Origin of the sequence: Nesterenkonia sp. E16_10, from assembly GCF_017347085.1 — a bacterium.
Classification (GTDB): domain Bacteria; phylum Actinomycetota; class Actinomycetes; order Actinomycetales; family Micrococcaceae; genus Nesterenkonia.
Map to the genome: position 1 here is coordinate 226987 of NZ_JADPSA010000001.1, position 55378 is coordinate 282364.

The 55378-nt window shown below is 69.4% G+C and carries 52 protein-coding genes and 1 tRNA gene (2 of these 53 running past the window's edge); 24 read left to right on the top strand and 29 right to left on the bottom strand.

The genetic code is table 11. The features are described from left to right. On the bottom strand, positions 1 to 314 hold the 5' end (the start) of the coding sequence (locus I2487_RS01075; protein WP_345941290.1) for a demethylmenaquinone methyltransferase. The gene continues 415 nt to the left of window position 1, outside the view; 314 of the gene's 729 nt are visible here — the first part of the coding sequence; it begins with the start codon at positions 312 to 314; the stop codon falls past the left edge of the window. A 60-nt stretch (positions 315 to 374) separates the two neighbouring features. Between I2487_RS01075 and I2487_RS01080 the strand changes: the two genes are divergently transcribed. Then, positions 375 to 1751, top strand: a complete 1377-nt coding sequence (locus tag I2487_RS01080) for an isochorismate synthase (protein ID WP_207169939.1) — start codon at positions 375 to 377, stop codon at positions 1749 to 1751. 27 nt (positions 1752 to 1778) lie between these two features. On the opposite strand, the gene I2487_RS01085 is transcribed toward I2487_RS01080, so the two are convergent. From I2487_RS01085 to I2487_RS01095, 3 genes are all read right to left on the bottom strand, one after another. Then, on the bottom strand, positions 1779 to 2219 hold the full coding sequence (locus tag I2487_RS01085) for an SRPBCC family protein (RefSeq protein WP_207169940.1): 441 nt from the start codon (positions 2217 to 2219) through the stop codon (positions 1779 to 1781). 157 nt (positions 2220 to 2376) lie between these two features. Beyond that, on the bottom strand, positions 2377 to 4443 hold the full coding sequence (gene menD / locus I2487_RS01090; protein ID WP_207169941.1) for a 2-succinyl-5-enolpyruvyl-6-hydroxy-3-cyclohexene-1-carboxylate synthase: 2067 nt from the start codon (positions 4441 to 4443) through the stop codon (positions 2377 to 2379). Beyond that, entirely contained in the window at positions 4440 to 5525 is a 1086-nt protein-coding gene (locus I2487_RS01095) for an o-succinylbenzoate synthase (protein ID WP_255545817.1), read from the bottom strand. The genes menD and I2487_RS01095 overlap by 4 nt, the downstream gene beginning before the upstream one ends. A gap of 43 nt (positions 5526 to 5568) precedes the next feature. Between I2487_RS01095 and I2487_RS01100 the strand changes: the two genes are divergently transcribed. Continuing rightward, a complete protein-coding gene (locus I2487_RS01100) occupies positions 5569 to 6537 on the top strand; it encodes a phosphatase PAP2 family protein (protein WP_207169943.1) in 969 nt (322 codons plus the stop codon). A gap of 36 nt (positions 6538 to 6573) precedes the next feature. Here I2487_RS01100 and I2487_RS01105 read toward each other — a convergent pair whose 3' ends face one another. After that, positions 6574 to 7329: an MBL fold metallo-hydrolase gene (locus tag I2487_RS01105; RefSeq protein ID WP_207169944.1), complete on the bottom strand. Its 756-nt coding sequence runs from the start codon at positions 7327 to 7329 to the stop codon at positions 6574 to 6576. A gap of 102 nt (positions 7330 to 7431) precedes the next feature. On the opposite strand from I2487_RS01105, the gene I2487_RS01110 reads away from it, so the two are divergent. Further along, positions 7432 to 8955, top strand: a complete 1524-nt coding sequence (locus tag I2487_RS01110) for an alanine/glycine:cation symporter family protein (protein ID WP_207169945.1) — start codon at positions 7432 to 7434, stop codon at positions 8953 to 8955. 21 nt (positions 8956 to 8976) lie between these two features. Next, positions 8977 to 9894: a phosphatase PAP2 family protein gene (locus I2487_RS01115; protein ID WP_207169946.1), complete on the top strand. Its 918-nt coding sequence runs from the start codon at positions 8977 to 8979 to the stop codon at positions 9892 to 9894. A gap of 168 nt (positions 9895 to 10062) precedes the next feature. Here the strand turns inward: I2487_RS01115 and I2487_RS01120 are convergent, their stop codons facing one another. Together I2487_RS01120 and I2487_RS01125 are read right to left on the bottom strand one after the other, a co-directional pair. After that, on the bottom strand, positions 10063 to 11166 hold the full coding sequence (locus tag I2487_RS01120; RefSeq protein WP_207169947.1) for a fatty acid desaturase family protein: 1104 nt from the start codon (positions 11164 to 11166) through the stop codon (positions 10063 to 10065). 86 nt (positions 11167 to 11252) lie between these two features. Further along, the gene (locus I2487_RS01125) at positions 11253 to 13178 is read right to left on the bottom strand and encodes a sensor domain-containing protein (RefSeq protein WP_207169948.1); all 1926 of its coding nucleotides are present in this window, start codon (positions 13176 to 13178) and stop codon (positions 11253 to 11255) included. Between the two features lie 84 nt (positions 13179 to 13262). Here I2487_RS01125 and I2487_RS01130 point away from each other — a divergent pair, with 84 nt between their 5' ends. The 3 genes from I2487_RS01130 (at position 13263) to I2487_RS01140 (ending at position 17196) form a co-directional block, all read left to right on the top strand. Beyond that, positions 13263 to 13970, top strand: a complete 708-nt coding sequence (locus tag I2487_RS01130) for a response regulator (RefSeq protein WP_207169949.1) — start codon at positions 13263 to 13265, stop codon at positions 13968 to 13970. A gap of 113 nt (positions 13971 to 14083) precedes the next feature. Beyond that, the gene (locus tag I2487_RS01135; protein WP_207169950.1) at positions 14084 to 16348 is read left to right on the top strand and encodes a S9 family peptidase; all 2265 of its coding nucleotides are present in this window, start codon (positions 14084 to 14086) and stop codon (positions 16346 to 16348) included. After that, positions 16345 to 17196, top strand: a complete 852-nt coding sequence (locus tag I2487_RS01140) for a class I SAM-dependent methyltransferase (RefSeq protein ID WP_207169951.1) — start codon at positions 16345 to 16347, stop codon at positions 17194 to 17196. The genes I2487_RS01135 and I2487_RS01140 overlap by 4 nt, the downstream gene beginning before the upstream one ends. Before the next feature lie 19 nt (positions 17197 to 17215). On the opposite strand, the gene I2487_RS01145 is transcribed toward I2487_RS01140, so the two are convergent. After that, complete coding sequence (locus I2487_RS01145; protein WP_207169952.1) at positions 17216 to 18250, bottom strand: DUF2332 domain-containing protein; 1035 nt, start codon at positions 18248 to 18250, stop codon at positions 17216 to 17218. Positions 18251 to 18329: 79 nt separating this feature from the next. Continuing rightward, entirely contained in the window at positions 18330 to 18989 is a 660-nt protein-coding gene (locus I2487_RS01150; RefSeq protein WP_207169953.1) for a TenA family protein, read from the bottom strand. A 141-nt stretch (positions 18990 to 19130) separates the two neighbouring features. Between I2487_RS01150 and I2487_RS01155 the strand changes: the two genes are divergently transcribed. Together I2487_RS01155 and I2487_RS01160 are read left to right on the top strand one after the other, a co-directional pair. Further along, the gene (locus tag I2487_RS01155; RefSeq protein WP_207169954.1) at positions 19131 to 20111 is read left to right on the top strand and encodes a 1,4-dihydroxy-2-naphthoyl-CoA synthase; all 981 of its coding nucleotides are present in this window, start codon (positions 19131 to 19133) and stop codon (positions 20109 to 20111) included. 252 nt (positions 20112 to 20363) lie between these two features. Beyond that, on the top strand, positions 20364 to 21371 hold the full coding sequence (locus I2487_RS01160) for an acyl-CoA thioesterase (RefSeq protein ID WP_207169965.1): 1008 nt from the start codon (positions 20364 to 20366) through the stop codon (positions 21369 to 21371). Positions 21372 to 21465: 94 nt separating this feature from the next. On the opposite strand, the gene I2487_RS01165 is transcribed toward I2487_RS01160, so the two are convergent. From I2487_RS01165 to I2487_RS01175, 3 genes are all read right to left on the bottom strand, one after another. Next, positions 21466 to 21660 (bottom strand): 4Fe-4S domain-containing protein, encoded by a 195-nt coding sequence (locus I2487_RS01165; RefSeq protein WP_207169955.1) that lies wholly within the window; start codon positions 21658 to 21660, stop codon positions 21466 to 21468. 220 nt (positions 21661 to 21880) lie between these two features. Beyond that, positions 21881 to 24832: an FAD-binding and (Fe-S)-binding domain-containing protein gene (locus I2487_RS01170; RefSeq protein ID WP_345941291.1), complete on the bottom strand. Its 2952-nt coding sequence runs from the start codon at positions 24830 to 24832 to the stop codon at positions 21881 to 21883. A 133-nt stretch (positions 24833 to 24965) separates the two neighbouring features. Next, positions 24966 to 25322: a hypothetical protein gene (locus I2487_RS01175; RefSeq protein WP_207169956.1), complete on the bottom strand. Its 357-nt coding sequence runs from the start codon at positions 25320 to 25322 to the stop codon at positions 24966 to 24968. Positions 25323 to 25360: 38 nt separating this feature from the next. Between I2487_RS01175 and I2487_RS01180 the strand changes: the two genes are divergently transcribed. The 4 genes from I2487_RS01180 (at position 25361) to I2487_RS01195 (ending at position 28339) form a co-directional block, all read left to right on the top strand. After that, on the top strand, positions 25361 to 25636 hold the full coding sequence (locus tag I2487_RS01180) for a hypothetical protein (protein WP_207169957.1): 276 nt from the start codon (positions 25361 to 25363) through the stop codon (positions 25634 to 25636). Between the two features lie 73 nt (positions 25637 to 25709). Then, complete coding sequence (locus I2487_RS01185) at positions 25710 to 26036, top strand: hypothetical protein (RefSeq protein WP_207169958.1); 327 nt, start codon at positions 25710 to 25712, stop codon at positions 26034 to 26036. Further along, positions 25993 to 27309 carry an AMP-binding protein gene (locus I2487_RS01190; RefSeq protein WP_207169959.1) on the top strand — a complete coding sequence of 439 codons (1317 nt, stop codon included), beginning with the start codon at positions 25993 to 25995 and terminating at the stop codon, positions 27307 to 27309. The genes I2487_RS01185 and I2487_RS01190 overlap by 44 nt, the downstream gene beginning before the upstream one ends. Before the next feature lie 154 nt (positions 27310 to 27463). Then, entirely contained in the window at positions 27464 to 28339 is an 876-nt protein-coding gene (locus I2487_RS01195; protein WP_207169960.1) for a 1,4-dihydroxy-2-naphthoate polyprenyltransferase, read from the top strand. 112 nt (positions 28340 to 28451) lie between these two features. Here I2487_RS01195 and I2487_RS01200 read toward each other — a convergent pair whose 3' ends face one another. Then, complete coding sequence (locus I2487_RS01200) at positions 28452 to 29024, bottom strand: PLD nuclease N-terminal domain-containing protein (RefSeq protein WP_255545819.1); 573 nt, start codon at positions 29022 to 29024, stop codon at positions 28452 to 28454. Between the two features lie 61 nt (positions 29025 to 29085). Here I2487_RS01200 and I2487_RS01205 point away from each other — a divergent pair, with 61 nt between their 5' ends. Then, positions 29086 to 29430, top strand: a complete 345-nt coding sequence (locus I2487_RS01205) for a DUF4229 domain-containing protein (protein ID WP_207169961.1) — start codon at positions 29086 to 29088, stop codon at positions 29428 to 29430. 22 nt (positions 29431 to 29452) lie between these two features. On the opposite strand, the gene ccsB is transcribed toward I2487_RS01205, so the two are convergent. From ccsB to I2487_RS01230, 5 genes are all read right to left on the bottom strand, one after another. Continuing rightward, on the bottom strand, positions 29453 to 30505 hold the full coding sequence (gene ccsB, locus I2487_RS01210; RefSeq protein WP_207172991.1) for a c-type cytochrome biogenesis protein CcsB: 1053 nt from the start codon (positions 30503 to 30505) through the stop codon (positions 29453 to 29455). Beyond that, entirely contained in the window at positions 30505 to 32190 is a 1686-nt protein-coding gene (gene resB / locus I2487_RS01215; protein WP_518523683.1) for a cytochrome c biogenesis protein ResB, read from the bottom strand. The genes ccsB and resB overlap by 1 nt, the downstream gene beginning before the upstream one ends. Beyond that, the gene (locus I2487_RS01220; protein ID WP_345941292.1) at positions 32190 to 32984 is read right to left on the bottom strand and encodes a cytochrome c biogenesis CcdA family protein; all 795 of its coding nucleotides are present in this window, start codon (positions 32982 to 32984) and stop codon (positions 32190 to 32192) included. Before I2487_RS01220 ends, resB begins: the two co-directional genes overlap by 1 nt. After that, positions 32981 to 33610 carry a TlpA family protein disulfide reductase gene (locus tag I2487_RS01225; protein ID WP_207169971.1) on the bottom strand — a complete coding sequence of 210 codons (630 nt, stop codon included), beginning with the start codon at positions 33608 to 33610 and terminating at the stop codon, positions 32981 to 32983. The genes I2487_RS01220 and I2487_RS01225 overlap by 4 nt, the downstream gene beginning before the upstream one ends. Before the next feature lie 206 nt (positions 33611 to 33816). Then, complete coding sequence (locus I2487_RS01230; protein WP_255545820.1) at positions 33817 to 34518, bottom strand: histidine phosphatase family protein; 702 nt, start codon at positions 34516 to 34518, stop codon at positions 33817 to 33819. A 172-nt stretch (positions 34519 to 34690) separates the two neighbouring features. On the opposite strand from I2487_RS01230, the gene I2487_RS15635 reads away from it, so the two are divergent. Then, positions 34691 to 35683: a hypothetical protein gene (locus tag I2487_RS15635; RefSeq protein WP_207169972.1), complete on the top strand. Its 993-nt coding sequence runs from the start codon at positions 34691 to 34693 to the stop codon at positions 35681 to 35683. On the opposite strand, the gene purN is transcribed toward I2487_RS15635, so the two are convergent. Then, positions 35670 to 36248: a phosphoribosylglycinamide formyltransferase gene (purN, locus tag I2487_RS01240; RefSeq protein ID WP_207169973.1), complete on the bottom strand. Its 579-nt coding sequence runs from the start codon at positions 36246 to 36248 to the stop codon at positions 35670 to 35672. The genes I2487_RS15635 and purN overlap by 14 nt on opposite strands. Before the next feature lie 74 nt (positions 36249 to 36322). On the opposite strand from purN, the gene I2487_RS01245 reads away from it, so the two are divergent. Beyond that, the gene (locus tag I2487_RS01245; protein ID WP_207169974.1) at positions 36323 to 36748 is read left to right on the top strand and encodes a hypothetical protein; all 426 of its coding nucleotides are present in this window, start codon (positions 36323 to 36325) and stop codon (positions 36746 to 36748) included. Between the two features lie 23 nt (positions 36749 to 36771). Here I2487_RS01245 and I2487_RS01250 read toward each other — a convergent pair whose 3' ends face one another. Together I2487_RS01250 and I2487_RS01255 are read right to left on the bottom strand one after the other, a co-directional pair. Further along, the gene (locus tag I2487_RS01250; protein ID WP_207169975.1) at positions 36772 to 38127 is read right to left on the bottom strand and encodes a cell division protein PerM; all 1356 of its coding nucleotides are present in this window, start codon (positions 38125 to 38127) and stop codon (positions 36772 to 36774) included. A 49-nt stretch (positions 38128 to 38176) separates the two neighbouring features. After that, the gene (locus I2487_RS01255) at positions 38177 to 38929 is read right to left on the bottom strand and encodes a TSUP family transporter (RefSeq protein WP_207169976.1); all 753 of its coding nucleotides are present in this window, start codon (positions 38927 to 38929) and stop codon (positions 38177 to 38179) included. A 102-nt stretch (positions 38930 to 39031) separates the two neighbouring features. Here I2487_RS01255 and I2487_RS01260 point away from each other — a divergent pair, with 102 nt between their 5' ends. Then, positions 39032 to 40285, top strand: a complete 1254-nt coding sequence (locus tag I2487_RS01260) for a glycosyltransferase (RefSeq protein ID WP_207169977.1) — start codon at positions 39032 to 39034, stop codon at positions 40283 to 40285. A 3-nt stretch (positions 40286 to 40288) separates the two neighbouring features. Here I2487_RS01260 and I2487_RS01265 read toward each other — a convergent pair whose 3' ends face one another. Beyond that, positions 40289 to 41434 (bottom strand): App1 family protein phosphatidate phosphatase, encoded by a 1146-nt coding sequence (locus I2487_RS01265; RefSeq protein ID WP_207169978.1) that lies wholly within the window; start codon positions 41432 to 41434, stop codon positions 40289 to 40291. A 66-nt stretch (positions 41435 to 41500) separates the two neighbouring features. On the opposite strand from I2487_RS01265, the gene I2487_RS01270 reads away from it, so the two are divergent. The 3 genes from I2487_RS01270 to I2487_RS01280 all read left to right on the top strand — a co-directional run bounded on the left by I2487_RS01270 (position 41501) and on the right by I2487_RS01280 (position 44269). Beyond that, positions 41501 to 42493 carry an inositol monophosphatase family protein gene (locus I2487_RS01270; protein ID WP_207169979.1) on the top strand — a complete coding sequence of 331 codons (993 nt, stop codon included), beginning with the start codon at positions 41501 to 41503 and terminating at the stop codon, positions 42491 to 42493. A gap of 59 nt (positions 42494 to 42552) precedes the next feature. After that, positions 42553 to 43689, top strand: coding sequence for a VIT1/CCC1 transporter family protein (locus tag I2487_RS01275; protein WP_207169980.1), 1137 nt, complete (start codon positions 42553 to 42555; stop codon positions 43687 to 43689). A 127-nt stretch (positions 43690 to 43816) separates the two neighbouring features. Further along, the gene (locus I2487_RS01280) at positions 43817 to 44269 is read left to right on the top strand and encodes a pyridoxamine 5'-phosphate oxidase family protein (protein ID WP_207169981.1); all 453 of its coding nucleotides are present in this window, start codon (positions 43817 to 43819) and stop codon (positions 44267 to 44269) included. Between the two features lie 110 nt (positions 44270 to 44379). Here the strand turns inward: I2487_RS01280 and sucD are convergent, their stop codons facing one another. From sucD to I2487_RS01295, 3 genes are all read right to left on the bottom strand, one after another. Then, positions 44380 to 45294, bottom strand: a complete 915-nt coding sequence (gene sucD / locus I2487_RS01285) for a succinate--CoA ligase subunit alpha (RefSeq protein ID WP_036473150.1) — start codon at positions 45292 to 45294, stop codon at positions 44380 to 44382. A gap of 15 nt (positions 45295 to 45309) precedes the next feature. Then, positions 45310 to 46488: an ADP-forming succinate--CoA ligase subunit beta gene (sucC, locus tag I2487_RS01290; RefSeq protein ID WP_207169982.1), complete on the bottom strand. Its 1179-nt coding sequence runs from the start codon at positions 46486 to 46488 to the stop codon at positions 45310 to 45312. 73 nt (positions 46489 to 46561) lie between these two features. Next, positions 46562 to 49300, bottom strand: a complete 2739-nt coding sequence (locus tag I2487_RS01295) for an ATP-dependent helicase (protein ID WP_207169983.1) — start codon at positions 49298 to 49300, stop codon at positions 46562 to 46564. Positions 49301 to 49399: 99 nt separating this feature from the next. On the opposite strand from I2487_RS01295, the gene I2487_RS01300 reads away from it, so the two are divergent. Then, entirely contained in the window at positions 49400 to 50128 is a 729-nt protein-coding gene (locus I2487_RS01300; RefSeq protein ID WP_207169984.1) for a hypothetical protein, read from the top strand. Here I2487_RS01300 and I2487_RS01305 read toward each other — a convergent pair. After that, positions 50084 to 51280 (bottom strand): SGNH/GDSL hydrolase family protein, encoded by a 1197-nt coding sequence (locus I2487_RS01305; protein ID WP_207169985.1) that lies wholly within the window; start codon positions 51278 to 51280, stop codon positions 50084 to 50086. The two genes, I2487_RS01300 and I2487_RS01305, sit on opposite strands and share 45 nt — an antisense overlap. Beyond that, positions 51277 to 51879: a TetR/AcrR family transcriptional regulator gene (locus tag I2487_RS01310; protein ID WP_207169986.1), complete on the bottom strand. Its 603-nt coding sequence runs from the start codon at positions 51877 to 51879 to the stop codon at positions 51277 to 51279. Before I2487_RS01310 ends, I2487_RS01305 begins: the two co-directional genes overlap by 4 nt. 197 nt (positions 51880 to 52076) lie before the next feature. Here I2487_RS01310 and I2487_RS01315 point away from each other — a divergent pair. Both I2487_RS01315 and I2487_RS01320 read left to right on the top strand, forming a co-directional pair. After that, a tRNA-Arg gene (locus tag I2487_RS01315) sits at positions 52077 to 52152 on the top strand. 249 nt (positions 52153 to 52401) lie between these two features. Continuing rightward, positions 52402 to 52551 (top strand): hypothetical protein, encoded by a 150-nt coding sequence (locus tag I2487_RS01320; RefSeq protein WP_207169987.1) that lies wholly within the window; start codon positions 52402 to 52404, stop codon positions 52549 to 52551. A gap of 152 nt (positions 52552 to 52703) precedes the next feature. On the opposite strand, the gene I2487_RS01325 is transcribed toward I2487_RS01320, so the two are convergent. Continuing rightward, a complete protein-coding gene (locus I2487_RS01325) occupies positions 52704 to 53264 on the bottom strand; it encodes a hypothetical protein (protein ID WP_207169988.1) in 561 nt (186 codons plus the stop codon). 141 nt (positions 53265 to 53405) lie between these two features. On the opposite strand from I2487_RS01325, the gene I2487_RS01330 reads away from it, so the two are divergent. After that, entirely contained in the window at positions 53406 to 54527 is a 1122-nt protein-coding gene (locus I2487_RS01330) for an alkene reductase (protein WP_207169989.1), read from the top strand. 26 nt (positions 54528 to 54553) lie between these two features. Here the strand turns inward: I2487_RS01330 and I2487_RS01335 are convergent, their stop codons facing one another. Further along, on the bottom strand, positions 54554 to 55378 hold the 3' portion of the coding sequence (locus tag I2487_RS01335) for an endo-1,4-beta-xylanase (protein WP_207169990.1). Its footprint extends 456 nt past the window's final position; only the last 825 of its 1281 coding nucleotides appear in the window; its start codon lies beyond the right edge, outside the window; the stop codon is at positions 54554 to 54556.

Genomic DNA, 55378 nt, shown 5'->3' on the forward strand with positions numbered 1-55378 from the left:
ATGAACGTCATATCCGGGCGGCGCTTCTTGCCCACCTGGAGCATGCCGGAGGAGAAGTCGCAGGCCACTGCCTGGGCACCGGCGTCGTGGAAGGGCTCGGTGGAGCTTCCCGTGCCCGCGGCGAGGTCTAAGACCCGCTCACCTGGGGCGACGTCGAGCGCGGCAACGAGCTGTCTGCGCCAGCGCCTGGTCTGGCCCAGCGAGAGCACGTCGTTGGTGAGGTCATAACGGTCGGCGACCTCGTCGAACATCGAGGCGACGTCCTCGGGCTTCTTCGCGAGGCTGGCGCGGCTTCCGGTGCTGGGGCGATTCACCTTGGCATTCTCCCACATGCGCGGATCGCCCCCGCCGCCATGTCCTAGACTTGTCCAGCCATGACAGCGCTGCCCGGATCCCTCGACGCCACCACGCTGGTGGTGGACCTTCCGGAGTCGACCACGCTGGCGGATCTGCTGCCGGACCTGGATCCCAGCGGCGTCTGGCTGCTGCGCGGCGAGGGACTGATCGGTCTGGGCACCGCCGCGCATGTCCGCACCCGGGGCGCCGAGCGCTTCGCGGAGCTGGCCGAGTGGCATGAGCAGCATCTGGCCCCGCTGGCCCGGTCCTCCCGGCTGCCGCAGGAGCTGCGCAGGATCCCCGGAGCCGGCCCGGTGGCGCTGACCTCGATCACCTACTCCTCGACCTCGGCCGCAGACTCGCACCTGATCCTGCCCGAGCTGACCCTGGGCGCCTTCGAGGGCACCGCGTGGATCACCGCGGTCTTCCGAGCCTCGGCACTGGATGAGCCCTTCGAGGCTGAGGACGACGACGCCGCGATGCTGCGTCGGGTCCAGGGTCTCCTGGCGAAACATTCGCTGCAGCTTCAGGGCCGCCGGCTGAGTCTGGCCCCTTCGCGGCGCGGGACGGCCGCGGGCCGGCCCAGCGACAGCGCAGCCACCTCGCTGATCCAGGGCACCCATTCGGAGCAGCACTATCTGCGCGCGGTGCGTGCCGGGGTCCACGCGATCGGGCACCGCCGGCTGGAGAAGCTGGTGCTGGCTCGCGACGTCGTCGTCGCCGCCGATGCCCCGCTGGCCCCCGGTCCGGTGCTGGCAGCGCTGGCCGCGGACTATGCCGACTGTTGGACCTATCTCGCCGGAGACGTGTTGGGGGCGACCCCGGAGATGCTGGTAAAGATCCGCGGCCGCGAGCTCTCCGCCCGGGTGCTGGCCGGCACCGTGGACGGTCGAGCCGGGTTGGAGCAGGCGCGGCAGATGCTGCTGGAGGACCCCAAGCAGCGCGACGAGCATCGGCTGGCGGCGCAGTCGCTGCTGGATCAGCTCGCGCCGGTGGCGCAGCACCTGCGGGCTCAGGATCCCCCGGCGGTCCTGCAGCTGCCCAACGTCTTCCACCTCTCCACCGACGTGACCGGCCAGCTCACCGCGCAGACCCCGGCGCTGCTGGTGGCTGAGCGGGCCCACCCCACCGCCGCGATCTGCGGCACCCCCACGGCCACTGCCGCCGAGCTGATCTCCACCCTCGAGGAGCTGGACCGCGGGGCGTTCTCGGGGCCGGTGGGCTGGATCGACGCGAACGGCGACGCCGACTTCGGCATCGCATTGCGCGGCGGGATCTTGGAGGAGCAGGGCACCGCGATCCGGCTCTTCGCGGGCTGCGGGATCGTGGCCGGGTCCGTGCCCGAGGAGGAGCTCGCCGAGACCTGGGCGAAGATGCGCCCGATGCTCGGCGCCCTCGGCGTTCGCCAGCCCTGACCCCGGGGCACCCGGTGGCAAGCGCCCTCAGCGCGCTTCGAGGATGGTCTTCAGATTGCCCAGGTTGCCGTTCGTCTCGCGTTGGTACATCAGGGCCACCAGAGGGTCGGCCAGCCTGCCGAAGAAGCCGCCCGTCGCCGAGGTGGACCCGTCGTAGTGGACCTCCGTCGAGTCGCCCACCGGTGTCAGCGAGTAGGTGATCTCAAAGGAGAACGGTGCCTCCACGGTGCGGAAGACGACCTTCTCCGGGCGCTTGACCTCGGTGACCTCCGTCTCCCACCTCAGCTTCTTTCCCGCCACCTTGACGGTGCCCCGTGAATGATCACCCACCGCAGGATCATCACCCCAATCCGCGGCGAACTCCTGGATCCCCGACTGCCAGATCTCCTGGGTCTGGGGGTTCACCATGTACGCGAACACCTCCTCCGGCGGGCGGTCGATGGTCACCTTCGCATGGAACTCCGGCATGACGTCCTCCTCGACGCAATCCTCTCCACCTCACCACAGCCACCGCATGGGCTGCCCGGTCTGTGCTCTGATTCCAGCCTGACCCGCTGGGCTTCCGCAGGCAAGGGTGAAGGCACCGCATTGAAGTGCCCGACACCGAGGTGGTGCACCTGGCGGCTCAGAGCTCGGCGGCGGCGGCGCGGAGCCTGGCGTGGAAGTCGCGCAGCACGCTGCGATCGGTGCGCACCTCGATGATCCGGATGCCGACCCGGTCCTCGAGTCCGGAGAGCCCCTCCCCGAGCGAGTCGAGGTCCTCGGCGAAGTGATAGTCGTGGCCATAGGCGTCGGCGAGCGCCTCGATGTCCACGGTCTGCGGCGTGCCGAAGAACCGCTCCACCGCCTCGGCCTGGCCCTCCCGACGCCCGACCGCGCCGTGCTCGAGCTGGTCGAAGATCGCCCCGCCGGAGTCGTTGACCACCACGATGTCCAGGTCAGGTTCGCGCTCGGTGGCCGGGATCAGCAGCGCGTTGATGTCGTGGAGGAAGGTCAGGTCCCCGACCAGCGCGGTCACCCGGGTGCTGCGGGCCAGCGCGATCCCGGAGGCGGCCGAGAGGTTGCCATCGATGCCGGCCAGGCCGCGCATCGCGTAGACCCGACGGGCGTCGTCGCGGGTGCCCAGCACCGTGCGGTTGAGCACTGCGGCGAGGTCCACGTCGCGGATCACCGAGGAGGATCCCAGCAGCAGCGGGGTCTTGACCGTCTCCGCCACGTACTGCGCCACCCGTACCGAGGAGAGCTCGCCCTGGGTCAGGGCCTCCTGCTCGGTGAGCGCGGCATCGATGAGCCGCTGCGCGGCGAGCCCGCGCTCGGTCCAGGAGTCCTGCCAGCCCGGAGGCGCCATCGCAGCAAACTGCGCCAGGGCGAGCAGATCGTGGAGCTTCCGGCGGGCGAGCCGGTGGTCGAACCAGGCCTCTCCGCCGGGGGCGTACTGGACCGCCTCGACGTCGTCCCGGTTGATCAGCTGCTGCACCGGCCGGGTCAGCGTGGGCCGGCCGGCGACGACGACGCGCTCGACGCTGCCGGCCAGAAGGCTGGCAGGGGAACCCTCCGGTGCCTGAAGGATCAGCCGGTATCCCTGGATGGTGCCCAGATCGCTCCAGCGCGCATCGCTGCTGGGCTCGGCGAGCAGCGGGTGTCCTAGCCGTCGCGCCAGCTCGCGGGCCTCGGCGGGAGCATCGGCGCCCATGACGAAGACGGTGCGTGCGGTGCCCAGCCCGGCCTCGAACCTTGCCGCGGCCTCTGCGGGAGACTCACCCGGAGACTCAGCGGTCGTCTCCGCCGAGGACTGCGCCACCTGCTCCGCCGAGGATTCCGCCACTGAGCCCGATTCGGAGCTCGCCTCGGAACCGGTCGGGGGCTCGGCAGGGGAACCGGTCAGGGACTCAGGGGGTTGCCCGGTGGAGGGTCCCTGCGCGGCGGAGGGTCCCTGCCCGGTGGAGGGTCCCTGCGCGGCGGGACTGCCCAGGATCTCGCTGCCGATGATCTCGGCGCGCAGCTGCTCGGCGGAGTCGGTGACTCGGCGACGCGGGGCGAAGGGGGTGCGGGCCCAGCGCTGGGCGCCGGCTCGCTGCCCCTGCTGCGGGGCGGCGGGGACCAGGGGGTCGCGGAAGCCGATGTTCAGGTGCACCGGTCCGGGGGTGGGCCCGGTCGCGACGCGCAGCAGCAGCCCCACCTGGGTCTCGGCGGCGAGCATGTCATCGCGCGACTCCGGCTCCAGCCGCGCCTCTCCCTGTTCCAGGTGGATCTCATCGCGCACCCGACCGGCGAACATCCCCTGCTGCCAGGTGGTCTGGTTCGCGCCGGTGCCGTGCATTTCCTCGGGCCGGTCCGCGGTGATCGCCACCAACGGGATCCCGGAGAGGTCGGCCTCCATCATCGCTGGAAGCAGGTTCCCCGCTGCGGTGCCGGAGGTGGTCACGACCCCGGCGGGGGACTTCGTGGCCATCGCGATCCCGAGCGCGGTGAACGCCGCGGAGCGCTCATCGATGCGCACATGCACGGTGATCGCGCCGAGCTCCTCGGCCTCACGCAGGGCATAGGCCATCGGCGCCGAGCGCGAGCCCGGGGCGAGCACGATATGCCGCATGGTCATGGTCAGCCCGCGGATCACGCGCCGCGCCAGCCGCAGGGACTCCACGTCATAGGCGTCGTCGAACTCACGGAACGGGCGCCTGGGTGTGGTCATGTCCCCAATCCTAGAAGCTCCGCGGCGAGCACCCGGTGGGCGGCGCGCAGTCGGGCGATCCACCACTGCTCACGCTCGGCGCTGACCCGGTGCCGCGCCAGCATCTCCGGCGAGGGCTCCACCGCACCGGGGACCGCCAGCACCCCGGCAGCCGGGATCAGCGGTGCCTCCAGGACGTCGTGTTCGAATAATGCGGCGGTGCCGAGCCCGCAGGCGTAGGGCAGCTCCGGCAGCCGTGCGGCCAGCGCGAGTCCGGCGGCCAGGCCCACCGAGGTGTCCAGCGCCGAGGAGACCACCGCATCGAGGCCTGCCTGCGCCACGATCTGCAGCGCGCGCTCCACCCCGCCGAGCGGGGGGACCTTGACCACGATCAGGTCTGCGGCGCCGAGCCTGGCCACCCGGAGCGGATCCTCGGCCTTGCGCACCGCCTCATCTGCCGCGATCCGCAGCGGCGATCCCGAAGAGCTGACGCCGGCGGCGGCGAGCGCCTCCCGCAGCTGCGCCAGCGACTCGACCCCGGCCACCGGCTGCTCGGCGTATTCGAAGTTCCCGCCGGAGACCTCGGCCAGGCGCTCCAGCGCGGGCACCGCTTCGGTGAGGCTCCAGCCGCCGTTGGCGTCGGCGCGCAGCCCGGCCTGGGGCACGAGTCGCCGGACTTCGCGGAACCGGGCGACGTCGTCCTCGAGGGTCTGCCCGGGCTCGGCGACCTTGATCTTGACCGCCGGGATGGAGTCCACCGCGCCGAATCGGGTCAGCACCGATTCCACCTGCTCCGGGGACACCGCCGGCATGGTGGCGTTGATCGGGATGTGCCGGCGCAGCGGCTCACCCCAGCCCTGCCAGCCCGCCTCGATGCCGGCGCGCAGCCACTGCGCGGACTCAGCCGCCTGGTACTCCGGGAACGGCGAGAACTCTCCCCATCCGGCAGGCCCGCGGAACAGCATCGCCTCGCGCCGGGTCTGTCCGCGGAAGCGGGTCCGCAGCGGCAGCGAGACCACGTGCGCCTGGACCAGGATCTCCTCCAGCTCGGGGAGCGGCCGGCTGAGGTTGCGGCCTGCGCGGCCCGCAGTGTGATCGTCCATGACGTTCAGTCTAGGCAGGGGTGGACCTGCGATACTGATGCACATGTCAGCTGCCCGCGCACTTCGTCCCCCGGCCCGGCGCACAGGCCTGTGGATCGTCGGAATCCTGCTCTGCTGCGCGGTCTTCATCGCGGTCTATGAGTACTTCGTCCGCTCCGACTCCGGACAGTGGGTGGAGTACGCGATGCTCGACGCCGCGGCGGAGCGGGTGAGCTCGCTCTCCGAGCGGGGCTTCGACCTCTGGTGGCTGAGCCCGGTGATCATCGCGCTGCCAGCGGTGATCTTCCTGGTGGTCGTGCTGGCCCGGCAGCGCTTCCTGGCCGCGCTGATCGCGGCAGGCACCGTGGTGGGAGCAAACCTCTCCACCCAGGTGCTCAAGACGCTCTGGCTCGAGCGTCCCGACCTCGACAACGGCGTCCCCTACTGGACCGGGAACTCGCTGCCTTCGGGACACACCACCCTGGCGGCCTCGATGGCGGTGGCGGTCTTCCTGGTCAGCTCCCCGCGGCAGCGTCCCTTCGTCGCGGTGCTCGCCGCGTTCTACGCCGGGCTCGTGGGGGCCTATACCTTCACCGAGGCCTGGCACCGCCCGGCGGACGTGATCGCGGCCTACCTTGTGGTCGCGGTGTGGGCCCTGATCGGCGGCTGGCTGGTGATGCGCACCGGCCCCGAGTGGAACACCGCGGTGGTGGACTACGAGCCCGAGACCGCGCCGTTGGCCGGCCTCGCCTGGTTCCTCGGGGTGACCCTGACCGTGCTGGCGGTGCTGTGCTTCCTCTTCTCCGGCGGCTGGAGCGGGATCGCGCTGGCCGGAGAGGAGCCCAGCCTCTGGCACTGGTTCGCCGGGCTGTTCTTCTCCCTCGGACCGGGCTTCCTGATGGCAGCCGCCGGGATCAACCTCTTCGGCGCCGAGACCGGCCGGCGCCAGCGCGGCGCGCCGGTTCCCTCCCCCAAGGGTGAGACGGTGCGCTACCCGATCCCGCCGGAGTTCAGCGAGCTCTACCGGGTCTGAGCCGCCCAGAGCTGCAGCGGCTCGAGCGCGCGCAGCTCAGCGGCCGCGCAGCCGGGTGATCAGCTCGCGGGACTCTCCGGGGCCATAGGGCACGATCGGGATCGCCTTGGTGGCGTCGTTGACCGACTCCCGGATGGCCTGGGAGGAGACGTTGCAGCCCTGCTGCATCCGTCGGCGCATCGAGGCGATGAACTCGGCGTCGACCTCGTGGCCGTGGCCGGGGACGAACCGGCTGTAGCTGCCGGCCATGGACCACAGCCGGCCGAGCGCGCGGACCCATTCCTTGGGGTAGGAGTCGTGGAACTCCGGGTCATCGCCCTCGCGGACCAGGTCACCGCAGAACATGACCCCGGTGGAGCCCTCGGCGCGGACACCGATCACCAGGTCGCCCTGGGTGTGGCCGCGACCGAGGTGCTCCAGGACCACCTCGACGCCGCCGCCCAGGGGCAGCGTCACCGGTTCCTCGGAGACCAGTTCCGTGGCGGTCTCCACACCGGCGTCGGCGTGGGCGAGTATCCGCCGCACGCCCTGGCCGCGCAGGAAATCGTTGGCCCCGACGTGGTCGGGGTGGCCGTGGGTGTTGACCACGATCAGTTCGGCGGAGCTGAGCTCACGCACCGCGGCCAGCAGGGCCGCGTGGTCGCCGTCGGTGGGCCCCGGGTCGATGAGGACGGCGGCGTCCTCCCCCAGGACCAGCCCGACGTTGAGCGGCGTGGGGCCGCCCCGTTCGGCGAGGAAGACGTGGTCCTCCAGGCCGCGGAAGTGCGCGGATTCGGGAGCGTGGTCCATCATGATCACCTTCTGTGAAACCGTAGTTGCCACCATTCTGCCTCACCATCCGCACACAGCCTGGGAGGATCCTTGGGGCGTCGTGGGCGGTAGAGTCTGGCCATTATGACTAGCGAAGATCTCCTCTCATCGATCAGCCTGATCGAGGATTCCGCATGGACGTGGCTCGGCATTCCCGTGATCGTCCTCGTGGGCCTCTACCTCGGCTTCCGCACCCGGCTGGTCCAGCTGCGGCATATCCCGGACATGTTCCGGGCCATCAAGGACAAGGCCACCAGCGATGCGAACGGTCGGACCCGCTCGCTCTCGGCGTTCCAGACCTTCACCATCACCGCCTCCGCCCGGGTGGGCACGGGCAACATCGCCGGAGTCGCCGGCGCGATCGCCATGGGTGGGCCCGGCGCGGTGTTCTGGATGTGGCTCATGGCGATCTTCACCTCCGCGGCCTCCTTCGTGGAGTCCACCCTGGCTCAGCTCTACAAGGTCCGCCGCTTCGACACCTTCAAGGGTGGGCCCGCGTATTACATCGAGCGTGGGCTGGGCACCCGGTCCGGGGGCATCGTCTTCGCGCTGATCTTCATCTTCTGCTTCGCGCTCTCCTTCACCTCGCTGCAGTCCAACACGATCGTCGACGCCGCCACCGGAGCGGCGACCGAGCTGGGCCTTCAGGACACCACCAGCATGGTCTGGATCCTCGCCGTGGTGCTCGCCGGACTCACCGGCGTCGTGGTGCTGGCCGGTCTGCGCCGGGTGGCGCAGGTGACCCAGCGGGTTGTCCCGGTCATGGCCATGGCCTATATCCTGCTGGGCCTGGTCGTGGTCGCATTGAACATCGAAGCGATACCGGCGGTGGTCGGGATGATCTTCGGCGAAGCCTTCAACTTCACCTCCGCCGCGGGCGGCGCCTTCGGCGCGATGATCATGGCCGGGGTCCAGCGCGGCATGTTCTCCAACGAGGCCGGCATGGGCTCGGTGCCCAATGTCGCGGCCACCGCGGACGTCTCCCACCCGGTCAAGCAGGGCCTGGTGCAGACTCTGGGCGTCTACCTGGACACCCTGATCATCTGCTCGGTCACGGCCTTCATCATTCTGGTGACCTTCCCGGATCAGGCGGTCCGGGCCGAGACCAACGTCGGCGGTGAGCTGACCCAGGCGGCGCTGACCACGAATTTCGGGGCCTTCGGTGCCCTCGCTCTGGCGGTGATCATCCTGCTGCTGGCCTTCACCTCGATCCTGGGCAACTACTCCTATGGCGAGATGAACGTGCTCTTCATCTCGAACTCCGAGACCAGCCGCAAGATCTACGCGGTGGCGCTCACCGGCGTCGTCTTCCTCGGCGCGATCATCCCGGTGGACCTGGCCTGGGCGATCGCGGGTGTGACGATGGTCATCATCGCGTTGTACAACCTGGTGGTGATCACCCTGCTGGGCGGTACCGCTGTGCGGCTGCTCAAGCACTACGAGGCACAGAAGCGGCAGGGGCTGGATCCGCTGTTCCTGGCCACTGACATGCCGGATCTGCGCAATATCGAGTGCTGGACCGAGGCGGATATGGCCGATCACCGACCGGCCTCCGCGCTCGGAACCCCGCAGGAGGCGGAGCCGGAGCACACGCACACCCACCGCTGAGCCGTGCGGCAGAATGGCCGCATGCCCCAGCACCAGAGAAACCCGGCCTTCCACCTTGAGCGGTGGGTGGCCGGGTTTCTGCTGTGTGTGGCGCTCTTCGGGGTGCTCTACCTGGGCGCGGTCCGCACCGGGCCGGGTCAGCTGCTGGACCAGATGATGCAGCGCACCGCCGCAGGCACCTGGAATCCGCTGCCTGAGCTGAACGCGCACAGAACCTGGGCCACCGTGTGGATCCTGCTGCCCCCGGCGCTGGCCTGCCTGGCGCTGGGACATCAGCGCGGACCCCACCAGCGCTGGCTGGTCCTGCTCTGCGGGGCCGCTGTGGCGCTGGGGTCCAACATCACCACGCAGCTGATCAAGCTGGTCTGGTCCTCACGCCCTGCGCTGGTGGGTCTGAGCGGGGATTGGCCGATGAACTCGCTGCCCAGCGGTCACACGACCATGGCCGCCGGTGCCGCAGCGGCGGCGTTCCTGATCTGCCGGCCCCGGGACCGCGCCTTCTGGGGCGTCCTGGCCGCAATCTGGGCGGCCGGATGGGGCGGCTACATCTTCATCGAGGGCTGGCACCTGCCCAGCGACATGTTGGCGGCCTATCTGGTGGTGGCGGCGTGGACCCTGCTCGGCGGCGCCGTGGTGCACCACGTCGAAGCCGGCGACCCGCAGCTCGCGCCGCTGCCCGCCGAACCTGGAATCCCGGGAGGCCGGCAGGCGGGACTGTGCCTGACGCTCGGGGTGATCGGCACGGCGCTCGGGCTTGCCGCGCTGCTGGGACCGGTGGCGCGCCACGGCCTGGCAGGGGCCACGGCCTCACCCAGCCCGTGGTTGTTCATGGCGGGGGCCGCGTTGTCCTGCGCCCCGGCGTTCCTGCTCAGCGCGGTCCTGATCCCGCTGTTCTCCAGCGAGACCCGGCACCTGACCCGCACCTCTCGCACACGCTGAGCCGCGCGCCCCGAGCTGCCTGCCGCGCGCCCTGCCCTGACGCTGAGCCGTGCGCCCTGAGCTGCATGCCCCGCACGCAGAGCCGCCCGGTCCACAAGAAGTGGACCGGGCGGGAGACCGCGGGGCGCAGCGCCCCGTGAGCAGGGGTTCTGCGTGACCCGGAGCGGGTCAGCGGGGGCGGTACTGGTTCATGATCGGGCAGTCCATCGGGTCGGCGTAGCCCAGGCCCACCCGGTTCAGGTAGGTGATGACCATGCCGTAGGACTGGACCAGGCCGGTGGCGGTGTAGCTGATGCCCTTCTCGGCGCAGAACTCCTCGACGATCGGCTTGACCTTGTGCAGGTTGGGGCTGGGCATCCGCGGGAAGAGGTGATGCTCGACCTGCAGGTTCAGTCCACCCATGGCCACGTCCATGGCCCGTCCGCCCTTGATGTTGCGCGAGGTCAGCACCTGGCGGCGCAGGAAGTCCATGTCGGAGTCCTTGGGGATGATCGGCATGCCCTTGTGGTTGGGGGCGAAGCTGCCACCCATGTAGACGCCGAAGACCACGAGCTGCACCGCGAGGAAGCCCAGCGCCAGGCCCGGGCTCATGGCCAGGAAGATCAGCACCGGGAAGCCGATCAGGCGCACGGCCAGCATGGCCAGCTCGGTCTTGCGGCGCTTGAGCTTCTTGGCGGTGAAGACGGTCTTGAGCGCGTTGTAGTGCAGCGCGATCGCGAAGAGGGTCAGCAGCGGGAAGAACATCCAGCCCTGCCGGCGGGCCAGCCAGCCCATGAAGCCGGTGCGCTGTGCGGCGTCCTCGGCGACGAAGACCAGGGCGCCGGGGGCGATGTCGCCGTCCTTGCCGATGGTGTTGGGGTTGGCGTGGTGCTTGCCGTGCTTCTTGGTCCACCACGCGTAGGAGAGACCGACGATGAGGTTGCCGGTGACCCGGCCGAACCATTCGTTGCGCTTGCCGGTGCGGAACACCTGCTGGTGGGCGCCGTCGTGGGAGAGGAAGGCGACCTGGGTGAACAGGATCCCGAAGAGCGCGGCGAGGCCCAGCTGCCAGAGGCTGTCACCGAGGGTGAACATCGCCACGAAGGCGCCGGCGAAGGCCAGGCTCAGCACGATCACCCGGAGCACGTAGCTGGAGGCGCCGCGGTCCATCAGTCCCTCGTCCTTGACCCGCTGGGCGAGCTCGAAGAATTCGTTGACCTGTTTGTTACCGGCTGGGCGCACTCGCTCGGCGCGGCCCGGGGCGGCCTCCGACCGTGTCTCAGTGATTGTCATGGTTCCACGTTATCGAGCTGAGATCTGCGCCGCGTCACCCGGCGGAGCCAACCTGACCCCCTACCCGGGTAGGGGGTGGGCCGGGTTCACAAGGGGAAGGAGGCACGGATGAAGTACCCGCCGTCCGGGGTCTCTCCGGTCTCCACTGTCCCGCCGACGGCGCTGACCCGCTCCCGGATGCCCTCCAGTCCCAGCCCGGCGCCCGGGGCGGGCACCGAGACCGGGTGCGGCGGGGCGGTGTTGCGCACCTGTATCAGCAGGTGTTCGGTGTCTGCGGAGCTCGAATCCCCAGGCCGTTCCCCGAGCAGCTCGGCGCTGACCTCGATCGTGGAGGAGGGCGCATGGCGCAGCGCGTTGCTCAGTCCCTCCTGGACCATCCGGTAGGCGGCGAGGCCCACAGCCGAGGACGCCTCGACGACGTCGAGCCCGGTGACCCGGATCGGGGTGCCCGAGGCGCGGGTGGCTTCGACCAGGGAGTAGATCTCGGCGAGGCCCGGGGTCGGTCCGGTGGGGGGCTCCTCCTCGCTGCGCAGGGTGCCCAGCAGCATCCGCATCTCCCCCAGGGCCTGCCGGGAGGATCGGGCGATCTCTTCGAACTCCTGCTGCGCCTCGGGCGTGATCGAGCTGAGCCGGTAGCGGGCGGTGGCGGCCTGCACGCTGATCACCGACATGGAGTGGGCGACCACGTCGTGGAGCTCGCGGGCGATCCGGTTGCGCTCCTCCAGCTCCCGACGACGTCGGCTCTGCTGCGCGCTGGTGCGTTCGGAGACCTCGAGCCGGTCGGCGTCGCGGATCCACTGCCGGGTCAGGCTTCCGAGCACGGCGACGCCGACCCCGACCGAGGCGAACACGATGCCGGTGCTCACCGCGCCGTCGGGCAGCTGCGGAGCCGCCATGACGATGGCCGCGAAGGTCAGCAGCGCACTGGCGGCCCAGCCGCTGGCCGCGCAGTACCAGGGCTCACGCAGCGCCGCGACCAGGATGACCCCGCACTGGATCAGCATGGCGGTCACCGGCCAGGGCCAGATCCCGACCCCGGCCTCCGCGGTGGCCCCCATCAGCCCGGCCGAGACAAGCACCGAGGCGCCGATGCCGACCCAGGGGAGCTTCAGCGTGAGCACCAGGCTCAGACAGTGCGCGAGGGTCAGCACCAGGCCCAGGGCCGGGTGGATCCCGTAGACCGTGGTGGTCAGCGGCCAGGACACCGCGAAGAGCACCACCGCGGCGAAGCTGATCCCGATCCAGGACCAGGCGGCGGAGCTGAAGGAGGCCGCGGAGTCCTCGCCCTGGGCCCCCTGCCTTCCGCCGGCGACCCGGGAGAGCGTGCGCTCCAGCGGATGCGCCTGGGGGTGCTCCAGCGGGATCAGCCGACCCCGGCCGCCGGCGCCGAGCAGGCTCGTGGCCAGCAGCGCGTCCAGCGCGGCCAGACCCCGCATCACGGCAGGCAGGGTGACCAGGAAGACCACGCCGAGGAGGAAGAACACCCCGGAGTCCAGCACGTACTGCCAGAAGCCGCTGGCCGGCACCAGCGCCGGCGCGGCGAGCTCCAGGAGACGGATCAGGCCGCGTTCACCGGGGATGAATCGGGACCAGAAGAAGTAGGTGAGACCGACCGGGCCCATCGCGATCCACAGGACCGCAACCACGAAGGTCACCAGCCGCACCGGCAGCGCGAGGATCATCTCGAAGATCAGGTCCAGCCAGCGGCGCGGGTCCGCCACCGGTCGGAGCCGACCGGCCAGACCTGGGTCCCGGGGGCGGTAGCCGACCGGATCGAGCAGCGCGCCCCAGATGCGCAGCCGACGCCGGGAGAGCTCGGCGAACTCCGAGGCGGTGACCAGGGTCAGCGGCAGCACCAGGGCCCCCACCCACAGCGGCGCGGTCGCGATGGAGACCACCAGCAGGCTCAGAAGCAGGCTGGCCCCGAAGAGCGCGATCGGCAGCCCCGGGAGCACGTAGGCGCTGTCGCGCACGAGCCGTCGGGTCAGGGATTCAGGGCGAGGGCTGTGCACGTGGGGGGTCCTGGGCTGCAAGGGCATGGTGATCTCATCACACCATAGGCATCGGCGAGCGCGGTACCGAGGTAGCGTTGAATCATGCCCACCGCCGACTCCGCCGACCCCTCGGCCCCGCACTCCCCTGCCTCGATCCGAGTGCTCATCGTCGATGACCAGTCGATGATCCGCGCAGGCTTCGCCGCCCTGCTCGACGCCCAGGTGGACATCACGGTGACCGGCACCGCGGCCGACGGCGAGGGCATCGAGGAGGTGGTGCGCAACACCACCCCCGACGTCGTGCTGATGGACATCCGGATGCCCAAGGTCAACGGCCTGGAGGCCACTCGGCAGATCCTCAGCATGGACGGGACCCCGCCGCGAATCCTGATGCTGACCACCTTCGACGCCGACGAGTACGTCTTCGACGCGCTGCGCGCAGGGGCCAGCGGCTTCCTGCTCAAGGACGCCACCCCCGAGGAGCTGGTCCAGGCGGTCCGGGTCGTGGCCGAGGGCGATGCGCTGCTCTCGCCGAAGATCACCCGCACCCTGATCGCCGACTACGCGGCCCGTCCGACGGCGACCCCGGCACCCTCGCGTCCGCTGGGGGAACTCACCGAGCGGGAGCAGGAGGTGATGACCGCCGTCGCCCGGGGACGATCGAACGCGGAGATCGCAGCCGACCTGTTCCTGGCCGAGCAGACCGTGAAGACCCACGTGTCACGGATCCTGACCAAGCTGGCGCTGCGGGACCGGACCCAGATGGTGGTCTACGCCTATGAATGCGGGCTGGTGCGCGCCGGGGAGTGAGCCCGGGGCCCGCTGTGCGGCGTGAGCCGGGCTCCGGCAGTATGGCGGCGTGGGCCGGGCTCCGGCAGTCTGGCGGCGTGGGCCGGGCTCCGGCAGTCTGGTTGAATGGCGGCATGTCTGAAACCACCGCCCCGCAGGCCAAGAAGATCCCCACCGAACGCACCCACCACGGGGACACCTTCGTGGATCACTACGAATGGCTGCGGGAGAAGGACTCCCCCGAGGTCCTGGCGCATCTGCACGCCGAGAACGCCTACGCCGAGGCGGTGACCGCGGCGCAGAAGCCGCTGCGCGAGACCATCTTCGCCGAGATCAAGCACCGCACCGTGGAGACCGACCTCTCGGTGCCCACCCGCCGGGGCGACTGGTGGTACTTCACCCGCACCATCGAGGGTGAGCAGCACCCGGTGTACTGCCGGGTCCCCGCCTCCCCCGCTGGGGCCTGGACCCCGCCGCAGGTGGAGGCCGGCGTCGCCCTGGAGGGTGAGCAGACCTTCTTCGACACCAACGCCGAGGCCGCGAAGCACCCGTTCTACCAGCTCGGCGGTATGTCGCTGAACGCTGAGGGGACCCTGCTGGCCTACTCCGAGGACACCTCCGGGGACGAGCACTACACCGTGCGCTTCCGCGACCTGAGGACCGGGGAGAACCATCCCGAGCAGATCAGCAACGTCCACGGCGGACCCGTGCTGGAGCCCACCGGGACCCGCGCCTACTACATGGTGGCCGATGCGGCCTGGCGGCCCTACCGGCTCTTCATGCACACCCTGGGCACCGCGGCCGAGCAGGACCGGCTGATCCTGGAGATCAGCGACGAACAGCTCTGGACCGGCGTCGGCCTCTCCGCGGACAAGCGCGAACTGGTGATCATCTCCGGAAACTCCGAGTACGACGAGTCTCGGCTGCTGGATGTCACCGACCCACAGGCGGAGCCGGTGCTCCTGATCGGCGCCGAGCGGCGCCTGCTGCACAGCATCGACCCGATCGAGGTCGACGGCGAGCGGCTGCTGCTGATCACGCACAACCAGTCCGGGCCGAACAACGCCCTGTCGGTGACCACCGCCGCGGCGCTGACTGCCCAGGACCCGCGCGGTGACCACGCTCTGGACCTGGGCAAGCCGGTGCTGCCGCACGAGGAGACGGTCAAGCTCGAAGGCGTGAGCGTCACCGCCGCGCAGATCATCGTCGCCGCCCGGCGCGAGACCATCGAGTCCATCCAGCTGCTGTCCCTGGAGGCGCTGCGTGCGGCGCTCGCCGGGGCCGAACCGGTGCTCACCTCCTCGCTGCCCGGCCCGGCCTTCGAGGAAGAGCTCTACACCTGCGCGGTGATCGCCGCGGAGTATGAGGCGCCGCTGTTCCGGGTGGCCTATGAGTCCTGGCTGACCCCGACCCGGATCTACGACATCGACCATGCCACCGCGGAGCCGGTGCTGCGCCGGGAGACCCCGGTCAACGATGTGGACCTCGACGCCTACCGCGCCACCCGGATCTGGGCCCCCAGCGGGGACACCCGCGCGGACGGCACGGCGATCGAGATCCCGGTCACGGTGCTGCACCACCGGGACGTCTCCGCCGACGGCACGAACCCCGCGCTGGTCTATGGCTACGGCTCCTACGAGATGAGCATGGATCCCGCCTTCGGGATCCCGCGGCTCTCGCTGCTGGATCGCGGGATCGTCTTCGCGATCGCGCACGTCCGCGGCGGCGGCGAGCTCGGGCGCGGCTGGTACGAGGACGGGAAGAAGCTCAAGAAGATGAACACCTTCACCGACTTCATCGCCGCCACCGATCACCTGATCAGCACCGGATGGGCGGATCCAGCGCGGGTCGCGGCGCTCGGCGGCTCCGCGGGCGGGCTGCTGATGGGCGCGGTGGCCAACCTCGCGCCAGAGAAGTACGTCGCGATCCTGGCCCAGGTGCCCTTCGTGGACAACCTGACCACCATCCTGGACCCGGAGCTGCCGCTCTCGGCGCTGGAGTGGGAGGAGTGGGGCAACCCGATCACCGACCCCGAGGTCTACCGCTATATGAAGTCCTACGCGCCGTATGAGAATGTGCGCGAGGTCGCCTACCCTGCGATCGCGGCGGTGACCAGCCTCAACGACACCCGGGTGCTCTACGTGGAGCCCGCGAAATGGGTGCAGGTGCTGCGCGAGGCCCAGCGCGGCGAGGCCCCGGTGGTGATGAAGATCGAGATGGACGGCGGCCACGGCGGTGCCTCGGGTCGGTATGAGACCTGGAAGGAACGCGCCTGGGACTACGCGTTCATCGCCCACCACCTCGGCGCAGTTCAGGATCTCAGCGCCGGTCAGAGTCTCAGCGACGGTCAGGATCTCAGCGCCGGTCAGAGCCTCAGCAAGAGCGAGGCGCGTCGATGAGCACAGCCGACGCGCCGGACTCGCGCGGCTCCAGCCAGCCCTCGGTCCCCGAGGTCGATCCGGCCTTCGCCTGGGTGAGCGACCCGGAGCTCGTGGCGATCTATGACGTGGAGAACTCCGGCGGCTGGGACCACGAGTTCTATCTCGAGCTGGCCCAGGAGCTCGGCGCCGAGCATGTGGCCGACATCGGCTGCGGCACCGGGGTCTTCGGAATCCTGCTGGCCGAGCACGGCATCGAGGTCACCGGGGTGGACCCCTCGGCGGCGATGATCGACGTCGCCCGCTCCCGCAGCGGCGCCGGTTCCGGCTCCGGTGCCGCCGCAACGCTGAACCCGCCCCCGCGCTGGATCCACGGCTTCGCCGATCAGCTGCCCTCGCAGTCGGCGGACATGGCCGTGATGGAGGGCCATGTGGCGCAGTACTTCCTCACCCGCACGGACTGGGAAGCCGTGCTGGGCCATGCCTTCCGGGCGCTGAAACCCGGCGGCCATCTGGCCTTCGAGGCACGCAATCCGGCGGCGCTGGAGCTCGACGCCTGGGATCCGGAGTCCACGCGGGAGACCCAGCCGCACCCCGATGGTGGCGAGTTCACCTCCTGGATGGAGATCGTGCGGGTCACCGAAGACCCTGCCGAGGGGGCGCTGATCACCGCCCGGGCGCACAACATCCTGCCGGATTCCCGCGAGATCATTGCCGAGGAGACGCTGCGCTACCGGCCGCTTCCGGTGCTGCGCGAGACGCTGAGCGCCGCCGGGTTCCGCGAGGTGCAGATCTGGGGCGACTGGGACCGCGAGAAGCTCACCGAGGACTCCCCCGAGATGATCTTGCTGGCCCAGAAGCCCCGCTGAGGTCCGCGGCGAGAGCTGATCAACGACGCAGCGACCGGGCGGACTGCCCATGCGGGGCGGTGCGGGCGAGCGGCTCGCCGTCGAGGCTGAGCACGAAGCCTGATTCTGCCTCGGTCTCGCCCGGGAGCTGCTCGGCGATGCCTTCGACAACCCGCAGCCCTTCGTTGCTGACCCAGCGGGCGCCGGCGGCTTCCACCTGGCGGCGGAACCGCAGCCGGTCGGACCGGCTCAGGTAGGCCAGCACCGCGGTGTGGAAGACCACCGGGGTCATGGAGTCCGGCACCTGGGCAAGAACCTCCGCGAGTCGGTCATTGAGGTCCCCGGTGTGCAGCGCCGGCGGGTCTGCTGCCACCAGAGCCGCCCCCGCAGAGATCCGAGGGATCCGGTGTTCCATGCCGGGCCAGATCAGCATCTGGAGCCAGCGGAGGTCTTCCTCGAGCGTGACATCCAGCGGGTTCAGATCGATCCCCGCCCGGTGACCCACCAGTGGAAGCGCCTGTGGGGCCGGCAGCCCGTGGAGTTCGCAGGACAGCTCCACGGTGCTGCACAGCTCACCCTCCGCCGGACTCAGCAGCACCTCCGCCGCGGCCTCGCCGCGGTAGCGCACCGGCCAGGCGTCGGGGTAGAGGCAGAGCCCAGCAGAGGCGCCGACCTCGATCAGCGCCAGCGGGGCCTTCTCCTGCGCCTGGATCTGCGCGAAGGCCAGATTCAGCGTCGCGATCCGTCCGGGTTCATTGGTCTGGGTGGCGCGTCCACGGATGGTGGCCTCGATCTGTGACCAGCGCGCGCCGATCAGGGCGGCCGCCTCGGACCACGTCACGGCGTCGACGCCGTGCAGCCGGGCCGCGGCGAAGAGCAGGTTGGCCTGCCGCTTGGCGGGTGGAAGCTGGGCCAGCCGCGAGAGCATCGCCCTGTCCTGCGCCACCCCGTGGGCCCACTCGGCGTAGCGGGGAGAGACCCCCGCCGCCTCCACCTGGGCGAAATGCAGGTAGTAGGTCGCAAGCTCCTCGATGGCAGCCTCATCCTGGGCGTCGAGCCCCGGAAGTTCACGCATCTTCTGGCCTTTCGGTCGAGAACTCGGCGCCTCGGCGCCTCATCGGCTGCTCAGCTCCTCAGCTCCTCAGCTCGGCCGCTCAGCCGACCGGCCAGCGTTCCTGCCGGTACGCCGAGTCCCAGAACATCCATTCGTACTGACTGGCCCGGCGGTAGGCGGCGTGCATCGCGGCTCGGGTCTGCTCGCTGGCCGTGGCGGCCAGCTCGTCGACCACCCGTTTCGCCGTCTCGGTGAGCTCGTGGAACTCCGGGTCTCCGTAGGCGCTGATCCAGTCCGCGTAGGGGTGCCCCTCGAGGGACTCGACCCGGGCCTTGAGCCGGGTGCCGACGTCGTCGTAGATCCAGAAGCAGGGCAGCACCGAGGCCGCGAGCACCGGCAGCGAGCCGGCCGAGACCAGCGCGAGCTCGTAGGAGGTGTAGGCCACGGTGGTCGGTGAGGGGTCCACCGCGGAGAAGTCCACCACATGGGTCGCATGCAGCGCGCGCTCCTCCTCGATCGCACCGGCCGCGGCCCGGGACCAGAACATGATGTGCTCCGGATCGGTGGACTGCGCGGCGCAGGCGGCGAGCGCCCGGGCGTACTCGGTGAGGTACAGCGCGTCCTGGCCCATGTAGTTCTCGAAGACCGCCCGTGGCAGCGACCCCGCCTCGAGCTGTTCCAGGAACGGCAGGGTCTCGATCTGCGCACGGATTCCCTCCGTGCTCGCCCAGGCTTCCTCGGTGAATCGTCTCGCGCTCATGCTCTGCCTCTCCAGCGCCGCCTGATCAGCGGCTTTGACGGTTATCCAGATCTGCCCTCGCTCAGAGACATCCTAGAGCGTCAGCACCTGAGTCGACCCGATGCCCGACGGCGACCCGGGCTCCTCGGTAGACTCGGCCCCGTGACCGGATCAGATACCCCCAGCAGCCCGACCGCCCCCAACCTGCCCGCGAAGGTCTCCGACATCTTCGATCCCTGGCAGTGGCGCACCGTGGAGGGGTTCGACTTCACCGACGTCACCTATCACCGGCGTGTGCAGCGCGACGAGGCCGGCATGATCACCGCTGATCTGCCGGCGGTGCGGATCGCGTTCGACCGCCCCGAGGTGCGCAACGCGTTCCGGCCCGGCACCGTGGATGAGCTCTACCGCGCGCTGGACCATGCCCGGATGACCCCCGATGTGGGCGCGGTGCTGCTCACCGGCAACGGCCCCTCCGCCAAGGACGGTGGGCACAGCTTCTGCTCCGGCGGAGACCAGCGGATCCGTGGCCGCGACGGGTATCGCTATGCCGAGGGCGACACCGCTGAGACCATCGACCCGGCGCGCGCCGGGCGGCTGCATATCCTCGAGGTCCAGCGGCTGATCCGCACCATGCCCAAGGTGGTGATCGCCGTGGTCAACGGTTGGGCGGCCGGCGGCGGGCACTCGCTGCATGTGGTGGCCGATCTGAGCATCGCCTCGCTGCAGCACGGGAAGTTCAAGCAGACCGACGCCACGGTGGGCTCCTTCGACGCCGGCTACGGCTCGGCGCTGCTGGCCCGCCAGGTGGGCCAGAAGAAGGCCCGTGAGATCTTCTTCCTGGCTCGGGAACATTCCGCCGAAGAGATGGTCGCCGTCGGCGCGGTCAACGAGGCCGTGGACCACGAGCGTCTCGAAGAGGTCGCACTGGGCTACGCCACCGACATCGCCCGGCAGTCCCCGCAGGCCATTCGGATGCTGAAGTTCGCCTTCAACGCCCCCGACGACGGCCTTGCGGGCCAGCAGGTCTTCGCCGGAGAGGCCACCCGGATGGGCTACATGACCGATGAGGCGGTGGAGGGCCGCGACGCCTTCCTGGCCAAGCGCGAGCCCGACTGGTCCGAGTTCCCGTACTACTACTGATCGGGGGCATTACTCCATACCGGCACCCTCCTCACGCTGCGAGGAGCACACCGGGCGTCGAGGTCCCGAGACGATCGAAGCCGCAACGAATAGACTCCAGATCAGGCCTATGGACGACGGAGTCATGGCCTTCAATGCGCTGATGATGCGCGGACAGGAGACCGGCCTGAGATGAGCTCCCCTCCCAGCATCAATCCCGATGGAACAGATTCGCACCCAGGCCCGGCGCAGGTCGGAGCGGACCCCTCAGCGATGGCCACCCGGACGAGCGACAGCGGCCCGCGTCGCGAGGTCACTCTGCGATTCCTTGCCGCGCCCACGGACCGCGGCAAGGCCGGGACCGTGGACGCCGGTCGGGTCCTGGAATGGGTGGACAAGGCGGCCTTCGCCGCGGCCACCGGCTGGTCGGGCAGCTACTGCGTGACCGCCTACGTCGGCAACATCCACTTCCATGATCCGGTCCAAGTCGGCGAGATGGTGGAGGTCACCGGCACTGTGCTCTACACGGGCCGGACCTCGATGCATATCCAAACGATGGTCCGCTCTGGGGACCCCAAGACGGGCCACCTCGAGGAGCGCGCTCGTTGCCTGGTCATCTTCGTGGCGGTGGACGCGGACGGCCACGCCACACCGGTGCCGGAACTCGTCCCCCACACCCCGGAGCAGAAGCGCGACCACGAATACGCCAAGTCCAGGATCCCCATCCGCAGCGCCATCACGGCGGCCTTGAAGAGCCAGCGCTACACGGACGCAGGCACTGCCGAGCGCGTCACGCTGCGTTTCCTGGCAGAACCCACGGACGTGAACTGGGGCGGCAAGGTCCACGGCGGCGTGGTCATGGAGTGGATCGACACCGCCGCTTACCTCTGCTCCTCCCGATATTGCGGCCGAGACACGGTGGCGGTGTTCTCCGGCGGGATCCGCTTCACGCGTCCGGTGCACATCGGGGACCTCGTCGAGGTGGAGGCCCGACTGATCTACACCGGCAACAAGGGCATGCATATCGCCGTGGAGGTCCGCTCCGGAGATCCCAAGGGCGACGAACTCACCCAGACCACGAATTGCATCACCATCATGGTCGCACGCGACGAGAATGGGACCTCTGTCCCTGTTCCTCCGTGGGAGCCAGTCACCGAGGAGGACCGTGAGCTCTGGACCCATACCCGCACCCTGCTGGAGATCCGGAGCCGTGCCCCCGGCAGTCGTCTCCCTGACCACCTGCTGAACGACCCTCAAGCGCAGAACAACAGGCTCCCGTAACGTCCCGTGCCCACACAACCAGCACGAGATCACTCGATGCTGCATCCCTCGCGAACGGTGAGGTGGATTCGCCGGGCCCACGAGACTCTGAGTTCTACTCCTCTATGTGGATGGACGCAGATGGGCAGAAGTCCGCAGCTTCTCGGACAAGGTCGTGTTCTGCTTCGGATGGAATCTCCTTGAGCAGCTCCACTTTGCCGTCGTCGGCACGCTGCGCGAACACGTTCGGTGCCGAGCGCACACATTGTCCGGCAGCGACACAGGTATCCTCGGTGGTCGCAATCTTCACGGCGATGGTCCCTTCGTCTCGGGGCGAGAAAAATCGTGACGGGCTTCAGGCACTGGCCCACAGTGGATGGACTCAAGCTGCCTGCAACGGAACTGGTCCGTGAATCGAATGCTACGCGGGGTGCCTGCGAGCATCTAGGGCGCGGCATCCGGCCTCCGAAGCTGTCCACGGCACCAGACTCGATGCCGTCGAGACCCCTCGCGAGTAGATGCCGGAGGCATCAGCTCCGCGAGTTCAACAGCTCCGCCAGGTGCACCGCCGGAACATCGGCGAGGTCCTCGAGCTGGATCCGGCAGGACATCCCGTCGGCCAGCACCACGGTGTCTCCGCCGCGCGTGCGCTGGTCCCGCACCGCTGGCATCAGGTAGGTTTCGGCCACCGCGACGGAGGTCTCATAGTGGCCCTGCTCCACGCCGAAGTTCCCGGCCAGCCCGCAGCATCCGGCGACCTTGGTGACCTCGGCGCCGGCCTGCTCCAGCAGCGCCCGGTCGGCCTCCCATCCGATGATGGCTGACTGGTGGCAGTGTGGCTGCGCCACAACGTCGACCCCCGTCAGATCCGGCAGTCGCACCCGGCCCTCCTCCACCAGGCCGGTGAGCAGCTCCGCGAAGCTGCGCACCCCGGCGGCCACGACCCTGGCGGCCTCGCTGTCGCAGAGCTCGAGCGCGTCGCTGCGCAGCGTGGCCAGGCAGCTGGGCTCCAGACCGATCACCGGCACGCCGGAGCTGACGTAGGGCGCGAGCACCTCCACGGCCTGGCTGATCCGCCGGCGGGCCTGGTCCAGCTGACCGGTGGAGATCCAGGGCAGCCCGCAGCAGCCCTGTTTCTGGATCAGCCGCACCTGGAGCCCCTGGGCCTGCAGGTATTCGATCGCGGCCAGCCCGGACTGCGGGAAGAAGTGGTTGGTGAAGGAATCCGCCCAGACCCACACGTCGGGCTGCCCGGTGTTCCCGGTGGCAGCACCGGCCGCGTGAGAGGAGCTGGCGGCGTTCAGCCTGCCCGCAGCTCGGCGCAGCGTCCGGGAGGCGAACTTCGGCACCGACCGGCGTTGATCGATCCCGGCCGCCCACTTCGCCGCCGCAGCGACCGGGGCCAGGGCCATCATCAGGTTTGCCACCGGCGCGACCGGTGCGGCGAGCTTCGCCCAGACCGGGAGCCGCCCCAGGACGTAATGGCTGCGCGGACGGAGCCGGCGCCGCGGACGGCCCTCGGAGTCCCGGTCGTACTTCTGGTGCAGCGCCTCGGCCTTATAGGCGGCCATGTCCACCCCGGCCGGACAGTCCGAGGCGCATCCCTTGCAGGACAGGCACAGATCCAGGGCCTCGTGCACCGCCGGGTCGCTGAGCCCGTGCACCAACGTCCCGTCCATGGCCTCCTGAAGCACCCGAGCCCTCCCCCGGGTGGAGTCCTTCTCCTGGGTGGTCGCCAGGTAAGAGGGGCACATGACCCCGGTGGTCTTCGGCGCCACACAGCGCCCGACGCCGGAGCAGCGGTGCACCGCCGCGCCGTAGTCGCCGCCGTCGTGCGGCATCAGCAGCCCGGGCCAGGGCAGCGTCTGCTTCGGCCGGGTGGGCCGGATGTCCTCGGTGTTGACCTGCGCTCCGGTGCCTCCAGGGTGTCCGGCCCGGGCGCCCTGAAGCTGCGGGCCGGTGATGATCCCCGGGTTCAGCAGGTTCTCGGGGTCACAGATCCGCTTGGCCTGGGCGAAGAGATCCAGCGAGGTCTCGTCGTACATGAAGGGCAGCAGCTCGGAGCGCACCCGGCCGTCACCGTGCTCTCCGGAGAGCGAGCCGCCGTAGACCGCGAGCCGTTCGGCGCAGGCCAGCATGAACTCCCGGAACACCCCGGTGCTGGAGGGATCTCCATGCTGGAAGGGAAAGTCGATCCGGCAATGGATGCACCCGTCGCCGAAATGCCCATAGGGGTAGCCCTGCAGTCCGAATTCCTTCAGCAGTGCTTCGAAGTCGCGCATCCAGGCCCCGAGGTGCTTCGGCGGCACGGCAGAGTCCTCCCACCCCGAATGCGCCGGGGTGGCCAGGCTGATCCCGGCCAGTCCGGCTCCGTCCTCCCGGATCTTCCACAGCGCGGCCGCCTCGGCCGGACTTTCGATGAAACGGGTATCGAGCGCGGCGGAGGCGGACTTGACCGCTTCGATGACCGCATTCGCCACATCCCCTGCGGCTTCGACGAACAGCCAGCTCTCACCTCGGGGAAGCTGCGGCACCGGTTTGCCTGCCGAGCGGACCAGCGCCACCAGCCGGGAGTCCATGCCTTCGCAGGCGATCAGGCTGTTCGGACCGAACTCGCCGTGGACCGCATCGAGGATCTGCGGGACCGCGTCGGCGGCCTCGCTGACCGTGTCATATCCGAGCACCAACAACAGTCGGTGCGGGTCGTCGCGGACCAGCCGCACCTCGGCCTCGAGCACCGTGGCCAGGGTGCCCTCGCTGCCGACCAGGAACCGTTCGACCCGCCCGCGGTTCTCCGGCAGCAGGTGCTCAAGGCTGTAGCCGGAGACCTGGCGGCTGAACTGTCCGAATCGCGTGCGGACATGCCCCAGATTGCGCCCAGCGAGCCCGAGCAGCTGCTCCGCCGTCGCTCCCTGGGCCGATCCGCTGCGGGCATCGAAGCTGCCCAGTTCGCCGTTGCCGAAGAGCACGGTGACCGCCTCGACGTTGTCCGCGGTGCGCCCGTACCCCAGCGCGCGGGACCCGCAGGCGTTGTTGCCGATCATCCCGCCGATGGTGCACCGGGAATGGGTCGAGGGGTCGGGGCCGAAGCGCAGACCATGCGGCGCCGCCGCCCTCTGCAGATCCGCGTGCACCACCCCGGGCTGGACCCTGGCGGTCCGGGCCTCCGGGTCGATGGAGATGATCCGTTTCAGGTCCCGGGTGTCCACGACGATCCCCTCACCCACGGCGTTGCCGGCGATCGAGGTGCCCGCGCCGCGCATGGTGACCGGCACTCCCGCTGATCGTGAGACCTCGTGGATGGCGTGGAGCTCCTCGACATGCGCAGGCCGCACGACCACCTCCGGCACCACCCGGTACAGGCTCGCGTCGGAGGAGTACATGCTCCGCGCCAGCACGGAGGCGTCCACCTGAGAGACACCCGCACGGTTCAGCTCCTGGACCAGCTCCTGGGCGATGTCGGGCTTGCTCGTCAGCGTCACTGAGCCACTTCCTTGCCTCGCACCATCCGGCGCGTCCTAGAGCGTCTGGCGTCTCGATCGGGTACCTGCATTGTGTCCGACCAACCGGCCCCCGTCACCCCCTCCGGTTGGATTCATCGCAACCAGCTGCGCGTCACGCGCCGAGGGGCCCGAGCAGACTGCCGGCGCTTCCGCCGGCCGATCCGCCCGCGCTCGTGGTTCGATACAGCATGACCACTGCCAAGGAACGCCGCTCCGCGGTCACGGGAATCCTGTTGACCCTCACCGGCATGATCGGCGGCTTCGTGGTGTTCCTCCAACCGTGGCGGTCCTGTCCGGAGATCGATGACAGCTCGGCCGGCTGCCCGGGGACATCCGGCGAGGCGACTCTGCTCGCGCTCGCATTCTTGATCTCTGCCACTGGAATAGCATTTCTGGTGACTCCGCTGATCACACAGACTGCGAAATCCAGCGCCACTGATAAAGCCAATCCACCCAATAGAATCACCATGGGTAGCGGCAGTCTTTTACAATCAATAGACTCTTCCGATGGGAGAGACCAGCAAGAAGTACTGGACAGCAAGCGTGCTCCTGCTCGGAACGACCGGGTTCGCGCTGAGCGTGCTGGGCGCAGACGACCAGACGGTGGGCGGCTTCGCCACCGTCGCCACCGTCCTCGGCGTAGTGGTCGCTCTGCGCAGTAAGTTCGACAAGCCCACCGGGCAACCAGAAGGCGAAGAAGACTCGGCCCAGCACCAGGAGCACCGGAGCGAGGTCGCCGCCGGGGACCCCTACGGCCGCTGGTGGCGACAGGCTCGAGGCTAGCTCCCGAGCCCCGCGCACACCTGGGAGCTCCCAGCTCTGCCGAGCTGAGGAGCACAGTTGCTAATCTTGGCTCATGTTGCCTTGGTTCGCGTGGATCGCCATAATCGCCATCGTCGTCTTCGGCCTGACCCAGATCGTGAGCATGGCCACCGGACGGCCCCTGCCCTGGGGCTCGGACGCGGAGGAAGAGATCGAGGCGCTGCGCAAGAGGCTGAAGAAGCTGGAGAAGGAGAACAAGGGCGAACTCGAGGCGCCGAAGATCCCCACCAAGTCCGAGGAGAACATGTCAGCCGAGGACCGCTGGCGCCTGGACATGCTCGAGGCTCGCCTGGAAGAGCTGGAGCAGCGCAGACGAGATGACCGGGACAAACAGGACGACGGCGGCAGCGCCGGTGCCTGAGACCGCCCCGTCGCAACATTCTTGGGTCACCACAGCGCTGAGCGCGCTGGACGCCGCACTGGGCTCGACTCGGAACATCGGAGCCGAGCTGCAGGCAGACGCACAGCCCCCCGGCCGGTTCACCGACCTGCCCACCGGCGCTGAGCCCGCCGCCCCCCCGCTGGAGTTTCACCCCGCGGCCGCCACCGACATCCCCCGCTGGATCTCCCGTCACGATGTCGCGTCTGATCGTGCGGCGGTGATCGTGCGCACCTCCGGATCCACCGGCACCCCGAAGCAGACGCTGCTTCCCGCCGCCGCCCTCCACGCCTCGGTCGCCGCCACCGCGAAGGCGCTCGGCGGTCATGGGCAGTGGCTGCTCACGCTGCAGCCCAGCTACGTGGCCGGGCTCGCCGTGCTCGCCCGCAGTCTCGCCGCCGGCACCACCCCGGAGCCGCTGCTGCAGCACACCACCGACCCCAGGGCCTTCACCCGTGCCGCGAATCGACTCACGGCAGAACGCCGGTACGTCTCCCTGGTCCCCACCCAGCTGCAGCGCCTGCTGGACCACGTCCCACAGGATGCGGCGCTCACCGCGGCACTGGCTCGCTTCGACGCGATCCTGCTGGGCGGCGGCGGCGCCGCCCCGGAGCTGCTCGAACGCGCGGCCACCCACGGGTTGACCGTGGTGCGCACCTACGGGATGAGCGAGACCTGTGGCGGCTGCGTCTACGACGGCCGGCCGCTGCCTGGCGTGCGGCTTGAGACGCAAGGCGCGCAGGATGCAGGCCCCGGACGGGTGCAGATCTCCGGGCCCATGGTCGCCGCGGGCTACCTCGAGGACGCAGACCTGACTGCGGCGCACTTCGACATCAGCCCAGAGTCCGGGCAGCCTCGCTTCCTCACCGATGATCTCGGCGAGGTCCGCACCGAGGCCTCAGGTCAGATGCTGCGCATCGCGGGCCGCGCCGATGACGTGATCAACACCGGAGGGATCAAGGTCTCCGCCGAACGCGTCCGCTCGGCCCTGCTGGAGCACCCGCAGGTCCGTGAGGCCTTCGTCGGACCCGTCCCGGACCCCGAATGGGGACAGAGGATCAGCGCCGCCGTCGTGCTCGTGGGAAGCTCCGGTGTGGAGGGGATCCAGCAAGAGCTGAACCAGCTGGTCCGGGACTCCCTGGGCCGGGCGGCGACGCCCAAGCGGCTGCTGATCCTCCCCGAGCTGCCGCTGCTGGTCAACGGCAAGCCGGACCGGCAGACGCTGCTGCGGCGCCTCGGTGCGCCGTCGTCCTGAGTCGATCTGCCGCGGCGTCCGCTGAAGACCGGGCCGGCGCACTCCAAGACCAGGGTGACACCGCCCGAGGCGGTCCGACACGGGACGACCGAGGACCCAATACCGACAGAACCGCGCTTCAACGCGTAAGAAGACAGCAACGAGAGGACACGATGTGGCAACTGTGAAGGAATGGGTCGCGGGAGCGCGGCCGCGGACCCTGCCGCTGGCGGTGGCTCCGGTGATCATCGGCTCGGCCGCCGCGCACGCCATCGAGAGCTTCGATCTGCTGATCGCCGCGCTCGCCCTGGTGGTGGCCCTGGCGCTGCAGGTAGGCGTGAACTACGCCAATGACTACTCCGACGGCATCCGCGGCACCGATGATGTGCGCGTGGGCCCGATGCGGCTGACCGGATCCAAGGCGGCCGAACCCCGGCGGGTCAAGGACGCGGCCTTCCTCAGCTTCGGGCTGGCCACGCTCGCCGGTCTGATCATCGTGATCCTGAGCGCGCAATGGTGGATGCTCGCCGTGGGAGCCGCCTGCGTGCTGGCCGCCTGGTGGTACACCGGCGGATCTCGGCCCTACGGCTATCGCGGACTCGGCGAGATCATGGTCTTCGTCTTCTTCGGACTCGTGGCCACCCTGGGCACCACCTGGGCGATGGCGGTAGAGCTGAGCGTGGGCGCCGGGATCGGCGCCGTGGGCTCCGGGCTGATCGCCGCAGCGCTGCTCATGGCCAACAACGTCCGGGACATCCCCACGGACCGCGAGGCCGGGAAGGTCACGCTGGCCGTCCGGCTCGGGGAGGGCCGCGCCCGGTTCAGCTATGTGGCCATGGTGGGCATCGCACTGCTGCTGCCCCTGGCGCTGCTGGTGCACAGCTGGTGGTTCCTGCTGGTGCTGCTGGCCTGGCCGCTGGCGCTGGGGCCGGCGCGGATCATGCTCTCACCCGAGAAGAAGGGGCCCGCGCTGATCAAGGTGCTCCAACTGACCAGCCTGATCGGCATGGCCTTCGCGCTGACCTACTCGGCGGCGCTGATCCTCAGCTGAGGCCGACCCGAGCCGGCCTCAGGCCGGGCGGCGTCCCGGCCCTGGGGCGGTCGCGCGGACCGCGGCCCTGACGCTGCGCCGGGAACCCCGGCGCAGCAGCTCTGCCCGGGCTTCAGCTCCGCGGTGCGGGGCGGGGCCCGGCGTCGTCGCCGTCGTCATCTGAGGACTTCTTCCGGCTCTCCCCGGCGTCTCCGGTCGTGGAACGACCGTTGCTGGGACGACCGTTGCTCGAGTCCCCGTCCTGGGCGCCGGGCTTCGGCGTGGTCCCGGAGGATGCCTCGCCGGCCGCGGCCGCATCGGCGGCGTCGCCGAGCTCCTTCTCGCGCTCGTCCGTGCTGCGGTCGTTGAGCTCTCGCTCCTTGCGGCGGGCCTCCGCCTCGCGCTGGCGCTGTTCCTCCGCGCGCTGGCGCTGGCGCCGCTGGATCTCCACCTGACGCAGGAAGTCGGGGTCGTCGTCGGGCGAACGGGGCCGGCGCGGAGCCTGCCCGCCCCGCTTCGGGGCGCGCACACGCCCGAAGCCCAACCAGAGGCTGGCGCCGATGATCGGCAGCAGCACGATCACCGCGATCCATGCCAGCTTCGGCATGACCCGGATCCGATGCCGTGGGGTCTGCAGGCATTCGACCAGGCTGTAGATCAAGAGCCCCAGCCCCACGATTCCCAAGCCGATTATTAACCTGATCATCTCTCCAGCCTAGTTGATCCGGGAGCTCGGATTCACCAGCGAGCAGACCTAGACTGGGGTCATGTCTGTGCTGAAATATTCGCTGCTCCGCCTCGGTGCCTTCTTCATCGTCTTCGCCGCCTGCCTGCTGCTGGATCTGGGCCAATATACGATCTTCTTCGCCCTGGTCATCGGGCTGGTCGTGTCCTGGGCGCTGGGCTATCTGTTCTTCAACCGGCTGCGTCTCGAGGCTGGTCAGGAGCTGGCCCGGCGCTTCGGCGGAGACCGGAAATTCGGCAGCGCAGAGCGCGATGACAACCAGGCAGAAGACGCCCTGGCGGAGGACTTCCACCTCACCCAGGAACAGCTCCGCGCACAGCAGCGCAGCGCCGAGGACCCGGGCCCGGCCGCCGAGTCGCCCCGGTAGTCAGACCGGCAGACCGGGAGGCCTACTCCGGCAGACCGGCGTAGGAGTGCAGCCCGGGGAAGTAGACGTTGACCACGGCGTAGTTGAAGATGATGCAGCCGTAGCCGATGATCGAGAGCCAGGCGGCACGGTTGCCGGTCCAGCCTCGGGTGGCCCGGGCGTGGAGGTAGCCGGCGTAGACCGTCCAGATCACGAAGGTCCAGACCTCCTTGACGTCCCAGCCCCAGTACCGGCCCCAGGCCGCCTCGGCCCAGATCGCACCGGTGATCAGCGGGCCCAGGGTCCAGAAGACGAAGCCCACGGCGTTCATCCGGTAGGCCCAGTTCTCCAGCGAGGTCGCGGAGGGCACCAGCCGCAGGAACTGCCAGCCGCTGCCCCGCGTGGTCTCCCCCGCAGCCTGAGAGATCTCCCGGCGGTGCTGGATCAGCTGCAGCACGTTCATCGCGAAGGTCAGCGTGAACAGCGAGATGGCCAGCACCGCGAGCGAGACATGGATCGCGATCCACGGGCTCTGCAGCGCGGGCTGGACGTGGGCCACCGGGGTGGGGAACCCGATCGTGGCCGCGGCCATCATGGTGACCACCAGTCCCAGCGCGAAGACTCCTAAGAAGCGGACGTCCTTGCGCGTGAGCACCAGCAGGTAGACCGCGGCGACCACCAGGCCGCCGGTGGCGAGGAACTCATACATGTTCGCCCAGGGAACCCGGTTCGCGGCGACGCCGCGGGCGGCCACGGCGAAGGTGTGGGTCGCGACGCCCAACACCGTCAGGGCGACCGCGACATTGGCGAACGGGCGGGAGGTGCCCAGGTAGGCCATCTCCTCGTCCACCAGCTCCTCGGCGGGGGCCGCAGCGAGCGGCGGCTGGGGGGTGCTGGCGCCCGAGGGCGATCCGGCTCCGATGAGCTCACGCTCGGCGGCGTTCTCCGCCGCGAGCTCGGCCTCCACCCGGCGGATGGTCGCGGAGCTGCGGATCATGTCGACGGCGAAGAGCATGAACGCGCCGGTGTAGATGAACGCGGCGATCAGCATGAACAGCTCGCTGTACTGAGCCAGTTCCATATTGATGGATTGCATCAGGATTCCTTCTCTGGGGCGCGCACCGGCCACTTCTTCTCGAACTGGGCACGCAGGGCAATGTTCTCATCTCGCAGCCGGAAGTCCTCACCGCGGGAGAGCAGGCCGTAGCGCACCAGGGTGCGTCCGGCCGGTGTGGTCTCCACGGTCACCCAGGCGCGACGTCGGCGCAGGAACAGCGAGAACACCAGACCGCCCAGGGCGGTCAGCGCGAAGATCAGCACTCCCTGCTGCGCTGGGTTGTAGTGGATGTCGATGGCGATGTAGTCCTGGACCCCGTCGAAGCTGATCGAACCCATGCCTTCGGGGAGATCGTAGGTCTCGCCTGGGGAGAGCACGATGCCGCCGGCGTCGAGCTCTCGGGAGTTCAAGGTCTCGAGGGACTCGGTGTCCAGCACATAGACGTTCTGGGCGAGCCCGTCATCGAGACCGAGGTCTCCGTAATAGGAGTTCAGCTGCAGCTCCGGGTTGCCCAGCTCAGGGTCCACCGAGACGGCCAGCCCGTCCCCGGCGTCTTGGGAGGTGGGCAGGAACAGCCCGACGAAGCCGAGCTGCTCGGGTGCGGCGTCGGGGGCCTTGATCACGGCCATGGAGGTGTAGACCTCGTCCTCCGGGCGGGTGACCACGGGACCGGAGAACGCGACCTCGCCGTCGCCGTCGCGCACCGTGACCTCCGGGGCATAGCCGTTGCCGACCAGGAAGACCCGGGCGCCGTCCATGGTCAGCGGCTGGTTGACCTTGAGCTCCTCGGTCTGCGGCTCACCGTCGGCGCCGAGCCGGGTGGTGACGTCGGCGGTGAAGTCCAGCGCCTGACCGAAGTGCGTGGTCGACTCCCGATCGAAGACCCGCTCGAAGGCGTCGAGCCGCATCGAGAAGGGCTGCATCTGGTCTTCGCTGAAGTACGCCCCGGGGTAGAAGTTGTCATAGGCGACCAGGGCGTTGACGAAGCTCTCGTCCTCCACCAGGATCTTCTGGCCCCGGTAGCTGAACATCGAGCCCAGCGCCACGCAGATCAGCACGCCGACCAGCGCCACGTGGAAGAGCAGGTTGCCGGTCTCCTTGAGGTAGCCCTTCTCAGCACCCACCGAGGTCTCGCGGACCTCGACCCGGTAGCGGCGGGCCTTGAGGATCGCCGCGGCGTCCTGCAGGGCCTGGTCTGCGGCGGGACCGTCCTGGGCGTCCCCGGCGACTTCGGACTGCAGCTCCAGCGCTCCGGATTCGGGGAGCCGCTCGAGCCGGCGCGGAGTCCGCGGCGGGGCGGAGGTGGCCTGCTGCCAGTGCTTCTTCGCGCGCGGCAGGATGCAGCCGATGAGCGAGATGAACAGCAGCAGGTAGATCGCGGAGAACCAGATGGAGGAGTAGACGTCGAAGAACTGCAGGAAGTCCAGCACCTCACCGACCCCGGGGTTGTCCTCGATCCAGGTGGCCACCGCGAAGGAGTCCTGCACCCGCTGCGGGAAGATCGAGCCGGGCACGGCGGCCACGGCGAGCAGCAGAAGCAGCATCAGCGCGGTGCGCATCGAGGTCAGCTGGGTCCATGCCCAGCGGATCATGCCCTTGACCCCCAGCGCCGGAGTGCTCACCTGAGTCTTGTCGCCGCCAGGGCTGCGCGGGTCGTTCTCGGCGGCCTCGGGCGCGTCACGGTGCCCGGCCGGCATATAGGTGTTCTCACGTTTTTGGGCCATCAGATGGGCAGCCTCACTTCATTGGCGAACCAGTCCTGCAGAGCAAAGACCCAGGTGTTCCAGATCCCGGAGAGCATCAGCAGCCCGACCAGGATCAGCACGGCGCCGCCGAAGCGCATCACGGCGACCTTATGCCGGGTGAAGAACGCCAAGGTGGTCATCCCGCGCTTGAGCCCCAGGCTGATCAGGATGAACGGGATGCCGAGTCCCAGGCAGTAGATGAACATCAAGAAGACTCCGCGGCCGGGGTCTCCGCCCATCGGGGTGGCCAGGGCGAGCACGGCGGCCAGGGTCGGTCCGATGCACGGCGCCCAGCCGATGCCGAAGGTGGCGCCGAGCAGCGGCGCTCCGAGCAGGCCGTCGGGCGGGCGGCGTTCGATCTTGCGCTCGCGCTGGAAGAAGGTGAACGCCCCCATGAAGACCAGTCCCATGATGACCACGACGCCGCCCAGCACCTGGGTCAGCCAGCCTCCCTCCACCCGGAGCCAGACCATGGCCTGGGTGAAGACCACGCCGATGAGCACGAAGACCACGGAGAAGCCCAGCACGAAGAGCGAGGCGCCGAGCACCATCCGGGAGCGGCGCCGCTCATGCAGCTCCACTCCGGAGAGTCCGGTGACATAGCCCAGGTAGCCGGGCACCAGCGGCAGCACGCAGGGTGAGAGGAAGGAGACCAGCCCGGCGAGCAGCGCCACCGGGGCAGAGATCAGCAGCGAGCCGTCGAAGACGATCTCGGCGAAGCGGTTGTCAGCGGCGCCGGCCAGCGGGGCCGCGAGGGCCAGTGTGCGCGTCACCGTGGCGCTGGCTCTTCGTCCAGGGCGGTGTTGATCAGCGCGCGCAGCGTGCCGGGCTCGGCGATCCCCAGGATCCGTGCGGAGACACGACCCTGCTTGTCCAGGACCAGCGTGGTGGGCACCGCGGAGGGTGGGACGTAGTCGGTCATGGCGAGCATGACGTCGCCGGTGCGGTCCTCCATGGAGGGGTACTCGATGCCGAAGGTGCGCTCGAAGGCCTCAGCCGTGGGCTGGGTGTCGCGGGTGTTGACTCCGTAGAACTGCACCCCTTCCTCGCTGAACTCCTCGTGCAGGTCGGCCAGGTCGGGGGCCTCCACGCGGCAGGGGGCGCAGGCGGCGTACCAGAAGTTGATCACGGTGACCTCGCCCTCCCAGCGCTCCGGCCCCACGGCTGTGCCGTCGAAGAGCGTGGATTCGAACTGGACCGGTTCGCCGCGGTCCTGCGCGGCCAGCTCCTGGACCGATCCGTCACCGGCGACGTAGTTGGTCCCGTCGTTCTGCGCTCGCTGACTCAGCTCGTCATTCGCGGAGCTGCATCCGGCCAGCGCCAGGGCAGAGGCCAGTCCCACCGCGGCGAGGGCGCGTCGGCGGGATGTCCGGGAGGTTGGCTTGTCGTGGAGGGTCATGCGCTGCGGTGTCCAGATCTGGAGAGGGAGTCAGGGTCAGCCGAGCACCAATTCTACAGTCCGTAGAAGTACCCCCGGGCCAGAAGTCACACAGTGGGATCGGTGGACGGATCCGGCGCTGCGTCAGACTCCGGGACGACGCCGAGGTCCGGCGCTGAGCTCAGGCGCCGGGGTCGGAGCGCGTCAGGCGCCGGGGTCGGAGCGCGTCAGGCGCCGGGGAGGTTGGCGGCGTCCTTGAGGAGCTCATGGTTGGGCTCGGCATAGCTCACCGATTCCACCCCGTGGGCTCCGATGTGCAGGGAGGTCACCGAGGTCAGCGAGCATTCGCGGTCGCGCGGGTCGTGGAAGAGCGGGCGGCCTTCGGCCCAGAGCCGGGTCACCCAGATCGGCAGCTGGTGGGACACGACGACGACCTCCGCGCCCTCGCCGTGGGTGGCGACGGCCTCCTCGGAGAGGTCCTTCACGGCCGCGAGCACCCGGGCGACCTGGGCCTTATACGGCTCACCCCAGGAGGGACGCAGCGGATTGACCAGCAGCGGCCACCAGCGCGGGTTCTTCAGCTGCTGCTTGACCTGGGACAGGCCCTCGAAGGCGTTCTCGGCCTCGAGCACCCGATCCTCCACGGTGACCGGAAGTCCCAGTCGTGCGGAGATCGGGGCCACCGTCTCCTGGGCCCGCTGCAGCGGCGAGGCGGCCAGCATGTGGACCTCCCGGCCTGCCTCGGCACGTTCCTGGAAGTAGTCGGCGATCCCGTCCGCCATCTGCCGCCCCAGCTCGGAGAGTCCGAATCCGGGCAGCCGTCCGTAGAGCACCTTGTCTGGATTGTGGACCTCACCGTGTCGGACCAGGTGCACCGTGGAGCCGATACGAGGTGCTGTGGACGAATCCGTCATATCCCGAGGTGTCATGGGGCACAGTCTTGCAGAGATCTGCGCCGAGGCCGCACTTCTGGGAGCTCCCAGGGTGGGGTGCGAACCCGGCCGCCGATACAGTAGTGCTGAGATCGGACCGTGGCAGCGTTGCGCGTCCTGCGGGCGCCTTGAGCGCCCTGAGCAGGACCCGACGCAGAGGAGGCACAGCATGAGCAGCACACCCGACGAGAATCGCCCCCCGGAGCAGCCCCGCTGGGGTCAGCGCCGGCCCGAGGGCTCGGTCCCGAACCCGCAGCCAGACCCGGGGGCCTCTCCCGGTCAGGCATCGCACCCAGGCCAGACGCCGCCCTCGGGCTACGGCCGGTCTTCCGGGTATGGCGAGTCGGCCGGGTATGGCCGGCCCCCGAGCTACGGCCCATCGGGCTACGGTCAGCCTGGCGCCGGACCGTATGGCTACGGACAGCCGCAGAGCCAGCCGCAACCCGGACATGACCGACCCGGTCACGGCCAGCAGAGCAACCTTGGCCCGACAGCCGCTCCCACCAGGAAGCCGAAGCGACCGCTGACGCTGATCCTGGCCATGGTGCTGATGCTCCTGGCGGGCGTCGCGGCACTGACCCTGAGCGTCCTGAGCTTCCTCGACTTCACCTCCATGGATCCCCAGGACGTGGATCCCTTCTGGTCCCAGGTGGTGGAAGAGTCTCAGACCCAGCAGGGGCCCGGCGCCGAGGAGCTCAGCGTCGAGGACCTGATGCTCGGGTTCGGGGTGATGGCGATCTTGGGTGGGAGCATCCTGGCTGCGCTCTACACGGCCTTCGCCTTCGTGGGCACCATGACCGGCAACGTCGGGCGGATCCTCGCGACGATCTTCCTGGCCGGCAGCGTGTTCCTGATCCTCTTCGGCGGCGGGTTCCTGATCGTGACCGGGCTGAGCCTCGCCGCGCTGGTGGCGCTCTGGCTGCCCGCCAGCAACGCCTACGTGCGCGATCGCAAGGCCTTCAAGGACTTCTCCCGACCGGGAGGCCCTTATGCAGGACCCGGTCAGCCCGGGCCACCGACGGCTCAGTCCTGGGCACAGCAGTCGGGGCCCTATCAGGCCAACCCCTACCAGCAGGGCCCGCCCCAGCAGCGCCCGCCGCAGCAGAACCCGCCACAGGAGAACCCGCAGGACAACCCCTACGGCGGATCTACGCCACGGTGATCCTGCCCGAGACGATCGCGCGCAGCGTCTCCACCAGCAGCAGTCGCTCCTGGGTCTTGATCCGTTCATGCAGCGAGTCCTGGTCATCGTCCTCGCGGACCCGCACGGCCTCCTGCGCCAGGATGGGCCCGGTGTCGACTCCGGCGTCGACCTGATGCACGGTGCATCCCGTGATCCTGACCCCGTGGGCCAGGGCATCGCGCACCGCGTGTGCGCCGGGGAAGCTGGGCAGCAGCGCCGGATGCGTGTTGATGATCGCGGCCCCCACGCCGTCGAGGAACTCCGCACCCAGGATCCGCATGAACCCGCTGGAGACCACCAGATCGGGACTGTGGGACCGGACGGCCTCGGCCAGGTCGGTGTTCCACACGGAACGATCTCCGCCCTTGATCAGCGGCACCGCGAAGGTCGGGATCTGCGCGGCCTGGGCGCGGAGCAGCCCGCCGCAGCCTGGGACATCAGAGCCCACGGCGGCGATCTCGAGGTCCAGCTCACCGCCCTGCACCGCATCGATGACCGCTTGGAGATTCGTCCCCGAACCGGAGACCAGGACCACTATTCGCATGACCGCCAGCCTACTGCGGGTTCTGCGGCTCAGCGGTCCCGCCCCGGGCGGGGACCCGGATAGGGTGGTGGACCATGAGCACCCCATCACCAGGCCGCAGCCGCGCCACCGATCTTGAGGAGTCGACGTTCCGCTTCTACGGCCGGTTCACCGGGTGGCTCGTGCTGGCGCTGCTGCTGAGCTATCTGGGCCTGCAGCTGCCGCTGCCGTGGAGACTGCTCGCGGTGGCAGCCGGCCTGGTCGGCTTCGCCGGCGGGATCATCCTGTTGGTCCAGTGCTTCCGCAAGCGGCTGCCGCTGATGATGCACATCAGCGCGATCGCGGCGCTGCTGTGCTGTGGAGTCTTCACCTTCACCGCCGGCTCGCAGGCCATCTTCTGGCAGGCCACGGTGGAGTTCGAGGACTGCCAGGCCAGCGCACTGACCGAACGCTCGACACAGAGCTGCCTGCTCGAGTACGAGGACGGGATGATGAGCTCGATCCCGGGCTTCGGACGCTGAGCCGCGCCCGACGCGAGTCTCGCTCAGCCGGTGGCGCGACGGCGCAGCCGCTGCCCGAGCAGCGAGACGCTGTAGCCCAGGATCACCCCGAGCGCGACCCAGACTCCGAGCATCCCGGCGCTGAGCAGCGCATTGGGACCGATATCGGTCATCCGTCCCACCCCCAGAGAGATGTGTGAGAGCCACAGCGGCCCCACGGCGAGCAGCGCGGTGACCAGCCCGGTGAAGCTCCCGAGCGCAAGGGTGGAGAGGACTGCGGCCAGCGGGCGCCAGGAGATCCGCAGCGTGAACCAGTCGTCCAGATGGTTCTCCCCCTCGCGCAGCAGCCACCAGCCGGCGACCACACCGGCGAGCACCGGCAGGCCCAGCACGAAGATCCCGTAGGCGTGGGCCTCCACGGGCAGCGCGGCCAGCACCGGCACCGCCGGCACCGCACCCAGATCGGTGCCCAGCGGGGAGACCACCGAGCCGGAACCGAGCGCGAAGCCGGACCCGGTGGAGTAGGCCAGGGCCCACAGGATCAGGTTCGGGGCCAGCCCCAGGTGCAGAATGGTCAGCCCCAGCACCCCGACGATCCCCGGGTTGAGCTGCTCATAGACATTGGCGATCTGCATCCACTGCACGCCCAGCTGCCCGGCCAGCAGCAGCGCGGCCAGCCCGCAGGCGGCGACGAAGCCGACCACTCCAGCCCGGGTCACGGCCCAGGCGTAGGAGCCGGCCCAGCGCAGCCGCTGTGAGAGCTCCTCGATCCGCGCCTCGAGGTCTGTGCCGATCATCCGCGCGGCGCTGCGCGCCTCGGCATAACAGCCGGAGAGCGCCGCCAGGCTCATCAGCACCGCCGCGCAGAGCGCTGCCAGCCAGGGCATCACCTGGAAGGCCTCCGCCTGCGCCACCCAGGCGATCCCGGCCGCGCCGGCCGCGTAGCCCAGGACCAGCGGAAGCAGCCCCTGCCAGAGCTGGTCGGAGTAGGAGCCGCGGGCGATCCGTCCGCCGGCCCGCCATCCCAGCCAGAGCGGGATCAGGGTCAGGCCCAGCGGCACCAGGTGGAACCAGCCTCCGCCCGGGACGTCGAGGGCTCCGCCCAGGGCGCCGGGGTCGAGGGTGACCACCAGCTCCACCGGTGTCCCGTGCAGCACCAGCCAGAGCTGGGCCGCCAGGGAGACCACGGAATCCAGGTCGAAGCCGGAGAATCCCCCCGCGAGGCTCATCACCAGCACCGGCAGGCCCACCAGCAGGACCGTGGTCAACAGGATCTGCGCGGCCTCGGCCAGCCCGATGAGCCACAGCGGAGGGGTGGGCAGGCTGAATCGGCGCCGGGCGCGCAACGGGGACTTCGCGGCATCAGCCGCGGTGCTGGATTCGGTGTCGGTGGTGGCCATCGGTCCTATCGTGCCAGCAGGTCCTGGTCTTCGGCTGGAGCAACAGGCCTCAGCCGAGCATCAGTCGCAGCCCTGTGATCAGTGCCATGATCGAGCCGATGAACGCCAGGATCAGCACGAGCCGACGGACCAGGGCCTCGTCGATGCGACGCTGCAGCCACTCCCCCATCATGATCCCGAGAATGATCGCCGCCACCGATCCGGCCCAGGCCCACCAGGGCAGACCGGGCAGCGCGCCGTCGTCGAAAGACCATTTGATCCCGAAGGAGCCCAGCGAGAGCAGGATCCAGGTCGGCTGCAGCGTGGCGATCATGGACATGATCGGCCAGCGGGAGAGGACCGCGTAGATCGTCATCGCAGGACCCCCGACCCCGGCGATGACCGTGCCGGCTCCTGAGCCGATGCCGGCGATCACCCGGGTGGTGGCGCCGTCGGCCTCGAAGGTGATCCGGCTCAGCAGCATCGAGGTGATCAGGCCGATGATCACCAGGGCCGCGACCACCACGTAGAGCGGACCGGGCGAGGAGTTCACCGAGATCCAGGCGGCGGCGGGCATCACCGCGAGCGCGGGCAGGCCCAGCCAGAGCACCTTGCGCCATTCGATGTCGCTCCAGATCCGCGGCAGCACCAGCATCGGCGCGAAGATGCTCAGGAAGTTCACCAGCATCACGCCCTCGTGGGCTCCGATGAGCACGACCAGGAAGGGGGCCATGACCATCCCGAAGCCGAGCCCCACCAGACGCTGGATGACGGCGGCGAGCAGGACCAGGCCGACGACGGCGAGCGGTATCAGGACTTCCACCTGGTCACCCTATCCGCTGGGCAGGAAAACGTTTGAGCAGCGTTCACGGTGCGGTCACGAGGACGACGACCCACGCTGGCCCGGCCTGCCTAGCCTGAGGGCGTGAGAGTTGTCGTGGTGACCGAATCATTCCTGCCCCACATGAACGGCGTGACGAATTCCGTGCTTCATGTACTCGCCCACCTACGTCGCCGCGGCGATGACGTCACCGTCATCGCCCCCTCCGACACCATGTTCGACGCGGTGGCCCGCACCGAGTCCGGCACCCCGGTCGGGGAGCTCTGTGAGGGCTTCCCGGTGATCCGGGTGCCCTCGCTGCCGCTGCCGGACTACCCCAAGGTCCGGGTCGCGGCGGGCTTCGTGACCCGGATCCGGCATCTGCTGGAGCAGATCCGTCCCGATGTGGTCCATGTGGCCTCGCCCTTCGTGCTGGGCTGGCGGGCGATCCAGGCGGCGGGGGCGCTGGGGGTGCCCACCGTGTCGATCTATCAGACCGAGGTCCCGACCTATGCGGCGCGCTATGGGCTGCCCTGGGCCGCGGAGCTGCTCTGGCAGCACGTGGATCGGATGCACTCGGCGTCCACGCTGACCCTGGTGCCGTCCTCCTTCTGCCGCGAGCAGCTCACCCGGCGCGGCATCCAGCGGCTGAAGACCTGGCGCCGGGGTGTGGACACCCGGCGATTCTCCCCGGAACGTCGCAGTCCGGCGCTGCGAGCTCAGATCAGCGGCCGGACCGCCGGGCGCGGCGAGACCGGCTCGGCCACCGGTGAGAAGCTGATCGGGTTCGTCGGGCGGCTGGCCTCGGAGAAGCAGGTGCAGGATCTGGCGGTGCTCGATGCCCTGCCCGGCACCCGCCTGGTGATCATCGGCTCGGGGCCGCAGGAGGAGGCGCTGCGCCGGGCGCTGCCGCGGGCGCATTTCGCCGGCTTCCAGTCCGGCGAGGAGCTGGGGGCCCATGTGGCGAGCCTGGATGTCTTCGTCCACCCCGGGGAGGCCGAGACCTTCTGTCAGACCATCCAGGAGGCCATGGCCGCCGGGGTGCCGGTGGTCGCGGTGGGCCGTGGCGGTCCGCTGGACCTGGTCGACGTCGGGCGCACCGGTTGGCTCTACCGGCCCGGTGACCTGGCCGGTCTGCGCTCCGCGGTGGAACACCTGATCGGCGACGATGCGGCGCGCCGGGACTTCGGGCGGCGCGCACACGAGAGCGTGCAGGACCGCACCTGGGAGGCGCTGTCCAATGAGCTGATCGGGCATTATGCCCGTGCCGTGGAGGTCAACCGGCGGGTCCGCACGATGCACCCCCGGCCGCGACGCTTCGCGTCCTCGGCCGGGGCCCAGGCCGGCTCGACCAGCTGAGGCTCAGCTGCGCAGCAGGCCGTGCTGGGCGAGCTTCGCGGCGATGTCCTTGCCGTCGGGACCATAGATCCAGGGGATCCGCCGGTCACCGGCGAGCTGGACGGCGTCGGACGGTTCGGTCGGGTCGCCGTAGTTGAGCAGATCGTTGCCCACCGGGTCCTCGGCGCGGCCACCGGCCAGCATCGCCTCGGAGTAGGTCAGTTCACGGATGATCACCGCGGTGACATGTTCCGGGTGACGGCGGACGAAGTCGGCGTAGAGGCTGGGATCGTGCTGACCGTCGTCACCGATCAGCACCCAGGACATCTCGGGGAAGTCCTGGGCCAGGCGTTCCAGCTGCTCCGCCTTGTGCTGCTGCCCCGAGCGGAACCAGCGGTCCGCCGTCGGGCCCCAGTCGGTGAGCAGCAGCGGCCCCCGCGGGTAGAGGTTCCGGGTCAGGAACCGGGTCAGCGTCTGCGCCACGTTCCAGGCGCCGGTGGAGATGTAGATGACCGGGGAGCCGGGGAAGCTGACCATCAGACGCTCCATCATCACCGCCATCCCGGGGGTCGGGGTGCGGGCGTGCTCATCGAGCACGAAGGAGTTCCAGGCCGCGAGCAGCGGTCGCGGCAGCGTGGTGACCACCACGGTGTCATCGATGTCGCAGACCACCCCGGTCACGGTGGAGTCATCAATGATGTGCACCTCGGCGGTGGTGGACTCGCTGCCCGGGGCGTGCAGCATGACCTGCTGCCAGCCCGGCTCCAGGTCCACTTCGATCACCGCGTCCACGATCCCGCCGCGATCGGCGACCACCTCGAACTCACGACCGGCGACCTCCACCGTGATCTCCGCGAAGGGCACCGGGGCCGAGACGAAGTTGCGCCAGCCACGGACCCCATCGGCGATGACCTTGGCCACACGGAGTCCGTTCTCGAAATCGGAGTCCGGGGCCATCACCACCCGGGAGAACACGCGGACCCAGCGACGGCAGCCGTAGCCGGTCATCGCGAGCATCGTGACGTTGAGTCCACGCCGGCGTGCCAGGCCGAGACGGAACTGGTGCCAGCCGTCCTCGGCCTTCATCACCCGGTTCCGGGTTCGGTCGCGATAGTGGGACCGCACGGCGGCATCGTCCTGAATAACCTCAGTGGGCTCTGAGTTCGTCATCGGCTCGATCATACCGGCTGGTGTGCTGGAGCACTGCCGCAGCCCACGGGTGGGTAGGGTGAACCCGTGCCGCACACCACCGCCTCCCGCCCTGACCCGCACCAGCTCCGCAGGATCGCCCTTCAGGCCGCGCAGACGGCCGGGGCACCCCTGGTGCAGGCCTTCCGCGCCGACCCCCGGCAGCCGGGGATGGCGGTGACCACCAAGACCAGCACCCATGATCTGGTGACGGTCCATGACGGGGCCACCGAGGACGCCCTGGCCGCTGCGCTGACCGCAGCGGTCCCGGACTCCTGGATCACCGGGGAGGAAGCCGGTGCGCGCGGGCGCGGGACGCTGGAATGGATCATCGATCCCATCGACGGGACCAGCAACTTCGCGCACGGCTTCGCGATGTTCTCGATCTCCATCGCGGCGGTCTTCGCCGGGAAGGTCATCGCCGGGGTGGTCCACGACCCGGTCAACCAGCTCAGCTTCTCCGCCGACGACGACGGCGCCTATCTCAGCTCGGGCCAGCGCACCGAGACCCGGCTGGGGCTCCCCAGCGGTGGCGCCGCGCGTTCCGGCGCGCAGCTGAACCTGATGACCAGCTACCCCTCCGCGGAGGTCCTCACCCGAGAGGGAGCCCCGGCGCTGGAGGCCTTCGGCGAGATGGTCACGGGCTTCTCCACGGTGCGCCGGGTGGTCTCCGGGGCGCTGGAGCTCTGCCATGCGGCCGCCGGATGGAACGATGTGGTGCTCGGCGTGGACACCAAGCCCTGGGACATCGCAGCCGGGATGCTGATCCTGCGTCGGGCCGGCGGCACCTATCTCGCCTTCGGTGGTGACGCTGAGCCGGGCTCCGGCAGTGAAACTGAGCCGGGCTCCGGCAGTGAAACTGAGCCAGGCTCCGACAGTGAAACCGCGCCAGGCTCCGGCGGTGACGCCGCGCCCGCCGGCCGCGCCCCGGACCATCTGGCACCGGACTATCTGGGGCTGGGCCCCGGGGTGGAGTCCGCCCTCGCCCGTCGGCTGGTCGAGGAGGCCAGCGCGCGGCGTCGTCGGTTTAGCCATTCCTGAACTTCGTCACAGGCCGTCGCGAGGTCCGCAGCGACCGAAGATCGGGAAGACTGAGCTCAATGAGCTCCCCCGATCCCGCACACCGCTCGGCTGACCCGAGTGCGTCACACCCGCAGAACACCGCCCCCACCCCGCGGCAGATCCGACGCTGGCGCAGGTACCTCGCCGATGAGCAGGCCGAGGGGCGGCTCTATACCGCTCTCGCGGAGCGCAAGCGCGGTGAGGAGCGCCAGATCCTGCTCGGCCTGGCCGCTGCGGAGAAGCGCCATGAGCTGCATTGGCGGGAGCTGTTGGGACCCGACGCCGAACGGCTGCCCGCCCCCTCGGCCCACCGGGTGCTGCTGGGCTGGATGGCGCGGATCTTCGGTTCGGTGTTCATCCTGGCCCTGGCCCAGCGCGCCGAGGGCGGCTCGCCCTATGACGACGACGACGACGCGACCGCCCGGATGGCCGCCGACGAGGCCATCCACGAGGAGGTCGTCCGGGCCCTGGCCACCCGCGGCCGGGAGAAGCTCTCCGGAGGGTTCCGCGCGGCGGTCTTCGGCGCCAACGACGGCCTGGTCTCGAACCTGGCCCTGATCGTGGGCATGGGCGGGACCGGCGTCGGGTCCGGTGTCATCCTGCTCACCGGTATCGCCGGGCTGCTGGCCGGAGCGCTCTCGATGGCCGCCGGAGAATACGTCTCGGTGCGCAGCCAGCGCGAGCTGCTCGACGCCACCCGCCCCACCCAGGTCACGCTGCGCGCCGCTCCGGACCTCGATTTCGACCACAACGAGCTGATCCTGGTCTATCGGGCCCGCGGCATGAGCGAGGCCGACGCCGAGCACCGCGCGCTCGAGCGGCTCAACGTCTTCGCCTGCGACTGCAAGCCCGAGCTCTCCCACGATCCGGAGGAGCCCGCCGATTCCCACGCCGCCGTCGGCTCGGCCTGGCATGCCGCAGGGTCCAGCTTCGTCTTCTTCGCGGTCGGGGCGACCATTCCGGTGCTGCCGTATCTCCTGGGCGCCGAAGGGGCCCTGGCGATCATCATCGCCAGCGCGCTGGTCGGGGTCGCGTTGCTGGGCACCGGCGCCATCGTGGGGCTGCTCTCCGGAGCCTCACCGGTCAAGCGCGGACTGCGCCAGCTGGGCATCGGCCTCGGGGCAGCCGCGGTCACGTATCTGCTGGGTTCGCTCCTCGGCGTCACCGTGGCCTGATCAACGGGCTCCTCAGCGCCGGGTCGGCGGCATGGTCCGGTCCCGGCTGACCCTGCTGCGCGCTGTGGACGCGGTCTAGACTCGGTGGTGCACCGTGAGGTGCATCACTGACTGAGAGGCGGCGACGATGTTTGAACACCCTGAGGGCGAACCGGTCCTGGTCCTGAGCGAGGACCAGTGCTGGAGTCTGTTGGAACGCGTGGCGCATGGCCGCCTGGTGACCGTGGTGGGCGGGCGGGCCGATATCTTCCCGGTCAACTGCGCGGTCCAGGACCGCTCGATCGTGCTGCGCACCGCTCCGGGCTCGAAGCTCGCCGAGATGGCGGTCAATGAGAGCGTGGTCTTCGAGGCCGATGGGATCCTCTCCGATCAGGCCTGGTCGGTGGTGCTGCGCGGAACGGCCGCCCGCCTGGAGACCTCCGCCGAGCGGGAGGCGGCCGAGGAGCTGGACCTGAAGCCCTGGGTGCCGACCATCAAGGACTATTTCGTGCGGATCCGTCCCGAGGGGATCAGCGGCCGGCATTTCCAGTTCGGAGAGCATCCCGAGCGGGAGCTGGGTGAGGGCTCCGAGGGCGGCTGAGTCCGAGGTTGTCACCTGGCTCGCTGCACAGGCTCGAAAGGGCGCGCAGACGAGGACGGGGCCGCCCCTGATGATCAGGAACGGCCCCGCACTGCGGTGTGGATCAGGCGTCAGCCCTTGAAGACCTCGCGAAGCAGCGCAGCGGTCTCGGACGGCGTCTTGCCGACCTTCACCCCTGCGGCCTCCAGGGCCTCCTTCTTGCCTTCAGCCGTGCCCGAGCCGCCGGAGACGATGGCGCCGGCGTGGCCCATGGTCTTGCCCTCGGGGGCGGTGAAGCCAGCCACGTAGCCCACGACGGGCTTGGTGACATGAGCCTTGATGTAGTCGGCTGCGCGCTCTTCGGCGTCGCCGCCGATCTCACCGATCATCACGATGGCCTTGGTCTCCGGATCGTTCTCGAAGGCCTCCAGCGCATCGATGTGGGTGGTGCCGATGACCGGGTCACCGCCGATGCCGATGGAGGTGGAGAAGCCGATGTCGCGAAGCTCGTACATCATCTGGTAGGTCAGCGTCCCGGACTTTGAGACCAGGCCGATGGGCCCGGCTTCGGTGATGTTGGACGGGGTGATGCCTGCCAGCGCCTGGCCCGGGGTGATGATGCCGGGGCAGTTCGGGCCGATGATCCGGGTGACGGGCTTGCCGTCGGCGCCGGTCTTGGTCAGCGAGAGGTTGAAGAACTCCGCGGAGTCCTGCACCGGGATGCCCTCGGTGATGACCACGAGCAGGCCGATGCCGGCCTCGATGGCCTCCACGGCGGCGTCCTTGGCGAACTTCGGCGGCACGAAGGCCACCGAGACGTCGGCGCCGGTCTTCTCCATGGCCTCGGCCACGGAGGCGAACACGGGCAGCTCGACATCGTTGCCGGCCTTGTCCTTGTGGGACACGGCGGTGCCGGCCTTGCGAGCGTTGACTCCGCCGACGATGTTGGTGCCTGCTTTGAGCATCAGGGCGGTGTGCTTGGTGCCCTCGCCGCCGGTGATGCCCTGGACGATGACCTTGGAGTCCTTGTTCAGGTAGATAGACATTGTGTGAGCAGGTCCTTACTTGTCAGTCCGCGCGGAGTGCGCAAGTTCGGCGGCCTTGTCGGCGCCGGCGTCCATGGTGTCAGCGGTGGTGACCAGCGGGTGGTTCGCCGCTTCGAGAATGCGGCGCCCCTCCTCCACGTTGTTGCCGTCGAGGCGGACCACGAGCGGCTTGGTGGCGGAGTCCCCGAGGATCTCCAGGGCCTTCACGATGCCGTTGGCCACAGCGTCGCAGGAGGTGATGCCGCCGAAGACGTTGACGAACACGGACTCGACCTGCTCGTCACCGAGGATGACGTCCAGACCGTTGGCCATGACCTCGGCCGAGGCGCCGCCGCCGATGTCGAGGAAGTTCGCGGGCTTCACGCCGCCGTGGGCCTCGCCTGCGTAGGCCACCACGTCCAGGGTGGACATGACCAGACCGGCGCCGTTGCCGATGATACCGACCTGACCGTCGAGCTTGACGTAGTTCAGGTCGTTGGCCTTGGCCTTGGCCTCCAGCGGGTCCTCGGTCTGCTCGTCGACGAGCTCCGCGTGCGCCGGCTGACGGAACTCGGCGTTCTCGTCGATGGTGACCTTGCCGTCGAGCGCGATGATCTGCCCGTCGCCGGTCTTCACCAGCGGGTTCACCTCGACCAGGGTGGCGTCCTCCTTGGAGAAGACGTCCCACAGCTGGATGAACGCGTGGCTCAGCTGCTCGTGCTGTTCTTCAGGGAATCCGGCCTGCTCGGCGATCTCCTTGGCCTTGGCCGCATCGATGCCGGTGTTGGGATCGACGCTCACCCGGGCCAGCGCCTCGGGGCGCTCGACGGCGAGCTGCTCGATCTCCACGCCGCCCTCCTTGGAGCACATGACGAGGTAGTCGCGGTTGGCGCGGTCCAGCAGGATCGAGAAGTAGTACTCATCTGCAATGTCTGCACCCTGGGCGATCATCACGCGGTGCACGGTGTGCCCCTTGATGTCCATGCCCAGAATGGCTTCAGCATGCTGCTGCGCTTCATCGGCGCTCTTGGCAAGTTTGACGCCGCCGGCTTTGCCGCGGCCTCCGACCTTTACCTGAGCCTTGACGACGACGACGCCACCGATCTTCTCGGCGGCCGCCTTCGCTTCTTCCGGGGTCTGCGCCACGATTCCGGCCAGCACGGGAACACCGTGTGCCTCGAAGAGATCGCGCGCCTGGTACTCATACAGGTCCACGTGTGTGTCCTTCTACGTCGAAGTCATCTCTACATGTGAAGGCCGACGGCGCGGCGCGGTTCACGCGCAGCGCTCAGCTGACCTTCTCCAGTGGAGCATATCGCAGGAGAAGTCGCTTCTCGGACCCGGCGAAGCTCACCTTGGCCACGGTCTTGGCACCGGTTCCCTCGACCGCGAGCACCTCACCGACCCCGAAGCGCTTGTGGCTGACCCGGTCTCCGGGGCTCAGGCTGGGGATCTCACGATCCGGATCCACCTGGCTCGGCGCCGCGCCACGGGTGGCTCCGGGCAGCGAGGAGGAGGTCTTCGCGCTGTCGGCCGCGCCGTAGATGGTCGCGCCGGAGCGCGGTGCTCCGGAGCCGTAGGAGTTCGATCCCGAGCCCCAGCCGCCGCTGAGGCTGCCGGCGCCGCCCTGGATCGAGCCGCCGAAGCCGGCGGAGCCGAAGCCTGGGGAGCCGAATCGGGGGCCGCGCGAGGAGGTGGAGGACCCGGCGCTGACCTCGATGAGCTCCTCGGGGATCTCACCGAGGAACTGGCTGGGCGGGTTGAACTGGTGCTGGCCCCACAGGTGCCGGGACTCGGCCCGGGAGAGGTAGAGCCGCTGCCGGGCGCGGGTCAGGCCCACGTAGGCCAGCCGGCGCTCCTCGGCGAGCTCCTCGGGATCCGACATCGACCGCGAGTGCGGGAAGATGCCGTGCTCCATGCCGGTGAGGAAGACCACCGGGAACTCCAGGCCCTTGGCGGTGTGCAGGGTCATCAGGGTGACCTGTCCCTGCTCCACGGCCAGCCGCTGGGACTCCTCGTCACCGGCCGAGGGGATCGCGTCGGCGTCGGCGACCAGGGAGACCTGCTCCAGGAAGTTCGCCAGCGCGCCGGGGCCCTCCTGCAGCTCGGTCCCGGCGAGACCTGCCTCGCCCTGCTCCCTGGTCACGGCCCCGGCCTCGGCCTCGGCCTCGGCCTCGAGGAAGTCATCACCCTGCACGACTCCCCCGGCGGTGTCCCCGGCGGTGTCTCTGGCCGAGTCTGCCGCGGCGGCCTCGGTCTCGTACTCCTTGACCACTGCCACCAGCTCACCGAGGTTGTCCGCCCGGGACTCGTCCTGGAGGTCCTTGGACTGGCGCAGCGCTTCGAGCATGCCGGACTGTTCCAGCACGGCTTCGAGTACCACCGAGGGCCGGCCGTCCTGGTTGAGCTGGATCAGGTCATCGATCATCCGCACGAAGGAGGCGATCGCCTTCAGCGAGCGGGTCGCGATCCCGGGGGCATCCTCGGCTCGGCGCAGCGCCTCCAGGAAGGTGGTGCGGTCCCGGGTGGCCAGCGTGGCCACGGCCCCCTCGGCGCGCTCCCCGATCCCGCGTTTGGGCTCGTTGAGGATCCGGCGCAGGTTGACGTCGTCGTCGGGGTTGTTGACCACCCGCAGGTACGCCAGCGCGTCCTTGATCTCTTTGCGGTCGTAGAACCGGGTGCCGCCGATGACCCGGTACGGGATGCCCCGGTTGATCAGCCGCTCCTCCAGCGAGCGCGACTGCGCGTTGGTCCGGTAGAACACCGCGACGTCGGAGGGCCGGATCCCGTGCTCGTCACCGAGCGAGTCGATGGTGCGCGCGATCCATTCGGCCTCGTCGTTCTCCGAGGGGGCCACGTGCAGCACCACCGGAGAGCCCTCGCCGAGCGCGGTCCAGAGCTTCTTCTCGGTCCGGTTCGGGTTCTGTGAGATCACCGCGTTCGCGGCGTTGAGGATGGTCTGCGTGGAGCGGTAGTTCTGCTCCAGCTTGATCGTGGTGGCGTCGGGGTAGTCGCGCGCGAACTCCACGATGTTGCGGATGTCGGCGCCGCGGAAGGCGTAGATGGACTGGTCCGAGTCGCCCACCACGGTCAGCTCCGCGCCGGGCGTGGGGACCTGGGCCATGGCGTCGGCGGTGGTCTCGGCGGGGCCGGCAGGGCTGGTGGGGCCGGTGAGCTGGCGGACCAGTCGGTACTGGGCGTGGTTGGTGTCCTGGTACTCATCGACCAGCACGTGGCGGAATCGCCGGCGGTAGCTGTCCAGGATCCGCGGGAAGGCGTCGAACATGTAGACGGTCTCGGCGAGCAGGTCATCGAAGTCGTAGGCGTTGGCCGCGCGAAGCCGTTCGCTGTACTCCCGGTAGACGGTGGCGACCGCCTCGGAGAACGGCTCGTGGGCCGCGGTGGACTGGAACTGATCGGCGTCGATGAGTTCGTTCTTCAGCGCGGAGATCTTGTTCTTCAGCGCCCGTGGGGCGAACCGCTTCGGGTCCAGGTCGTGGGACTTCGCGATGGTGGTGATCAGCCGCAGCGAATCGGCGCTGTCATAGATGGTGAATGTGGTGCGGCGCCCCAGATGGGCGGCCTCCGCGCGCAGGATCCGCACACAGGAGGAGTGGAAGGTGGAGATCCACATGCGCTCAGCGGGCGGCCCGATCATCTCCGCGATGCGGTCCTTCATCTCTCGGGCGGCCTTGTTGGTGAAGGTGATCGCCAGGATCTCGTGCGGGCGGGCGGACCCGCTGCGCAGCAGGTGGACCACCCGACGGGTCAGCACCCGGGTCTTGCCGGAGCCGGCTCCGGCGACGATCAGCAGCGGGGAGCCCGAGTGCAGCACGGCCGCCTGCTGTTCCGGGTTCAGCTCGGCGACGGCGTCGGCGGGGGCCGGTGCGGCAGGCGCCTGGTCCTGCTGCAGCACAGCGGGGCCGCCGTCGTCCTGGGCGGCGGAGCTGGCTGCATCGCTGGACCCGGCAGGTCGGCGCGGACGATCGGCGGGGGTGGCTTTCGGCGGGGTGAAGAGGAAATCCATGGTGGCCCCAGTCTAAGCGTCGGAGCTGACACCGACTCGGCGCGTGGGCGGGCGAACCTCTGCCAGACTGGAGGCGAAGCGGATCTATCCAGGAGGGTCATGTCCAAGCGGCGCAAGAAGGTGCGGGGCAACCCTGCACGCGAGGTCACGGAGCAGGAATCCTCAGGGGCTCCTGGAGCTCCGGGCGGGCTTCGGGCATTTCGTCAGGCGCGCCGCGAGGGTCGAGACCTCTCCGTGACGCCGAAGCGGCGCGACGACGTCCAGGACGGGTATCTCAGCGCAGCCAGCCGGCGCGCCGGTGAGGGCACCGACTCCAACCCACACCTGCTGCTCTACGCGCTCCTGGGGCTGACGGTCTTCCTCTTCGTCTATCTGCACCTCTATGCGCTGCCGCAGATGAACTATTTCGCCGGCGGCTTCTCGATGCCGGACAGCCGACCCTTCGGCTACTCGGTGGAAGACATCGAGCGGCTGCGCAGCGTCATGGACTCCGACGGGACCGGGCAGCTGAGCTTCTTGCACCGCACCGCAGGCATCCTGTTCCCACTGTCCTTCCTGCTCTGCAGCTGGGCCGTGGTCGGGCTGGTCATGCGCCGCGGAGTCTTCCGCTGGTTCGTGCTCGCCGGGGCGGTGCTCTTCGCGGCGGCGGACATCACAGAGAACTTCCTGATCGACCGGGTCCTCACCATGCAGCCGCTGGACGAGGGCCTCGTGGCGGTCGCCTCGGGCTTCACCATGGCCAGCTGGGCGCTGCTGATCATTCTCGGGGCCGTGGTGATCGGCTCAGTGGTGATGAGCCTGATCCGCCGGGTCGTGGAACGGCCCTAGACCGAGGCCGGCCGCCGCAGCGGCGAACCTCTCCCCGATGAACCGGTGCGTCGTCGCATCGGGATGCAGGTTGTCGGGAAGCGGGTGCTGGGCGCTGTCCTTCTCGGAGTAGAGGACGCGGCCATCGAGATAGTGCAGATTCGGGTCCGAGGAGCTGCGCTGCTGCACCACGCGGACGAGTTCTGCTCGAATCACGTTCAGGGTGAGCTTGCCCGCCGCACTCTCAGCGGGGTCACCCGTCGCGGTGAATCTCATGGTGCCCTGCGCGATCGCTTCGAGGTCGAAGGCGCCCGGTCCCGGGGTGTCCTCGTGGATGCCGCAGTGGATCGGGGAGATGAGCAGCAGCGGGGTGTCCGGGTGGCCTTCTCGGATGGTGTCCAGGAAGCCATGGACCGAGGGGCCCAGGGCGCGCAGCCGCATCAGGTCCCGATTGACCAGGTTGATTCCCAGCTTGAGACTGATGACGTCCGCCGGGAGGTCTCGGATGGTGCGCGCCACGAAGGGATCGAGCAGCGCGCTGCCCCCGAAGCCCAGGTTGAGCAGATCCAGCTGTGCCGCATGCGCTGCCACCGCCGGCCATGTCCCGGTGGGGCGGGCGGCGTTGGAGCCCTGGCTGATCGAGCTGCCGTGGTGCACCCAGCGCGAACGCGCGGCCTGGACCGGCTCGACCGGCGCGTCGGCGCGCAGCGCGAGGACCTCCGTGGCCTCTTGGTGCGGCAGCCAGAGTTCGAGCGTCTTCATTCCGGGCGCGAGCCCCGCGAAGCTGGCGGTGTGGGGCTCGCCGACCTGACTCTCGGTGGCCCCGTTGGTCATGTCCACCACCATCGTGGTCCCGCCCGTCATCGTTGAATGCCCGATCACCTCGCCATTCAGGACTAGTTCGACCACGCCGTCAGGGCGAGCAGGAACACCGGCATAGAGCGTCCGCGAGCGCCGAGTGTCCAGCTCGATCGTGGTCGCGGGGGTGCGCAGGACCATGCGAACGCCAGACGACTGGGCCTCCACCATCGTCATCTGCGCATCGGTGTTCCGCGCGCGGGCCCACGCGGGCAGCCGGTGAGCCAGGAAGGCGCGACCGGTGTCCTCGAGTTCGACGGCACCATGGAAGAGCGACCGGGTCAGCGGCACTGCGGTGAGGGCTGGCAGGGTCATGGGGATCCTTTATCTGCTTGGGAGGGCGGGGAGGCGGTGGGCCAGCTGGTCAGGACGGCATCGAGCGCGTCGACGATCCGGGGCCAGCTCTCCGCCGCCAAGGGGGAACTGTGGTCGAAGCTGCCGTTGAGCTCCAGAGTGATGAACCCGCGCAGGGTGCTGCCCAGCATTCGCACGGCATGCACCTGCTCAGCAGCATCCAACCCATAACCGCGCAGAACTGCCTCGCTGAACCGTGCGTGCCGGGGCCCTGCGCTGGCCGTTGCCGTCTGGGCGTCCAGAGGCGTCGATGAAGCCTCGAACCGGCCAGGATGCTGGCGCGCGTAGTCCCGGTAGGCGTTCGCGAGTCCTTCCAGCGCGTCGCGCCGCGACCGGCCGGCTATCGCGTCGCCTGCCCGGTCTGCCATCTCGGCCAGCGCAAGCACGCTCACACAGCGCCGCAGCTCCGCGGTGCTGCGCACATGTGAATACAGGCTCGGCGTCTGCACGCCGCAGCGCCGCGCAACCTCGGCGAGGGTGACCCGGGCGAATCCGATCTCGTCGGCCAGCTCAGCCCCGGTGCGCGCGAGGCGTTCTCGGGTGAGTCCTGCCCGCGCCATAGATCTCCCTCCAGGTTCAGCAACCTGACACCATTGAAACTATTGGGATTAGGATACTCCCTATGCATAACAGGATGTGAATCTCCGCACGGACTGGAACCTCGCCTGCCCGGGTAGCTTCGGAGAACTGTGACCCAGGTAGGATGGTGCGGTGCCGCGCTGGACCCACGGCATCCGCGGTGATCCTCACCGCGCAGCCCTCCGTAGCTCAGGGGATAGAGCACCGCTCTCCTAAAGCGGGTGTCGCAGGTTCGAATCCTGCCGGGGGGACCAGAGAAACACTGGTCAGCGCATCGGGCCACAGGGTTGACCGCCTCTCACCTGTTCCCCAGGTGGCCTGCTCCACCCTGGACGGGAACGACGACGGCGCAGCCTGCCGGTCATGGATTCACCCTCCCGGGGTTCCTCACCGGTGGCGCGGATCCCATCCGGAGACCTCGGACCGGGTGCAGTGTCGCAGAACACATCTACAGTGGACCTAGCCGGCCCGCTCAGGACCGGGGCTACCTAGAGGAGAGCGACATGTCCGAGAGCAATTTCCAGGATGAGGTCCTGCACAAGCTTCGGTCGCTGGAAGAGTCGATCCAGAGGCTTGAAGGCGAACTGCGTCTGGTCAAGAACTACCAGCAGTGCTTGGGAGAAGAACACACGGACTACACCACCCGAGGCTGAATCCAGCAACAGCGTGGACAGAGATGTGCTGCTGCGGATCTCACGAGAGGGCCGGCCCCGAGGACCGGCCCTCTCGCATGTCTGAGGGCACGAGAGATGCAGACTTCCTCGCAGCACGAGTCACAGGGTCGGCTCCCCCGGGGCGCCCCAGATCAGAGGCCGAGATGGCGCCGGAGCGGCTCGGCCCGCTCGGCTCGTCCCATCAGCCGGTAGGCCAGGAGCCAATCCTCCGGGCGGGCCATCCTCAGGCCCCTCCACGCATGGCCCGGTCTGGCCGGAATCCTCACGACCCGACCGCTCGACTGAAGGGCGAAGCCGATCAGCACGTCGATGCTGTGATCCCCGGCCTCGGCCTGGATCGCGGCGGTCGTGTGGAAGATCCCGGACCGCTCCCGCGGCTGGTGCGGCAGGCCCAACGCGTCCAGCACCTGTTCCACGGCCGGCACCGGGTCGACCCGGCGCCCGTCCTCCGTGTCCGCATCCGCGCTTGCATCCGCATCCGTATCCGCATCCGTATCCGCATCTGCATCCACATCGATCACCAGGTCCCAGTCCTGGACCGTGTCGATGAGTCCGAGGCTGGCCAGGAGCCCGGATCCGCCGATCACACTTTCGATCCCGGCCTCGCTCAGCGCCGCCTGCAGCCGGGTCACGGTCTGCAGCGGCGGGATGGACAAGCCAGCCGGGGATGAGAGACCGGGTGAGCGCGCCATGAGGCCACGATATCGCCGCCGGGTGTGACTTTGCCCCGGATCAGGAATCGAAGCCCTCGCTGCGCGGTTGCTCTGTGCAGAACAGATCGGGTGGCCCCGGAACGGGCCGCGCCGAGAACCTCGCAGACAAGGACCCGCTCCATGACTTCTTCCGCCCAGGCCAGCCCGGTGCAGGACCAGCTCTTCTCTCCGCTCTCGCTCGGCGCCATCGAGCTGCGCAACCGGCTCGTGATGGCTCCGCTGACCCGCATCCGGGCCGGCGAGGACGGGGTGCCGAACCAGATGATGGTCGAGTACTACACCCAGCGCGCCTCGCTCGGCCTGATCGTCACCGAGGGCACCTTCCCGGTGATCGAGGGCCGCACCTGGATCGGGCAGCCCGGGCTGCAGACCGCCGAGCAGGTCGCCGGCTGGCGCAGGGTCACCGAGTCGGTGCACGCCGCCGGAGGCAAGATCATCGCCCAGATCATGCATGGCGGCCGCATCGGCCATGAGCTGATCTCCGGCACCGGCCGCGTCGTCGCACCCAGTGCGCTTGCCGCCCCCGGCGAGATCCGCACACCTGAGGGCAAGGCGCCGCACCCGGTGCCGCATGCGCTGAGCGCCGAGGAGGTCACCCAGACCATCGCCGACTTCACCCAGGCCTCGCGCAACGCGATCGAGGCGGGCTTCGACGGGGTCCAGCTCCACGGCGCCAACGGCTACCTGCTCCACGAGTTCACCGCCCCGGGGTCCAACACCCGCACCGACGGCTACGGCGGCTCCCCGGAGAACCGCGCCCGGCTCTCGGTGGAGGTCGCGGCCTCGGTCTCCGAGGCGATCGGCGCAGACCGCACCGGCATCCGACTCTCCCCGCAGCACAACATCCAGGGCGCCCTGGAGCAGGACCACGACGACGCGCTGGCCACCTACCGCTCGATGGCGGAGGGCTTCGCCCCCTTGGGGCTCAGCCACATCGATGTGCTCAATGCCGACCCCGCGAGCGAGATCGTGCAGCTGATCCGCAGGGTCTCCGGCGCCCCGCTGATCGCCAACTCCGGCTTCGGGGTGCAGACCACGCGGGAGGAGGCCATCCGGCTGGTGGAGCAGGATCTCGCCGAGGCCGTGGGCGTGGGCCGCTCGGTCATCGCCAACCCGGATCTGGCCCGTCGCTGGGAGCTGGGACTTCAGGAGAACCAGCCCGATCCCAGCACGTTCTACGTGGGCGGCGAGCGCGGCTACACCGATTACCCGGCGCTGCAGGACGCGACCCTGCGGAACTGATCCCCGCAGACCCGGGCTCAGGCGGTTCAGGCCAGCGGCAGGCGCAGACCCAGGTGTGCCGCGCCCGGCGCATGGATCGTCAGCGGGGCGATGGCGCCGTCGAGTTCGACCTCGTAGTCGCCGAGGAACCCTTCGAAGTGCAGGCGCCCTGCCTCGTCGGTGCGCAGCGGGGTCTCGGGCATCCACCACTCGCCCTTGATCAGCTGGTGCAGCCGGTCATAGGCGGGCTTGGGGCTGCCGTCCCGCCGGAGCAGGCCACCGGGCGCGTTGAGCCACATCCCCTGATCCGGCAGACCCCAGTAGGTCAGTGACTCCACCGAGGGATGCCCCAGCAGTCGGCGGTAGTGGGCCTCGACCTCTTCGGCCTGGCGCGCCTCGCCCTCCTCGGTGGAGGGCCACTGTTCGGGCGAGACCTGCCAGTCGTTGAGGTCCGTGATGTCCGCGGGCACGGGGGCACCGGAGAGGATCGTGGTCTCGGTGAAGTGGATCGGGATGTTGAAGCGGGAGAAGCGCTCCAGCACCTGCAGCGTCTTCTCCTCACCCCAGGCGCCCTGGTGCATATGAGACTGCAGACCGAGCCGGTCGATCTGGATCCCTGCCTCCAGGGCCGCCTCGATGAGGCATTCGTAGGCGGTGGACATGTCGAAGTCATTGAGCAGCAGCGTGATGTTCGGGTTCGCCGCACGCGCCTCCTCGAAGGCCAGCCGCATCATCGCGACCCGTCCCTTCTGGCGGGCCAGGGTGGTGACCCCGTTGGGCTCCGCGGGGAACACCGGCATGATGACGACCTCGTTGATCGCGTCCCAGGTGTCGATCACCCCGGCGAAGTCCCGGACCTCGCGGCGGATCCG

What these genes read in the sequence shown, in the direction of transcription:
- I2487_RS01080 (WP_207169939.1), top strand. Translation starts at nt 375, where the DNA reads ATGACAGCGCTGCCCGGATCCCTCGACGCCACCACGCTGGTGGTGGAC.
- I2487_RS01085 (WP_207169940.1), bottom strand. Translation starts at nt 2,219, where the DNA reads ATGCCGGAGTTCCATGCGAAGGTGACCATCGACCGCCCGCCGGAGGAG.
- menD (WP_207169941.1), bottom strand. Translation starts at nt 4,443, where the DNA reads ATGACCACACCCAGGCGCCCGTTCCGTGAGTTCGACGACGCCTATGAC.
- I2487_RS01095 (WP_255545817.1), bottom strand. Translation starts at nt 5,525, where the DNA reads ATGGACGATCACACTGCGGGCCGCGCAGGCCGCAACCTCAGCCGGCCG.
- I2487_RS01100 (WP_207169943.1), top strand. Translation starts at nt 5,569, where the DNA reads ATGTCAGCTGCCCGCGCACTTCGTCCCCCGGCCCGGCGCACAGGCCTG.
- I2487_RS01105 (WP_207169944.1), bottom strand. Translation starts at nt 7,329, where the DNA reads ATGATGGACCACGCTCCCGAATCCGCGCACTTCCGCGGCCTGGAGGAC.
- I2487_RS01110 (WP_207169945.1), top strand. Translation starts at nt 7,432, where the DNA reads ATGACTAGCGAAGATCTCCTCTCATCGATCAGCCTGATCGAGGATTCC.
- I2487_RS01115 (WP_207169946.1), top strand. Translation starts at nt 8,977, where the DNA reads ATGCCCCAGCACCAGAGAAACCCGGCCTTCCACCTTGAGCGGTGGGTG.
- I2487_RS01120 (WP_207169947.1), bottom strand. Translation starts at nt 11,166, where the DNA reads ATGACAATCACTGAGACACGGTCGGAGGCCGCCCCGGGCCGCGCCGAG.
- I2487_RS01130 (WP_207169949.1), top strand. Translation starts at nt 13,263, where the DNA reads ATGCCCACCGCCGACTCCGCCGACCCCTCGGCCCCGCACTCCCCTGCC.
- I2487_RS01135 (WP_207169950.1), top strand. Translation starts at nt 14,084, where the DNA reads ATGTCTGAAACCACCGCCCCGCAGGCCAAGAAGATCCCCACCGAACGC.
- I2487_RS01140 (WP_207169951.1), top strand. Translation starts at nt 16,345, where the DNA reads ATGAGCACAGCCGACGCGCCGGACTCGCGCGGCTCCAGCCAGCCCTCG.
- I2487_RS01145 (WP_207169952.1), bottom strand. Translation starts at nt 18,250, where the DNA reads ATGCGTGAACTTCCGGGGCTCGACGCCCAGGATGAGGCTGCCATCGAG.
- I2487_RS01150 (WP_207169953.1), bottom strand. Translation starts at nt 18,989, where the DNA reads ATGAGCGCGAGACGATTCACCGAGGAAGCCTGGGCGAGCACGGAGGGA.
- I2487_RS01160 (WP_207169965.1), top strand. Translation starts at nt 20,364, where the DNA reads ATGGCCACCCGGACGAGCGACAGCGGCCCGCGTCGCGAGGTCACTCTG.
- I2487_RS01175 (WP_207169956.1), bottom strand. Translation starts at nt 25,322, where the DNA reads ATGGTGATTCTATTGGGTGGATTGGCTTTATCAGTGGCGCTGGATTTC.
- I2487_RS01180 (WP_207169957.1), top strand. Translation starts at nt 25,361, where the DNA reads ATGGGAGAGACCAGCAAGAAGTACTGGACAGCAAGCGTGCTCCTGCTC.
- I2487_RS01185 (WP_207169958.1), top strand. Translation starts at nt 25,710, where the DNA reads ATGTTGCCTTGGTTCGCGTGGATCGCCATAATCGCCATCGTCGTCTTC.
- I2487_RS01190 (WP_207169959.1), top strand. Translation starts at nt 25,993, where the DNA reads ATGACCGGGACAAACAGGACGACGGCGGCAGCGCCGGTGCCTGAGACC.
- I2487_RS01200 (WP_255545819.1), bottom strand. Translation starts at nt 29,024, where the DNA reads ATGATCAGGTTAATAATCGGCTTGGGAATCGTGGGGCTGGGGCTCTTG.
- I2487_RS01205 (WP_207169961.1), top strand. Translation starts at nt 29,086, where the DNA reads ATGTCTGTGCTGAAATATTCGCTGCTCCGCCTCGGTGCCTTCTTCATC.
- ccsB (WP_207172991.1), bottom strand. Translation starts at nt 30,505, where the DNA reads ATGCAATCCATCAATATGGAACTGGCTCAGTACAGCGAGCTGTTCATG.
- resB (WP_518523683.1), bottom strand. Translation starts at nt 32,190, where the DNA reads ATGGCCCAAAAACGTGAGAACACCTATATGCCGGCCGGGCACCGTGAC.
- I2487_RS01225 (WP_207169971.1), bottom strand. Translation starts at nt 33,610, where the DNA reads ATGACCCTCCACGACAAGCCAACCTCCCGGACATCCCGCCGACGCGCC.
- I2487_RS01230 (WP_255545820.1), bottom strand. Translation starts at nt 34,518, where the DNA reads ATGACACCTCGGGATATGACGGATTCGTCCACAGCACCTCGTATCGGC.
- I2487_RS15635 (WP_207169972.1), top strand. Translation starts at nt 34,691, where the DNA reads ATGAGCAGCACACCCGACGAGAATCGCCCCCCGGAGCAGCCCCGCTGG.
- purN (WP_207169973.1), bottom strand. Translation starts at nt 36,248, where the DNA reads ATGCGAATAGTGGTCCTGGTCTCCGGTTCGGGGACGAATCTCCAAGCG.
- I2487_RS01245 (WP_207169974.1), top strand. Translation starts at nt 36,323, where the DNA reads ATGAGCACCCCATCACCAGGCCGCAGCCGCGCCACCGATCTTGAGGAG.
- I2487_RS01250 (WP_207169975.1), bottom strand. Translation starts at nt 38,127, where the DNA reads ATGGCCACCACCGACACCGAATCCAGCACCGCGGCTGATGCCGCGAAG.
- I2487_RS01265 (WP_207169978.1), bottom strand. Translation starts at nt 41,434, where the DNA reads ATGACGAACTCAGAGCCCACTGAGGTTATTCAGGACGATGCCGCCGTG.
- I2487_RS01275 (WP_207169980.1), top strand. Translation starts at nt 42,553, where the DNA reads ATGAGCTCCCCCGATCCCGCACACCGCTCGGCTGACCCGAGTGCGTCA.
- I2487_RS01280 (WP_207169981.1), top strand. Translation starts at nt 43,817, where the DNA reads ATGTTTGAACACCCTGAGGGCGAACCGGTCCTGGTCCTGAGCGAGGAC.
- sucD (WP_036473150.1), bottom strand. Translation starts at nt 45,294, where the DNA reads ATGTCTATCTACCTGAACAAGGACTCCAAGGTCATCGTCCAGGGCATC.
- I2487_RS01295 (WP_207169983.1), bottom strand. Translation starts at nt 49,300, where the DNA reads ATGGATTTCCTCTTCACCCCGCCGAAAGCCACCCCCGCCGATCGTCCG.
- I2487_RS01300 (WP_207169984.1), top strand. Translation starts at nt 49,400, where the DNA reads ATGTCCAAGCGGCGCAAGAAGGTGCGGGGCAACCCTGCACGCGAGGTC.
- I2487_RS01305 (WP_207169985.1), bottom strand. Translation starts at nt 51,280, where the DNA reads ATGACCCTGCCAGCCCTCACCGCAGTGCCGCTGACCCGGTCGCTCTTC.
- I2487_RS01310 (WP_207169986.1), bottom strand. Translation starts at nt 51,879, where the DNA reads ATGGCGCGGGCAGGACTCACCCGAGAACGCCTCGCGCGCACCGGGGCT.
- I2487_RS01320 (WP_207169987.1), top strand. Translation starts at nt 52,402, where the DNA reads ATGTCCGAGAGCAATTTCCAGGATGAGGTCCTGCACAAGCTTCGGTCG.
- I2487_RS01325 (WP_207169988.1), bottom strand. Translation starts at nt 53,264, where the DNA reads ATGGCGCGCTCACCCGGTCTCTCATCCCCGGCTGGCTTGTCCATCCCG.
- I2487_RS01330 (WP_207169989.1), top strand. Translation starts at nt 53,406, where the DNA reads ATGACTTCTTCCGCCCAGGCCAGCCCGGTGCAGGACCAGCTCTTCTCT.